Annotated in this window: 55 protein-coding genes and 10 pseudogenes (1 of these 65 only partly in view); 34 read left to right on the forward strand and 31 right to left on the reverse strand. The window is 65.2% G+C overall.

Features of this window, described 5'->3' with window-relative positions; translation table 11 throughout:
* Positions 1-578 carry the 5' portion of a nuclear transport factor 2 family protein gene (locus tag QUE68_RS13705; protein ID WP_284226668.1) on the reverse strand. Its footprint begins 217 nt before the window's first position, so the window shows 578 of its 795 coding nt (coding positions 1-578); it begins with the start codon at positions 576-578; its stop codon lies off the left edge, out of view.
* A gap of 118 nt (positions 579-696) precedes the next feature.
* Here QUE68_RS13705 and QUE68_RS13710 point away from each other — a divergent pair, with 118 nt between their 5' ends.
* From QUE68_RS13710 to QUE68_RS13720, 3 genes are all read left to right on the forward strand, one after another.
* Complete coding sequence (locus QUE68_RS13710; protein ID WP_284226669.1) at positions 697-1050, forward strand: hypothetical protein; 354 nt, start codon at positions 697-699, stop codon at positions 1048-1050.
* A gap of 95 nt (positions 1051-1145) precedes the next feature.
* On the forward strand, positions 1146-1577 hold the full coding sequence (locus QUE68_RS13715; protein ID WP_284226670.1) for a hypothetical protein: 432 nt from the start codon (positions 1146-1148) through the stop codon (positions 1575-1577).
* Between the two features lie 47 nt (positions 1578-1624).
* The gene (locus QUE68_RS13720; protein WP_284236055.1) at positions 1625-3289 is read left to right on the forward strand and encodes an acyl-CoA synthetase; all 1665 of its coding nucleotides are present in this window, start codon (positions 1625-1627) and stop codon (positions 3287-3289) included.
* Here QUE68_RS13720 and QUE68_RS13725 read toward each other — a convergent pair.
* The 3 genes from QUE68_RS13725 to QUE68_RS13735 all read right to left on the reverse strand — a co-directional run bounded on the left by QUE68_RS13725 (position 3241) and on the right by QUE68_RS13735 (position 5348).
* Positions 3241-3807 carry a hypothetical protein gene (locus QUE68_RS13725; protein ID WP_284226674.1) on the reverse strand — a complete coding sequence of 189 codons (567 nt, stop codon included), beginning with the start codon at positions 3805-3807 and terminating at the stop codon, positions 3241-3243. The two genes, QUE68_RS13720 and QUE68_RS13725, sit on opposite strands and share 49 nt — an antisense overlap.
* 90 nt (positions 3808-3897) lie before the next feature.
* Complete coding sequence (locus QUE68_RS13730) at positions 3898-4800, reverse strand: cyclopropane mycolic acid synthase family methyltransferase (RefSeq protein WP_454786259.1); 903 nt, start codon at positions 4798-4800, stop codon at positions 3898-3900.
* Between the two features lie 80 nt (positions 4801-4880).
* On the reverse strand, positions 4881-5348 hold the full coding sequence (locus QUE68_RS13735; RefSeq protein WP_284226678.1) for an SRPBCC family protein: 468 nt from the start codon (positions 5346-5348) through the stop codon (positions 4881-4883).
* A gap of 47 nt (positions 5349-5395) precedes the next feature.
* Between QUE68_RS13735 and QUE68_RS13740 the strand changes: the two are divergent.
* The 6 genes and pseudogenes from QUE68_RS13740 to QUE68_RS13765 all read left to right on the forward strand — a co-directional run bounded on the left by QUE68_RS13740 (position 5396) and on the right by QUE68_RS13765 (position 10641).
* Positions 5396-6058, forward strand: a pseudogene (locus tag QUE68_RS13740) (SDR family NAD(P)-dependent oxidoreductase).
* Between the two features lie 304 nt (positions 6059-6362).
* Positions 6363-6947, forward strand: coding sequence for an NlpC/P60 family protein (locus QUE68_RS13745; RefSeq protein ID WP_284226681.1), 585 nt, complete (start codon positions 6363-6365; stop codon positions 6945-6947).
* A 139-nt stretch (positions 6948-7086) separates the two neighbouring features.
* Positions 7087-7734: an ABC transporter permease gene (locus tag QUE68_RS13750; RefSeq protein WP_284226683.1), complete on the forward strand. Its 648-nt coding sequence runs from the start codon at positions 7087-7089 to the stop codon at positions 7732-7734.
* The gene (locus QUE68_RS13755) at positions 7727-8899 is read left to right on the forward strand and encodes an ABC transporter ATP-binding protein (protein ID WP_284226684.1); all 1173 of its coding nucleotides are present in this window, start codon (positions 7727-7729) and stop codon (positions 8897-8899) included. Before QUE68_RS13750 ends, QUE68_RS13755 begins: the two co-directional genes overlap by 8 nt.
* A gap of 29 nt (positions 8900-8928) precedes the next feature.
* Complete coding sequence (locus QUE68_RS13760) at positions 8929-9678, forward strand: ABC transporter permease (RefSeq protein ID WP_454786362.1); 750 nt, start codon at positions 8929-8931, stop codon at positions 9676-9678.
* A gap of 3 nt (positions 9679-9681) precedes the next feature.
* Positions 9682-10641 carry a glycine betaine ABC transporter substrate-binding protein gene (locus QUE68_RS13765; protein ID WP_284226685.1) on the forward strand — a complete coding sequence of 320 codons (960 nt, stop codon included), beginning with the start codon at positions 9682-9684 and terminating at the stop codon, positions 10639-10641.
* 51 nt (positions 10642-10692) lie between these two features.
* Here the strand turns inward: QUE68_RS13765 and QUE68_RS13770 are convergent, their stop codons facing one another.
* Positions 10693-10878 carry a hypothetical protein gene (locus tag QUE68_RS13770; protein WP_284226687.1) on the reverse strand — a complete coding sequence of 62 codons (186 nt, stop codon included), beginning with the start codon at positions 10876-10878 and terminating at the stop codon, positions 10693-10695.
* 107 nt (positions 10879-10985) lie between these two features.
* Between QUE68_RS13770 and QUE68_RS13775 the strand changes: the two genes are divergently transcribed.
* Both QUE68_RS13775 and QUE68_RS13780 read left to right on the forward strand, forming a co-directional pair.
* Positions 10986-11714 carry a peptidase gene (locus QUE68_RS13775; protein WP_284226689.1) on the forward strand — a complete coding sequence of 243 codons (729 nt, stop codon included), beginning with the start codon at positions 10986-10988 and terminating at the stop codon, positions 11712-11714.
* 28 nt (positions 11715-11742) lie between these two features.
* Positions 11743-12549, forward strand: a complete 807-nt coding sequence (locus QUE68_RS13780; RefSeq protein ID WP_284226691.1) for a transglutaminase-like domain-containing protein — start codon at positions 11743-11745, stop codon at positions 12547-12549.
* 15 nt (positions 12550-12564) lie between these two features.
* Here QUE68_RS13780 and QUE68_RS13785 read toward each other — a convergent pair whose 3' ends face one another.
* Positions 12565-13605 carry a zinc-dependent alcohol dehydrogenase family protein gene (locus QUE68_RS13785; RefSeq protein ID WP_284226693.1) on the reverse strand — a complete coding sequence of 347 codons (1041 nt, stop codon included), beginning with the start codon at positions 13603-13605 and terminating at the stop codon, positions 12565-12567.
* 181 nt (positions 13606-13786) lie between these two features.
* Between QUE68_RS13785 and QUE68_RS13790 the strand changes: the two genes are divergently transcribed.
* On the forward strand, positions 13787-14431 hold the full coding sequence (locus QUE68_RS13790) for a hypothetical protein (protein WP_284226694.1): 645 nt from the start codon (positions 13787-13789) through the stop codon (positions 14429-14431).
* Here QUE68_RS13790 and QUE68_RS13795 read toward each other — a convergent pair.
* The gene (locus tag QUE68_RS13795) at positions 14392-15147 is read right to left on the reverse strand and encodes a VIT1/CCC1 transporter family protein (RefSeq protein WP_284226696.1); all 756 of its coding nucleotides are present in this window, start codon (positions 15145-15147) and stop codon (positions 14392-14394) included. The two genes, QUE68_RS13790 and QUE68_RS13795, sit on opposite strands and share 40 nt — an antisense overlap.
* Positions 15148-15236: 89 nt before the next feature.
* On the opposite strand from QUE68_RS13795, the gene QUE68_RS13800 reads away from it, so the two are divergent.
* Together QUE68_RS13800 and QUE68_RS13805 are read left to right on the forward strand one after the other, a co-directional pair.
* On the forward strand, positions 15237-15569 hold the full coding sequence (locus QUE68_RS13800; RefSeq protein ID WP_284226697.1) for a hypothetical protein: 333 nt from the start codon (positions 15237-15239) through the stop codon (positions 15567-15569).
* Positions 15566-15967 carry a type II toxin-antitoxin system VapC family toxin gene (locus tag QUE68_RS13805; protein WP_284226698.1) on the forward strand — a complete coding sequence of 134 codons (402 nt, stop codon included), beginning with the start codon at positions 15566-15568 and terminating at the stop codon, positions 15965-15967. The genes QUE68_RS13800 and QUE68_RS13805 overlap by 4 nt, the downstream gene beginning before the upstream one ends.
* Here QUE68_RS13805 and QUE68_RS13810 read toward each other — a convergent pair whose 3' ends face one another.
* The gene (locus QUE68_RS13810; protein WP_284226699.1) at positions 15968-16276 is read right to left on the reverse strand and encodes a hypothetical protein; all 309 of its coding nucleotides are present in this window, start codon (positions 16274-16276) and stop codon (positions 15968-15970) included.
* 123 nt (positions 16277-16399) lie between these two features.
* Between QUE68_RS13810 and QUE68_RS13815 the strand changes: the two are divergent.
* The 10 genes and pseudogenes from QUE68_RS13815 to QUE68_RS13860 form a co-directional block, all read left to right on the forward strand.
* Positions 16400-17136 (forward strand): annotated as a pseudogene (locus QUE68_RS13815) (IS3 family transposase); the annotation flags it as partial.
* Positions 17137-17300: 164 nt separating this feature from the next.
* The gene (locus QUE68_RS13820) at positions 17301-18539 is read left to right on the forward strand and encodes a tyrosine-type recombinase/integrase (protein WP_284232746.1); all 1239 of its coding nucleotides are present in this window, start codon (positions 17301-17303) and stop codon (positions 18537-18539) included.
* On the forward strand, positions 18536-19468 hold the full coding sequence (locus tag QUE68_RS13825; RefSeq protein ID WP_284232744.1) for a tyrosine-type recombinase/integrase: 933 nt from the start codon (positions 18536-18538) through the stop codon (positions 19466-19468). The genes QUE68_RS13820 and QUE68_RS13825 overlap by 4 nt, the downstream gene beginning before the upstream one ends.
* Positions 19465-20454 (forward strand): tyrosine-type recombinase/integrase, encoded by a 990-nt coding sequence (locus QUE68_RS13830; RefSeq protein ID WP_284232743.1) that lies wholly within the window; start codon positions 19465-19467, stop codon positions 20452-20454. Before QUE68_RS13825 ends, QUE68_RS13830 begins: the two co-directional genes overlap by 4 nt.
* 82 nt (positions 20455-20536) lie before the next feature.
* Positions 20537-21025: pseudogene (locus QUE68_RS13835) on the forward strand (IS3 family transposase); the annotation flags it as partial.
* Between the two features lie 284 nt (positions 21026-21309).
* Positions 21310-22046, forward strand: a pseudogene (locus tag QUE68_RS13840) (IS3 family transposase); the annotation flags it as partial.
* Between the two features lie 164 nt (positions 22047-22210).
* On the forward strand, positions 22211-23449 hold the full coding sequence (locus tag QUE68_RS13845) for a tyrosine-type recombinase/integrase (protein WP_284232746.1): 1239 nt from the start codon (positions 22211-22213) through the stop codon (positions 23447-23449).
* Positions 23446-24378, forward strand: coding sequence for a tyrosine-type recombinase/integrase (locus QUE68_RS13850; protein WP_284232744.1), 933 nt, complete (start codon positions 23446-23448; stop codon positions 24376-24378). The genes QUE68_RS13845 and QUE68_RS13850 overlap by 4 nt, the downstream gene beginning before the upstream one ends.
* Positions 24375-25364 carry a tyrosine-type recombinase/integrase gene (locus QUE68_RS13855; RefSeq protein WP_284232743.1) on the forward strand — a complete coding sequence of 330 codons (990 nt, stop codon included), beginning with the start codon at positions 24375-24377 and terminating at the stop codon, positions 25362-25364. The genes QUE68_RS13850 and QUE68_RS13855 overlap by 4 nt, the downstream gene beginning before the upstream one ends.
* Before the next feature lie 82 nt (positions 25365-25446).
* Positions 25447-25935 (forward strand): annotated as a pseudogene (locus QUE68_RS13860) (IS3 family transposase); the annotation flags it as partial.
* Positions 25936-26431: 496 nt separating this feature from the next.
* On the opposite strand, the gene QUE68_RS13865 reads toward QUE68_RS13860, so the two are convergent.
* The 4 genes from QUE68_RS13865 to QUE68_RS13885 all read right to left on the reverse strand — a co-directional run bounded on the left by QUE68_RS13865 (position 26432) and on the right by QUE68_RS13885 (position 29870).
* The gene (locus tag QUE68_RS13865; RefSeq protein ID WP_284226701.1) at positions 26432-26779 is read right to left on the reverse strand and encodes a hypothetical protein; all 348 of its coding nucleotides are present in this window, start codon (positions 26777-26779) and stop codon (positions 26432-26434) included.
* A complete protein-coding gene (locus QUE68_RS13870) occupies positions 26779-29088 on the reverse strand; it encodes a WXG100-like domain-containing protein (RefSeq protein ID WP_454786363.1) in 2310 nt (769 codons plus the stop codon). Before QUE68_RS13870 ends, QUE68_RS13865 begins: the two co-directional genes overlap by 1 nt.
* 192 nt (positions 29089-29280) lie before the next feature.
* A complete protein-coding gene (locus QUE68_RS13880; RefSeq protein WP_284226704.1) occupies positions 29281-29568 on the reverse strand; it encodes a WXG100 family type VII secretion target in 288 nt (95 codons plus the stop codon).
* Positions 29568-29870 carry a WXG100 family type VII secretion target gene (locus tag QUE68_RS13885; protein WP_284226705.1) on the reverse strand — a complete coding sequence of 101 codons (303 nt, stop codon included), beginning with the start codon at positions 29868-29870 and terminating at the stop codon, positions 29568-29570. The genes QUE68_RS13880 and QUE68_RS13885 overlap by 1 nt, the downstream gene beginning before the upstream one ends.
* 192 nt (positions 29871-30062) lie before the next feature.
* On the opposite strand from QUE68_RS13885, the gene QUE68_RS13890 reads away from it, so the two are divergent.
* Positions 30063-30707 (forward strand): class I SAM-dependent methyltransferase, encoded by a 645-nt coding sequence (locus tag QUE68_RS13890; RefSeq protein WP_284226706.1) that lies wholly within the window; start codon positions 30063-30065, stop codon positions 30705-30707.
* A 15-nt stretch (positions 30708-30722) separates the two neighbouring features.
* Here QUE68_RS13890 and QUE68_RS13895 read toward each other — a convergent pair whose 3' ends face one another.
* The gene (locus QUE68_RS13895) at positions 30723-31532 is read right to left on the reverse strand and encodes a hypothetical protein (RefSeq protein ID WP_284226707.1); all 810 of its coding nucleotides are present in this window, start codon (positions 31530-31532) and stop codon (positions 30723-30725) included.
* A gap of 124 nt (positions 31533-31656) precedes the next feature.
* Here QUE68_RS13895 and QUE68_RS13900 point away from each other — a divergent pair, with 124 nt between their 5' ends.
* Positions 31657-32619: a hypothetical protein gene (locus QUE68_RS13900; RefSeq protein ID WP_284226708.1), complete on the forward strand. Its 963-nt coding sequence runs from the start codon at positions 31657-31659 to the stop codon at positions 32617-32619.
* Between the two features lie 189 nt (positions 32620-32808).
* Here QUE68_RS13900 and QUE68_RS13905 read toward each other — a convergent pair whose 3' ends face one another.
* The 6 genes and pseudogenes from QUE68_RS13905 to QUE68_RS13930 all read right to left on the reverse strand — a co-directional run bounded on the left by QUE68_RS13905 (position 32809) and on the right by QUE68_RS13930 (position 37167).
* The gene (locus QUE68_RS13905) at positions 32809-33204 is read right to left on the reverse strand and encodes a type II toxin-antitoxin system VapC family toxin (RefSeq protein WP_284226709.1); all 396 of its coding nucleotides are present in this window, start codon (positions 33202-33204) and stop codon (positions 32809-32811) included.
* Positions 33201-33446 carry a type II toxin-antitoxin system VapB family antitoxin gene (locus tag QUE68_RS13910; protein WP_284226710.1) on the reverse strand — a complete coding sequence of 82 codons (246 nt, stop codon included), beginning with the start codon at positions 33444-33446 and terminating at the stop codon, positions 33201-33203. The genes QUE68_RS13905 and QUE68_RS13910 overlap by 4 nt, the downstream gene beginning before the upstream one ends.
* Before the next feature lie 88 nt (positions 33447-33534).
* Complete coding sequence (locus QUE68_RS13915; RefSeq protein ID WP_284226711.1) at positions 33535-35190, reverse strand: nuclease-related domain-containing DEAD/DEAH box helicase; 1656 nt, start codon at positions 35188-35190, stop codon at positions 33535-33537.
* Between the two features lie 90 nt (positions 35191-35280).
* Positions 35281-36027 (reverse strand): annotated as a pseudogene (locus QUE68_RS13920) (alpha/beta fold hydrolase).
* Between the two features lie 232 nt (positions 36028-36259).
* Positions 36260-36736: a hypothetical protein gene (locus tag QUE68_RS13925; RefSeq protein ID WP_284236049.1), complete on the reverse strand. Its 477-nt coding sequence runs from the start codon at positions 36734-36736 to the stop codon at positions 36260-36262.
* A gap of 59 nt (positions 36737-36795) precedes the next feature.
* Positions 36796-37167 (reverse strand): DoxX family protein, encoded by a 372-nt coding sequence (locus QUE68_RS13930; protein ID WP_284236048.1) that lies wholly within the window; start codon positions 37165-37167, stop codon positions 36796-36798.
* 31 nt (positions 37168-37198) lie between these two features.
* On the opposite strand from QUE68_RS13930, the gene QUE68_RS13935 reads away from it, so the two are divergent.
* Positions 37199-37588, forward strand: coding sequence for a DoxX family protein (locus QUE68_RS13935; protein WP_284236047.1), 390 nt, complete (start codon positions 37199-37201; stop codon positions 37586-37588).
* Positions 37589-38696: 1108 nt separating this feature from the next.
* On the opposite strand, the gene QUE68_RS13940 is transcribed toward QUE68_RS13935, so the two are convergent.
* Complete coding sequence (locus tag QUE68_RS13940; RefSeq protein ID WP_284236046.1) at positions 38697-40616, reverse strand: glycoside hydrolase family 15 protein; 1920 nt, start codon at positions 40614-40616, stop codon at positions 38697-38699.
* 694 nt (positions 40617-41310) lie between these two features.
* Here QUE68_RS13940 and QUE68_RS13945 point away from each other — a divergent pair.
* From QUE68_RS13945 to QUE68_RS13965, 5 genes are all read left to right on the forward strand, one after another.
* The gene (locus tag QUE68_RS13945; protein ID WP_284236240.1) at positions 41311-41646 is read left to right on the forward strand and encodes a 6-phosphofructokinase; all 336 of its coding nucleotides are present in this window, start codon (positions 41311-41313) and stop codon (positions 41644-41646) included.
* Positions 41546-42199: a 6-phosphofructokinase gene (locus QUE68_RS13950; protein ID WP_284236045.1), complete on the forward strand. Its 654-nt coding sequence runs from the start codon at positions 41546-41548 to the stop codon at positions 42197-42199. The genes QUE68_RS13945 and QUE68_RS13950 overlap by 101 nt, the downstream gene beginning before the upstream one ends.
* A gap of 50 nt (positions 42200-42249) precedes the next feature.
* Complete coding sequence (locus QUE68_RS13955) at positions 42250-43464, forward strand: 6-phosphofructokinase (protein ID WP_286275697.1); 1215 nt, start codon at positions 42250-42252, stop codon at positions 43462-43464.
* A gap of 366 nt (positions 43465-43830) precedes the next feature.
* The gene (locus QUE68_RS13960; protein WP_284236239.1) at positions 43831-44511 is read left to right on the forward strand and encodes a sensor domain-containing protein; all 681 of its coding nucleotides are present in this window, start codon (positions 43831-43833) and stop codon (positions 44509-44511) included.
* A 317-nt stretch (positions 44512-44828) separates the two neighbouring features.
* Positions 44829-45794, forward strand: coding sequence for a metallophosphoesterase (locus QUE68_RS13965; RefSeq protein WP_284236043.1), 966 nt, complete (start codon positions 44829-44831; stop codon positions 45792-45794).
* 239 nt (positions 45795-46033) lie between these two features.
* On the opposite strand, the gene QUE68_RS13970 is transcribed toward QUE68_RS13965, so the two are convergent.
* The 6 genes and pseudogenes from QUE68_RS13970 to QUE68_RS29480 form a co-directional block, all read right to left on the reverse strand.
* Complete coding sequence (locus QUE68_RS13970; RefSeq protein ID WP_284236042.1) at positions 46034-47089, reverse strand: hypothetical protein; 1056 nt, start codon at positions 47087-47089, stop codon at positions 46034-46036.
* Positions 47090-47131: 42 nt separating this feature from the next.
* The gene (locus tag QUE68_RS13975; protein ID WP_286275698.1) at positions 47132-47911 is read right to left on the reverse strand and encodes a hypothetical protein; all 780 of its coding nucleotides are present in this window, start codon (positions 47909-47911) and stop codon (positions 47132-47134) included.
* Between the two features lie 94 nt (positions 47912-48005).
* A pseudogene (locus QUE68_RS13980) lies at positions 48006-49650 on the reverse strand (NERD domain-containing protein).
* 77 nt (positions 49651-49727) lie between these two features.
* The gene (locus QUE68_RS13985) at positions 49728-49985 is read right to left on the reverse strand and encodes a hypothetical protein (RefSeq protein ID WP_284236040.1); all 258 of its coding nucleotides are present in this window, start codon (positions 49983-49985) and stop codon (positions 49728-49730) included.
* A gap of 12 nt (positions 49986-49997) precedes the next feature.
* The gene (locus QUE68_RS13990) at positions 49998-50267 is read right to left on the reverse strand and encodes a hypothetical protein (protein WP_284236038.1); all 270 of its coding nucleotides are present in this window, start codon (positions 50265-50267) and stop codon (positions 49998-50000) included.
* Positions 50268-50449: 182 nt separating this feature from the next.
* Positions 50450-50974: pseudogene (locus tag QUE68_RS29480) on the reverse strand (Imm61 family immunity protein).
* 66 nt (positions 50975-51040) lie between these two features.
* On the opposite strand from QUE68_RS29480, the gene QUE68_RS13995 reads away from it, so the two are divergent.
* Both QUE68_RS13995 and QUE68_RS14000 read left to right on the forward strand, forming a co-directional pair.
* Positions 51041-51316 (forward strand): hypothetical protein, encoded by a 276-nt coding sequence (locus QUE68_RS13995; protein ID WP_284236037.1) that lies wholly within the window; start codon positions 51041-51043, stop codon positions 51314-51316.
* A 20-nt stretch (positions 51317-51336) separates the two neighbouring features.
* On the forward strand, positions 51337-51567 hold the full coding sequence (locus QUE68_RS14000; protein ID WP_284236036.1) for a hypothetical protein: 231 nt from the start codon (positions 51337-51339) through the stop codon (positions 51565-51567).
* 238 nt (positions 51568-51805) lie between these two features.
* On the opposite strand, the gene QUE68_RS14005 is transcribed toward QUE68_RS14000, so the two are convergent.
* The 5 genes and pseudogenes from QUE68_RS14005 to QUE68_RS14025 form a co-directional block, all read right to left on the reverse strand.
* Positions 51806-52237, reverse strand: a complete 432-nt coding sequence (locus tag QUE68_RS14005; protein ID WP_284236034.1) for a hypothetical protein — start codon at positions 52235-52237, stop codon at positions 51806-51808.
* Positions 52230-52736, reverse strand: a complete 507-nt coding sequence (locus tag QUE68_RS14010; protein WP_284236033.1) for a hypothetical protein — start codon at positions 52734-52736, stop codon at positions 52230-52232. The genes QUE68_RS14005 and QUE68_RS14010 overlap by 8 nt, the downstream gene beginning before the upstream one ends.
* 34 nt (positions 52737-52770) lie before the next feature.
* A pseudogene (locus tag QUE68_RS14015) lies at positions 52771-53573 on the reverse strand (ATP-binding protein).
* A gap of 1 nt (position 53574) precedes the next feature.
* Positions 53575-55193 (reverse strand): annotated as a pseudogene (gene istA / locus QUE68_RS14020) (IS21 family transposase).
* A 198-nt stretch (positions 55194-55391) separates the two neighbouring features.
* Positions 55392-55928: a hypothetical protein gene (locus QUE68_RS14025; RefSeq protein ID WP_284236032.1), complete on the reverse strand. Its 537-nt coding sequence runs from the start codon at positions 55926-55928 to the stop codon at positions 55392-55394.
* Positions 55929-55954 lie beyond the last annotated feature (26 nt).

The following is a 55954-nucleotide window of genomic DNA, read 5'->3' on the forward strand; positions in this document are numbered from 1 at the left end:
CCGGATAGCCGTCGCTTGACGGCTACCTGGTCGCCCGCGCAGGCGTCGTCGAGCAGGCCGGCCACGTGTTGCTTGGCGCGGCTGGTCGCGCCGGCGAAGCCGGCCAGGAACCCCGCCGTCCCGGTCGCGCCCTGGTTCCGCAGGAGCGCCCGCGAGAGCCGCAGCCCCGCGGGCAGGGCGCCGAAGCCGCTGCGCACGAACTGCCACATCATCGCGGGGAGTTCCCAATACGCTTGCAGACGATCGATTTTCAGCGATTCGTCGAGGTCGTAACGCAGGATGGCGGGGATCTGCATGGTCACCGACGGACCCATGCGCACCTCCAGGGTCAGGTCGCGAATCACCGTCGACCCGCTGACGATGTCGAGATGGCGGTGGAAGGTGATGTCCCGCGGGCCGATGAACGTGTCGTAGAAGCGTCCGATCTGGGCGCGCCCGCGATGCGGTCGGGAGCCGACGGGATCTTCGATGCGGGCGTCCGCGGCGAACAGGCCGACCCACCCCGCCCGGTCGTGGGCGCCCGCGGCCAACGGCGACCGTTCGACGGCGGCGATCATCTCGGCCTGGGTTGCGGACATACCCCTTCACTTACCACCGTCGGTGGCCGCCCGGGAGCGTCGTGGCGAACTTCGCGTGCGACCTGCACACTGGTGGGATGCGCGTCGGTGTCGAGTCGGCGCAGACGAGGAGCACGTCATGAGCCAGAATCCGTTCGGAATCGACCCCGAGGACTTCGACCGCGCGATGCGGGAAGCGAGCGACGGTCTGAAGGACGCCATCGGCCGGCTGGGCAAGCAGGCGGGCTGGGCGACGCTGCTCGACGAGTTCACCAGGGGCCCGCGGACGAAGTCCGAGCCGGAGACGACGGGCGAGACGGGTGACGGCGTCTGGTCGATCTACACCGTCGACGACGAGGGCGGCGCCCACATCGAAGAGGTGTACCCGACGGAGCTGGACGCCTTGCGCGCCAACAAGAACAACACCGACGCCGGCCGCAAGGTGCGGTTCCTGCCGTACGGCATCGCAGTGAGCGTCCTCGACAGCGAGTGACCCGCGGTAGCGCCTCGATCGAAAGCGCACGGCTCCCCGGCGGAACCCGTTAGGCTTTGCCCGCAACGTCGGCGTGCTCCAGGAGGCTCATCATCATGTTTCGCGAACTGACGGTCGCCGCGGCGGTCGCCGGGGCGGCCATCGCACTGGCGCCGTCGGCAGTGGCCGACCCGGGTCCGATGTTCCCCGACAACCCTGGCCTCTACGACACGTCGGCCACCGACGTGCCCGGCATGCGTTACGACGCCGGCCTCGGTGCGCCGTGTGACAACTATCAGCTGTTCACGTTCGGTCGCAGCCGCGGCGGATCGACGGTGGTGTGCCACTACATCCCGAACCAGTGGCCGCCGGTGTACACCGGTTTCTGGGTGTCGTCGTACCCGCTGAAGGGCGTCCAGGAGATCGGTGCGCCGTGCGATGGCCCCAAGGGTGCCGCTCAGGCGCCCGACGGCCGCCCGATGGTGTGCCTCGGGGCGCAGGGCTGGCAGCCGGGCACGTTGACCGGAGCCGGGTTCTTCCCCGGCTGATCGAACCGCGGCCATACGGATGTCGCACACCTGTATGGTCGACTGCCATGGGTAGTGGGACTAACTTCAATCTCTCCGACGTCTTCGGCACGGTCGCCCAGGCGATCCCGGAGGAGACGTTCCTGGTCTGGCGTGGTCGCCGGCTGTCCTACGGCGAGGTGGACCGCCGCGTCGAGGGTTTCGCCAATTACTTGACGTCGGTCGGCCTCGGCTGCCACGCCGAACGGGATGCGCTGGCGGGTCACGAATCCGGGCAGGACCACCTCGGCATCTACCTGCGCAACGGCAACGAGTACCTCGAGGCGATGATCGGCTCGTTTCGGGCCAGGGTTGCGCCGTTCAACGTCAGCTACCGCTACGTCGAGGACGAGTTGCTCTACCTCCTCACCGACTCGCGGGCCAGGGCGTTGGTGTACCCCGCTGAATTCGCCCCGCGGGTGGCCGCGATCCGCGACCAACTGCCGGACCTGCGGGTGCTCATCCAGGTCGCCGACCACTCCGGTCATGACCTGCTGCCCGGCACCGTGGACTACGAGACCATCCTCGCCACCCCCCGACCCGACGGGGGCTTGCCGACACCGTCGGGCGAGGACCTCTACGTCCTCTACACCGGTGGCACGACCGGCATGCCGAAGGGTGTGCTCTGGCGTCAGCACGACATCTTCCTGTCCTCGATGGGCGGCCGACCGTGGGGCAGTGAGCAGCCCTTGGCCTCCTACGACGAACTCGCCGACAAGGCGCGCGCCTCGGCGGGCGCGATGTCGATGATGATGATCCCGCCGTTCATGCACGGCGCCGCCCAGTGGGCGGCCTTCAACGCCGTCACGATGGGCGGCCGGATCGTCATCCCCGACGACGTCGAGCGGATGCGGCCGGCCGAGGTGCTGCGGCTGGCCGTCGAGGAGAGGGTGCTCAGCCTGCCGGTGGTCGGCGATGCCATCGCACGGCCGCTACTCGACGAGATCGAGGCCGGTGACTACGACCTGTCGGGCTTGTTCACCATCACCAACGGCGGTGCCCCGCTGTCTCCGACGGTCCGCGAGCGCATCCTGGCCGCCCTGCCGCATCTGATGCTGCTCGACGCGGTCGGTGCCTCGGAGTCGGGCGCCCAGATGAGCACCGCGACGACGGCGGGTACCGAGACCCAGGCGGCCACCTTCACCCCGCAGTCCGACACCGCCGTGGTGTCCGCGGAGCTCGACCGGGTGCTGCAGCCGGGCGAGGGCCGGGGCTGGCTGGCCCGCCGCGACCTGATTCCGCTGGGGTACCTGGGCGACGAGGCGAAGACGGCCAAGACCTTCCCGACGATCGGTGGGGTGCGCTGGTCGGTGCCGGGTGATCGAGCGAATGTGTTGCCCGACGGGCGAATTCAGTTGCTCGGCCGTGACTCGGTGACCATCAACTCCGGCGGGGAGAAGATCTTCGTCGAAGAGGTCGAGCGGGCGATCGCCGCGCATCCCAGCGTGTACGACGTCGTCGTCGTCGGTCGGCCGTCGGATCGGTGGGGCAGCGAGGTGGTCGCCGTGGTGCAGTTCGCGGAGGGTGCCGAGGCCACCGACGAGGAGCTCGTCGAGGTATGCCGTACCTCGATCGCGCGCTACAAGATCCCGAAGGCGTTCATCACGACGTCGAAGGTGGTGCGCTCCCCCGCGGGCAAGGCCGACTACCGCTGGGCCAAGGACGTCGCGACCGCCGGCGTCAGGTCCGAGTAGGCGCGGAGGCTGGTCCGGCCACGGAAGGTCTCCGTGGGGCCGACGGCTTCCGAGAGCCCGAGCGCCGCCAGGGCATGTCCCTTGAACACGCGACCGGCGGAGCTGAGTTCGTGCTCCACGACGTCCAGACCGCGCTCGATGCCGTCGGGCCGGCCGTGGCCCCAGATCAGGACCTCGCCGATGCCGCGCTTCATGGCGTGCAAGACGTCCGCCCGCAGCGCCGAGTCGGCGTTGACGGCCTCGGCGGAGGCGGCCAACGCCACCAACTGAGTGGGTGCTCCGGCGTCGTCGTCGGGTTCCCGCGGCGAGGTGCCCACGCCGAGGATGTGCAACGGGCGCGGGTCGCCGTCGCCGGTGACCACGACGTTGACGTCCCAGCCCGCCATGGACCGGTCGAAGAGCCAGCCGCCGGCGGAGCGCACCAGGTCGACGACGTCGGAGGCAGTGACGTCGAGCAGGTATCTGCCCGGCCCGGTCGAGTTGGTCTTGGTGCTGTCACCAAACGTCCGTGCGCTCATCGCATTCCACCTCTTGGGCTGATCGTGGGGTTGGTCGACCCTACCGCGGCATCAGCCTCGAGCGTGACACTTTTCGAGCGATCTGTAAAGCTACTTCGACAGCGTGAACTGACAGAGGTTCGTGTAGCCCCTGTGGAAGAGGTCCGCGCAGCCGGTCAGGTACTTCATGTACCGCTCGTAGACCTCGTCGGATTGCAGGGCGATCGCCTCGTCCCGCCTGGCCTCCAACGCTGCCGACCAGATGTCGAGGGTCTTGGCGTAGTGCGGGCCGAGCTTGTGGATCCGGTCGATGGTGAAGTCCATCTCGGCGCAGAACTTCTCGACCTCGGCGATGACGGGGATCTGGCCGCCGGGGAAGATCTCGTCGCTGATGAACTTGGTGAACCGCAGCAACGACATGGTCACCGGGAGGTTGAGCTCTTCGCGTTCCTCGGGGCCGGCGCGGGTGATGGTGTGCAACAGCATGATGCCGTCATCGGGCAACGCCTGGTGGGCCATCTCGAAGAAGCGTCCGTACCGGTCGTAGCCGAAGTGTTCGAACGCGCCGATCGACACGATGCGGTCGACGTGGCCGTCGAACTCCTCCCAGCCCATCAGCTCGACGCGGCGGCTGCGCTCAGTCGGCAGGTCGGCCAGGAGCTTCTCGACGTGGGCGGCCTGGTTGCGGCTCAAGGTCAGGCCGACGACGTTGACGTCGTACTTCTCGACGGCCCGCTTCATGGTGGCGCCCCACCCGCAGCCGATGTCGAGCAGCGTCATGCCCGGCTCGAGGTTCAGTTTGCCCAGTGACAAGTCGATCTTGGCCAGCTGCGCCTCGTGCAGGGACATGTCGTGGCGCTCGAAGTAGGCGCAGCTGTAGGTCTGGGTCTCGTCGAGGAACAGCCGGAAGAAGTCGTCGGACAGGTCGTAATGGGCTTGAATGTCGTCGAAGTGCGGCTTCAAGTCTTGCTTCTGCTGGTTCGCACTCACGGCGCCTCCTCGTCTCTGCGCCACGCGGGCGTCGCTGTTGCATGGGCCGCAGCAATGCTACGCAGGGTAGCTGCGCACGCCCACCGAAGATGCCCGCGTAGGCCTCAGCGAAAACATCGACCGATGCCCGCGAGCATCTCGGCATGCGCCTCGACCGCTTCTCTGGCGGTCATCGCGGCCAGTGGTCGCGGCGCTTCGACGACCAGCCGCTCGGTGACGCGGGTACCGCCCTCCACCTGCTCGAACGACACCACTCCGGCGAGGCGGACGTGGGGGAACTGCCGCGCCTCGGTGAGCACGTCACCGCTGCGCGGGACGTGCACCGTGGCGGTGTAGGTGATCCCCAGCGTGAACGGTCCGACGGGAATGCGGTCACGGACTCGATAGATCTGCGTGTACGCCTCGGCGGTCTCATCGCGGCGTAGGGCCTCCACCGAGACGACCAGCGGGTGCAGCTTGACGATGTTGTTCAGATCGCAGTAGAAGTCGCGGACTGCGGCGGGCTCGGCGGGCACCACGTCGGACACGACGTGCTCGCTGCGAGTGAGCCACCAACTGCCGCTTCGTGCCACGGGGAGAACCTACCTTCTCTAGACGTTCCGGACGGTAGGTTGACGCCATGGCGGTGCAGCGCGCGGGTGGCGGTGCGCTGTCCGACCGCGTGGTCATCGTGACGGGTGCGGCGCAGGGCGTCGGTAAGGGTATCGCCGGCGCACTCCTCGAGCGCGGCGCCTCGGTGCAACTGGTCGACAACAACGCCGATGTGCTCGCCGCGACGATGGACGAGATCGCCTCGGCTACTGGGCTTTCCGCGTCCCTGATCGCCGACCTGCGAGATCCCGACAGTCCTGGGATCATCGTCGATGCGGCACTGAGCAGGTTCGGCCGGGTAAATGCGTTGGTGAACAACGCCATTGCCACGAATGAGCCAAAGGCGTTGGTGGACATCACGTCCGAAGACTACGACCTGGTCTTCGACGTCGGACCGCGGGTGAGGGAGTGATCGTCAACCTCGGGTCGGGTTCGGGAACCGGTGGTCAATCGCGCTTCGCGGCCTATGGTGCGGCGAAGGAGGCCATTCGCGGACTCCCCCGGTGTGCAGTTCTGGCAGGACATTGCGCCCAAGGACTATGACCGGGCGCTTCGCGGGGTGCCGCTGGGACGGGTCGGACGCACTCGTGAGGACATTGGAGCGGTAGTGGCGTTCCTGATCAGTGCTGACGGTGCGTTCATCACGGGCCAGACCATCATGGTCGACGGCGGAATGGGTGTCTTTCGTTGATGGGACGCACGTTTCGTCATGCCTGGACTGAAAGCGGTTGTCCGAGCTCTTCATTGGCAGCACCCCCGTTTGCTTGACCGATTCAGAAGAAGCGGAAGTGGTCTCTGACATGCACTTTCGCCACATGGCCTTAGCATTTGGCGAATTGCATTACGCTGCAATCGGGATCGGAATCGACGGCCGTCGGTGAGTCGAACCGGCTCTGCTGCAAGCGAATTTGCGACGCAGGCCATCGCGCAAGTCAATCGTGAGTGCTGCCACACATTTTGGTGTTGATCAAATCCCATTGCTAGCGTCCAAAGTCATGATCGATGCTATTGCGACCACAGCCCTGTTGACTCTGGTCAATCAAGTTTCGGATACGCCGTACCGCACTGGGGGCGACTCGCCCTCCGGTACGGACTGCTCGGGATTGGTGTCATGGGTGGCCAACGCGGCTACCGGACGACCGATCTACGGCGATCGTTTCCATACCGGCAACGAGGAGCAGGCCCTGCTGGCCCGCGGCTTTCAATACGGCACCCAGCCCGGCGCCTTGAACATCGGCTGGAACTCCGGCCATACGGCGGTCACGCTGCCCGACGGCACGCCCGTGTCCTCCGGTGAGAGCGGCCGCGGGGTCCGGGTAGGTGGCGGCGGTGCCTTCCAGCCGCAGTTCACGCGGCACATGTACCTTCCGGTCGCGCAGCCACAGCCCGTCGAGGATCCGATGGCTCCGCCGCCCCCGTTCGACCCGTTCGCGCCGGCACCCCCGGCGCCGGGCCCCGCCGACATCCCTGCGGTCGACGTGGTGAACGCCGAGCTGCCGCCACCGCCGCCCGGACCCGAGGCGCCGCCTCCTGGACCGGAGCTTCCGCCCGCCCCCGACGCGGGTCCCATCACCATCTAGACAATCCGTTTCCCCGCTCCAGACCCCCGGACGGCCGCCGCTGGCGACCGTCCGGGTTTTGTCTTGGCAAACGCTGGGTACACGCGTCCTGGCATTTTGGGCAAAGCATATTGGGCACACGGAGGGCCAGACCAACGACATGGGGTTCATCGACTTCGTCAGCGACCGGTGGTCGGTGCTCTCGTTCCTGGCCTATCAGCACATGAGCCTCGTCGTTCAGACGCTGCTGTTGGCCACCGCCGCCGCCATCGCGGTCGGCGTCCTCGTCTACCACTCGCGGTGGGGCCTGGCGTTCGGCAACGCGCTGACGTCCATCGGGCTCACGATCCCCTCGTATGCCCTACTCGGCGTGCTCGTCGGCATCGTCGGCATCGGTGTGCTGCCCTCGGTCATCATGCTGGTGTTCTTCGGCTTCCTGCCGATCCTCCGCAACGTCCTGGTCGGGTTGAATGGCGTGGATCCCGCACTCGTCGAATCGGCGCGCGGCATGGGAATGAGCCGTTTGACCACCCTGGTGCGCCTCGAACTGCCGATCGCCTGGCCGGTCATCATGACGGGCGTTCGGGTCTCGGCGCAGATGCTGATGGGCATCGCCGCCATCGCCGCCTATGCGCTGGGCCCAGGGCTCGGCGGCTACATCTTCTCCGGCATCTCCCGCACCGGCGGGGCGAACGCCACCAACTCCATCGTCGCGGGCACCGTCGGGATCCTGATCCTGGCCGTCGTCCTCGACACCGTGCTCAACCTGATCACCCGACTCACCACCCCGAGGGGGATTCGTGTCTGACACCCGTGCGCAGTCCAACGGCGGCGCCCGTATCCGGCTGGAAGGCGTCACCAAGCAGTACGACCCGAAGACCCCACCCGCGGTCGACGACATCACGCTCGAGATCGCGGCCGGTGAGATCGTGATGCTGGTCGGTCCGTCGGGCTGCGGCAAGACGACGACGATGAAGATGATCAACCGGCTCATCGAGCCGACCAGTGGTCGCATCTTCATCGGTGACGACGACGTGACCCACCGCAACGCCGACGAGTTGCGCCGCCACATCGGCTACGTCATCCAGGGCGCCGGGCTGTTTCCACACCTCACGGTCGGCGACAACATCGCGATCGTGCCGCGCCTGGTCAAGTGGGACCGCAAGCGCATCTCGGCCCGCATCGACGAGCTGCTCGAGCTGGTCAACCTGGAACCGGGCAAGTACCGCGACCGCTACCCGCGCGAGCTCTCCGGCGGGCAGCAGCAGCGGGTCGGGGTGGCGAGGGCGCTGGCCGCCGACCCACCCGTGCTGTTGATGGACGAGCCGTTCGGTGCGGTGGACCCCATCACCCGGCAGCGGCTGCAGGACGAGTTGCTCCGGCTGCAGGAGGAGCTGCGCAAGACCATCGTGTTCGTCACCCACGACTTCGACGAGGCGGTCAAGCTCGGCGACAAGATCGCGATCCTGCAGCAGGGCTCCCGCATCGTCCAGTACGACACCCCCGAGGAGATCCTGGCCAACCCGGCCGACGACTTCGTCCGAGGTTTCGTCGGTCATGGAGCGGCCCTCAAGCAGCTGACCCTGACCCGGGTCCGCGACGTCGACCTCAACGAGGCGGCCGTCGCGCGGGTCGGCGGCGATCCAGCGGAGGCCGTGCGGGCGGCCCGGGGCATGGACCGGGAGTACGTGATCGTGCTCGACGACCTGGACCGTCCGCAGCGCTGGCTATCCGTCGACGAGCTGGCCGACCCGAAGGCGTTGACGACCGTGCCGCGCAACGAGAACCTCGAGGTGGTCAGCCTCGCCTCTACGCTGAACGACGCGCTCGACACGATGCTGACGTCGTCGCACGGCGTGGTCGTGGTGACCGGACGCCGCAATGCGTACCAGGGCGTCATCGGCGTCGAGACCATCATGGACGCGATGGGTGCTCTTCGCGGCGCCTCGGCCCGGGTGGAGCCGGCGTCGTGACGGCCGCCGTCCCGGACGTCGTGGTCGAACTGGAGGCCTCCTCGGCGGCGTCCGTCAGGCCGGGCCGGCTGCGCTGGGTGCTGCAGCCGCTGCTCTGCGTCGCGGCGGTCACCGCCGCGCTGATCTACGTCAACGTCGCCGACATCTCGGAGTCCGAGAAGCGGTCGCTATCGGTGTCGGCGCTATTGACCCTGCTGCGCGAGCACCTGGTGATCAGCCTCGCCGCGACGCTGCTGACCTGCGTGGTGGCCATCCCGGTCGGCGTGGCACTGACCCGTGGGCCGATGCGTCGCTTCGCCAAGCCGATCATCACGGTGGCCGGCTTCGGCCAGGCCGCCCCCGCGATCGGGCTGATCGCCCTCGGCGCGGTGCTCTTCGGGATCGGCAGCGTCGGTGCAATCGTGGCGCTGACGGTGTACGGCGCGCTGCCGATCATCGCCAACACGGTGGTGGGCCTCGACGGCGTCGACGCCCGGCTGGTCGAGGCGGCCCGCGGGATGGGCATGTCGGCGCGGTCGACGCTGCTGCGGATCGAGCTGCCGCTGGCGCTGCCGGTCATCATCGCCGGGGTACGCACGGCGTTGGTGCTGATCGTGGGAACGGCGGCGCTGGCGTCCTTCACCGGAGCCGGTGGCCTGGGCCAGTTGATTACGACCGGAATCAAGCTGCAGCAGACGACGACGCTGATCGTCGGCGCGATCCTGGTCGCCGCGCTCGCGTTGGCCATCGACTGGCTGGCGCGCGTGGTCGAGATGATCGCCTCGCCGAAGGGACTCTGAGCCATGTTGCGACGGTTGTCGACGTATGGGGTGGTGCTACTCCTGGGCGTGGTGCTCGCAGGCTGCGGTCTGCGGTCGGCGAGCGGAGCCGTCTTGGAGGCGAAGCCGGGGGCGATCCAACACTACGACTCGCTCGAAGGGGTCAAGATCACAGTTGCTGCGAAGGACTTCACCGAGCAGTTGATCCTCGGCAACATGCTGTCGATCATTCTGGGTGCGGCCGGGGCGGACGTCACCAATCTGACCAACACGCCGGGCAGTTTCGGAGTCCGGCAGGCGATGCTCAACGGCGATGCCGATGTCTCCCCCGAGTACACCGGTACCGGCTGGATCAACTACCTGGGCAACGAGCAGCCGATCAAGGACGAGACGCAGCAGTGGCTGGCCGTCAACGATGCCGACAAGGCGAACGGCATGACGTGGTTGCCGCCAGCGCCGATGAACAACACGTACGCGTTCGCGATCCGCGAGTCGGAGGCGCAGCGGCTCAACGTCACCAAGCTGTCCGACCTGGCGCGGCTGCCGCGCGAGGAGCTGACGTTCTGCGTGGAGAGCGAATTCGCCAGTCGCAACGATGGATTCGTGCCGATGCTGGAGGCCTACGGCCTGTCCCGCGACCGGCTCGGTACGGTCACCAATCTCGACACGGGTGTCATCTACACCGCGACGGCCGACGGCGACTGCAACTTCGGTGAGGTGTTCACCACCGACGGCCGCATCCCGTCGCTGGACTTGCGGGTGCTCGAGGACGACCGGCAGTTCTTCCCGCTGTACAACCTGACCGAGGTGATCAGCGGCGATCTGCTGAGCGCACATCCGGAGTTGGCCGACATCTTCGCGCAGCTCAATCCGAAGGTCACCAACGAGGTCATGCTGGCGCTCAACGCACGGGTCGACAACGACGGTGACGACCCCGCTCTGGTCGCCCGCGAGTGGTTGATCGACGAGGGCCTGCTCACGTAGTCGCGTTCAACGGTGGAGATTGCCAGTCACCAGTACTGCCCTGAGCGGCAGCTACTTTCGCATCCGCGCGCCGAAACCGGCGATGCCGACGCCGATCAACGCGGTGATGGGTCCGATGATGGACCACGTGGTGGTGTTGGACATCGGGCTGCCGCCGACGATGCCGAAACCCTGCAGGGCCCACAGCACGCCGAAGCAGGCGAGGAGGACACCGAGACCCAGGACGACTATGCGCATGGTTCGACACTAGACGGTGTGGACGGCACCCGGTGTAGCGTCAATTGCGTCACCTCGATTGAACATCCGCCGCATCGGCGACACCGTCGCACACGAAGGCTTGTTTCTTGACCTACTGCATTGGCGCCATGTTCGACGACGGAATCATCTTCGCTTCGGACTCACGCACGAATGCCGGCATGGACAACGTCCTCAAGTTCTGCAAGATGACGGTGTTCGAGCGCCGCGGCAACCGCGTGATCGTGCTGCTCAGTTCGGGCAACCTCGCCGGAACCCAAGCCGTGATCAGCGTTCTGAGGCAGCGCTGCGCCGATGGCGACGCGGCGACCAACGTGATGGGCGCGCGCACGATGTTCGACGTCGTGCGGTTGGTGGCCGATGCGATGCGCGAGATCGAGAAGCATGATGCCGGTCACCTCGCGCAGAAGGAAGTCCGCTTCAACGCGTCGTTCATCGTCGGCGGGCAGATCGACGGCGAGCCCATGCGGTTGTTCCGGATCTACGCCGAGACGAACTTTATCGAGGCCGGCGTCGAGACGGCCTTCTTTCAGACCGGTGAGACCAAGTACGGCAAGCCGATCCTCGATCGCGTGTTCACGCGCGACACTCCCCTCGCCGATGCCGCCAAGTGCGTGCTGGTGTCCTTCGATTCGACGATGCGCAGCAATTTGTCGGTGGGCATGCCAATCGATCTGCTCTGCTACGAAAAAGACAGTCTCGCAGTGACTTTGCGACGCAAGTTCGACGTCGGCGATCCCTACTTCACGGCGTTGAGTCAGGAGTGGGGCGAGGGGACGCGGCAGGTGTTTCGGCATCTGCCCGAATTGCACTGGTGAGTGCCGTCACGATGAATAGGGGTTGATGATGAAGATTAACGTCGGTTTCGAAATGGTCTTCGACTGCCCACGGCCAACTCCGATGATGCTCACCCTCAGCATCCACTACACCCGGGTGTCCGATCTGGTTGGCCGGGACAACCTGATGGTCGACCCTCCGGTGCCGATGTCGGGCTATCGGGACGGCTTCGGCAACTGGTGCACCCGCATCGTGGCGCCAGCGGGCGAGACGCGCATCTGGGCCGACGCCGTCGTCAAGGACACGGGATTGCCCGACGTCATCGTCCGTGAGGCGCAACAGATTCCGGTACCCGATCTGCCGGAGGAGGCGCTCGTCTTCCTGCTCGGCAGCAGGTATTGCGATACCGACCGGTTGTCCCAGATTGCGTGGGATCTCTTCGGGCAGGGGCCCACCGGCTGGGATCGCGTGCAAGCGATCTGTGACTACGTGCACAACCACATCACGTTCGACTATCAGCAGGCGGACAATACGCGCACCGCGCTGGAGGCGTTCAACCAGCGGGTCGGCGTCTGCCGCGACTTCACCCATCTGGCCGTGGCCTTCTGTCGCGCCATGAACATCCCCGCGCGCTACTGCACCGGGTATCTCGGCGACATCGGCATGCCGCCGCCCTACGGCCCGATGGACTTCGCCGCCTGGTTCGAGGTGTACCTGGGCGGGCAGTGGTACACGTTCGACGCGCGCAACAACACGCCACGGATCGGCAGGGTGTTGATGGCGCGGGGGCGTGACGCCGCGGACGTGGCGTTGAGTAATGCGTTCGGCCCCAACACCTTGACGAGCTTCACGGTGCGGACCGACGAGGTGACGTAAGGCCGACGCCGACGGCTACGCGGTAATGAAGACCTTCAGCGCACCCGTCTCGGCCGCGCGCTCGAACACGTCGTAGGCCTCCTCGAACTGGTCGAGTTTAAAGCGGTGGGTGATCATCGGTGAGGTGTCCAGCTGGTGGCTGGCGACCAATCCGATGAGGGTCGGCGTCGACGACGTGTCGACCAGACCGGTGGTGATGGTGAGGTCCTTGATCCAAATGCTCTCGAGGTGCAGCGTGGCCGGTGCGCCATGTACCCCGATGTTCGCGATGTGCCCGCCGGGACGGACCAGGTCGACCGCCTGCTCGAAGGACTCCGGCAGGCCGACGGCCTCCATCGTGACGTCGGCTCCCAGACCTCCGGTGAGTTCACCGATGACGTCGGCGGGATCGTCACGGCTGCTGTTGACCACGATGTCGGCCCCGAACTTGCGGGCTGCCTCGAGCCGCGAGTCGGCGATGTCGATCGCCACGATGTGGCTGGGGCTGAAGAGCTTCGAGGTGAGGATCGCGGCGAGCCCAATGGGGCCTGCACCGATGATCGCGACCACGTCGGCCGGACGCACCTTGCCGTTGAGGACGCCCACCTCGTACGCGGTGGGCAGGATGTCGGCCAGAACGATCATCTGCTCGTCGGTGACGCCATCGGGAATCTGGTGAGTCGAGTTGTCGGCGAACGGTACTCGGACGTACTCGGCCTGCGTGCCGTCGATGAGGTGACCCAGAACCCAGCCACCGCCGTTAAGGCACTGCCCGTAGACGCCCTCGCGGCAGTACCGGCAACTGCCGCAGGAGGTGATGCACGACACCAATACGCGGTCGCCGACCGCCAACCGGTTTACCGCAGAACCGATCTCGGTCACCGTGCCGACGGCTTCGTGGCCGAGGATCCGGCCCACGGTCACCTCCGGCACGTCACCCTTGAGGATGTGCAGATCGCTGCCGCAGATGGTGACGGCGTCGACCCGCACGACGGCGTCCGTCGGCTGTTGCACGGTCGCGTCGGGTACTTCCTCCCAGGCGCGCTGCCCTGGTCCGTGATAAACCAATGCCTTCATCGGGGTGTCCCCTTCGTGGTGGTTCTGGGAGAAGTCGGATGAGGTGCTATCCGAATGGCCCGCAGCTGATGGGTGCAACAGTCGTCGCTACCCCGCTCGGGCACCAGAGGCCGAAGACCCTTCTTGCCTCCGCGGACCTTGTGCTCTACCGCTGGACCAGGGGGCGCAGTCCAATGGGCCGATGACATGCACCCACCGACGTCTGGGCGAACTCGTCGGGCTGGCGGCAATCGTCTTCTCGGCCGTCTACCTCATCTCCGACGTCGTCGAAGTGGTGCAGGGGAACTTCTCGACGACGCGCCTGGTCCTCACCTACCTTGGCGAGTCGACGATCCCGCTCTTCGTTCTCGGCCTCTTCGCTGCACAACGACCTCGCATCGGCTGGCTGGGCTTGTTCGGTGCGACGGCCTACGCCTACGCCTACGTGTTCTTCACCAGCACAGTGGTTTACGCATTGGTCGAGGGCGTCGTGGACTATCGGGCCCTGACCGCGAGCTTCGGCCCATGGATGACGGCACACGGAGCGATCATGCTGATCGGCGGAGTGGCCTTCGGCATCGCCGTCGTCCAGGCCCGGGTGCTGCCACGGTGGACCGGATTCTGCCTGATCGGCGGAGTCGTTCTGGTTGCCGCGGCCTCCGGGCTACCCACCTACACGCGCGCCCTCGCCGAGGCGGGGCCCGCCATCGCATTCATCGGCATGGGCGTGGCGCTGCTGCGGGGACGGTCGGACGTGGCGAATCATGTTGGGCGGCAAGCGGTTGACCTGGCGACGACCGAGCCTCGTCAGACCCCGACCACGCCGAGCAGCTGCCCGATGCCGTAGGTGACGATCATCGCGATCGCCCCGCCGAGGGTCACGCGCAGGACGGCCCGGCGCGGGTCGGCGCCGCCGAGGCGCGCGCTGATGGAACCGGTGAGGGCCAACGCGATCAGCACCGCGACGAAGGTGACGGGAATCCGCACCGACGGGGGCAGTGCGATGATCGCGATCAGCGGGAGCAGCGCTCCGACGGTGAACGAGACGGCCGATGACAGCGACGCTTGCCACGGGTTGGTGAGGGCGTCGGGGTCGATGCCCAGTTCGACGTCGACGTGGGCCGCGAAGTCGTCGTGCGCGGTGAGTTCCTCGGCGACCTGCCACGCGGTGGCGGTGCTGAGCCCCTTGCCCTCGTAGATCGCCGCCAACTCGGCGAGTTCGTCGGCCGGCGAATCGACGAGTTCCTGGCGTTCCTTCTCGAGCAGGGCCTTCTCGGTGTCGCGCTGCGTGCTGACCGAGACGTACTCGCCCAGTGCCATCGAGACGGCACCGGCGACCAGGCCCGCGACGCCCGCGGTCATGATCGGTCCGCGCTCGGTGGTGGCGGCTGCCACGCCGACGACCAGACCCGCCACGGAGACGATTCCGTCGTTGGCACCCAGGACACCGGCGCGCAACCAGTTGAGCTTCGATGCCGTGCCGGTGCCGTGGGGCTCCGCGGGATGGGGTTCGGCTGACTGACCATCCGTGGTGTCGGCGTTCTCGTCCTGACGTTGACTCACGATCACGGAGAATAGGCGCTTTCGCGCAGGTCAGCCAGCAATCGAAGGCTAGCCAAAGCTGGAGGACACGGCGCTATCCGGTGCCGACAATGTCTACCGCCCGCGCCGCCAAGCTCGGTGTGACACCATTGGGCACAGTGGTACACTTCGGCATGCCGACGAGTCACCCACGCCACGCGATCACCGAGACCGAGGACATCGCCGATGCGCTCGGGGTGGCACGCCGTGCATGGCCCGACCTCGCGGACAAGCCCGGCGCGCTGCTCCGGCGACTCATCCTCGAAGGGCGAAATGCGATCGTGCACAGTGACGCTGATGCTGTACTGGCGAGTCGGCAAGCCGTGTCGGAGACCGGCGGCGCGTTGACCGGGGTCTTCGGCGTGGACTACCTCAAAACACTGCGGGAAGATTGGCCCGAATGATCGTGCTCGACGCCAGCGTGTTGATCGCACACTTCGAGTCGGCGGATGTGCATCATGTCGAGGCTACGGATCTGCTGATGACACATGCCATGCAGCCGTTTGCGTCGAGCGTCGTCACCATCGCCGAGGTATACGTTGGCGCGGCCCGCGCTGGCCAGGCCGACCGACTCGCTCGACTTCTGGCACGTCTCGACGTCGAACCTCTGGACCTACCGGCCGGCGCCGCTCGCCGCCTCGGCGAACTGCGGGCTACCACCCACCTCAAGATGCCAGACTGCTGCGTGCTCTATACGGCCGAGCACCACGACGCGGCGGTCGCGACCTTCGATCTGAAACTCGCCGCCAGTGCACTCGACCTCGGGCTGTCGGTGGCAGAGCATCAGGTCCCACACGGCTAGTCACGCCGAGACGTGTTGGCGTGCTGCGGGGATCGCGGTGATGAGCGCCTCGAACTGACCATCTTGCAGCGGCGGCTGCTCGAGGAGGACGGCGATCGAGTCGCCCGCCAGAAAGGCGGCGGTCAGGCCGTCGAGGTCGACGGGAACGCCGATCGGGTTCGCGGCGAAGCGATCACTGGCCATGTCTTCGATGCTGAGGTCGGCAACCTGGGTGTCGATGAAGGTCTCGACCTGCAGGCCGTCGCGGTCGAGGTAGTACGCGGACAGCGTGCCGCACAAATGCCCCGATTTCGTCAGCCATAGGCACACTTACGCCGTTGCCTAACTCTTGAATGATTCGCCCGCGATCGACATGCGGAAGGGCCTTCGCCCCGCGTGTTGGACACGCTTGATCCCGGATTTCAGCCGGGGGAAGCGAGATGATCCACCGCGATGGCAAGGAAAAATTACTCCGAAGAGTTTCGTAGCGATGCAGTCGAGCTGTATCGCGTGACCGAGGGCGCCACGGTCGCCCAGATCGCCAGCGATCTCGGTATCGCGCACGGCTCCCTGTCGGCCTGGCTCAGAACCGCGGGTGTCGCGATCCGCAGGCGGGGCCACACCGAGGCGCCGCCCGGCCCGGCCGAAACTCCCGAGCAGGAGGCCATCCGGCTGCGAGCGCGGGTCCGCGAACTGGAAGTCGAATCGGTGAAGCTGAACACCGAACGCGACATCCTGAGGGCGGCGGCGAAATATTTCGCCGGGGAGACGAACTGGTGAGCCGCTTCCAGTTCGTTGCCGACCACTCCGACACCTTTGAGGTGAAGTGGCTATGTCAGATCGTCGACGTCGCTCGGTCGTCGTTCTACGCCTGGGTCAACGCCGCCGTGACCCGCACGGCACGAATAGTGGCCGATGACAAACTTGCGCAGCGCATTCGAGCGGTGCACACCACCGACACCACCTACGGTGCGCCGCGGATCACCGCCGAGCTCAACGACGGTGCCCCCGAGGCGGAGCGGGTCAACCACAAGCGGGTGGCCCGGGTGATGCGCACCGCGGGGATCACCGGCTACCGCCGTCGGCGACGGGTGAGGACCACCGTGGCCGACCCGGCGAACCAGAAGGTGCCCGATCTGCTGAGCCGCGACTTCACCTCCGCGGCGGTGAACACGAAGTATGTCGGGGACTTTTAATGCCGACGTCGGCATTACATGTCTTATGCCGACCCGTGGAATATGCCGACAGTCGTTGCGATGGTGCAGCCCAACGGTGGTGCTGAGGTACAAAAGGTCGGCATAGTCGCATAGTCGTGGTCACGCTTCAGGCACTGAATTGTCTGGAGGTGAGGTCCGTGACGAAGAGATCGCCGACGGCCCGGTCGTATCCGGTTCGAGTCCCGCGGGTTCCGGTGGGCCCTTTGGCGCCGATGGTGCTGGGCGAGTGTTCGGGATGGTTGGCCGGGCTGGGCTATTCGCCGGGTTCGGCGGCCGCGGTCGTGAATGTGTTGGAACGACTGAGCTGGTGGATGCAGCTGGTGGGCGTCGAGGTCGACGACATCGATGAGGATCTGCTGGCCCGGTTCCTCGAAGTGGAGGGATCCCGAGATCTTCCGTGCGCCACAGTGAAGCGTTGGATCGGCACCATACGCAGGTTCTTGATGGCCGCCGGCTATCTGAATTCGGCTGGGGTCCAAATAGATTCACTCACGCCGGTGAAGTCCGCGGTGGTGGACTGGTGTTCGTGGATGCGGCAGCAGCGCGGACTGACTGAGAAGACCATCGCGGCCCGTTGTCACTACGCGGCCGGCCTTCTGGAGGTGTTGACGGCGGCTGACGGTTCGGTACAGTGGCGGCGCCTGGACGCGTCGATCATCAACGCCTACGTCGCTGAGCGTGGACGCCCCTACGGTGTTGCTGCACGTGCTCACATCGTCGGATCTGTCCGCTGCCTGCTGCGGTGGGCGTTGAGCACCGGCCGCCTCGATCGGGACCTGACCGCCGGGATCCTCAAGGCTGCCGGGACGCGGCGATCGTTGCCGCGGGGCGTGGACACCGATCAGGTCGCGGCCTTGCTGAGTGTGTGCAATCAGGCCACCGCGCTCGGCGCGCGGGACCGGGCACTCGTCACGATCCTGGTGCGCCTTGGCCTACGTGCTGGCGAGGCCGCCCAACTGAGGATCGACGACATCGACTGGGCAAGTGGACGTCTCAGGGTCACCGGCAAGGGTCGCGAGCACCTGTTGCCGCTCCCGGTCGATGTGGGTCAGGCATTGGAGACGTGGTTACGGCTGCGGCCGCCCGCTCTGGACCGGGCCGTGTTCGTGCGGCTGCGGGCACCCCGACAGATGATGACGACCTCGGGCATCTCGGGGGTCATCGCCCGGTTATCGGATCTGGCGGGGATCGACCGGATCTACGCGCACCGGCTGCGGCACACCGCCGCGATGGACGTGTTGGCCGCAGGTGGCTCCTTGACCGAAGCCAAGGAGCTCCTGGGGCACGCCTACACGGTCACCACGATGGGCTACGCGAAAGTCGACCTCGCATCGTTGCGCGAGTTGGTCGTCCCGTTCGGGCAGGTGCCGCGATGAGGACACTGCGCGAACGACTCGATGAGTACTTGCAGCTGCGCCGGTCTCTGGGGTTTCAGCTCAACGACCTCGAACGCCAAGTCGGCTTGTTCTGCACCTGGCTCGAAGCTCAAGGCCAGACAACGACGTTCACCATCGATGATGCCGTGACGTGGGCCCGGCTCAACCCCGACGCGCACCCCTCATGGTGGGCGACCCGCCTGTCGTTGGTGCGCCGCTTCGCCGCCTACCTCCACGCCGACGATGTCGATGTCCCCGTCATCCCCAACGGCTTGCTTGCGGCCCGCAAACCCCGAGCCGTTCCCTTCATCTACAGCCAACAAGACATCGATGCGTTGCTTGCCACCTGCGACACCGAGTTCGCCGACGAACGGATCGCCGCGACCCTGCGCACCGTCATCGGTCTGCTTGCCGCTACCGGCCTGCGGATCGGCGAAGCACTGAACCTGCGAGTACCCGACATCGACCAGCACAACGACCTGCTGACGATCAAGGCCGCGAAGTCTGACGAGCGGCGCGTCCCAGTGCACCCCTCGACGACGGCCGCCCTCAGGCAGTACATCGCTCTGCCTGCCCGAATGGCCACCCGCCCCGACCCCCACGGCCCGGTCTTCGTGACCTGCAAGGGAACCGGATACGTCTACGTGTCATTTCAGTCCCTGTTCAAACGAGTCCGGGAGGCTGCCGGGCTCATCCCACGGAGCAGGGCACGCCCCCGTCTGCACGACCTGAGACACACCTTCGCCACCGCGCACATGACCGTGGCCTATGCCCACGGCGGTGACCCCGACCGGGTGCTCTCGCTGCTGGCCACCTGGCTGGGGCACTCCGACGCCGCCCACACCTACTGGTACCTGACCGCGACCGGGGAACTCATGGCCCTGGCCGCAAGCAAACTCGAACCCATCTCCGAAAGTGAAATACAGTGAACGCCTTGGCTATTAGTTTGCAGACCTACTTCACGACCTTCGCCCACACCCAGCGCGACCTGTCGATCAACACCATCGCTTCCTACCGCGACACCTGGCGGATGCTCCTGAAGTACCTGACCGCGACACTCGGGATTCCCGCCGACGCACTCGACTTCGACGCCGTCACCGCCACGCACGTCACCGGGTTTCTCGACCACCTCGAACACGAACGTGGCAACAGCAGCAGAACCCGCAACGCCCGACTCACCGCGATCCGCTCCGTGCTCGGCCGGGCTCTGCCCGACCATCCCGAGCACGCCGCCACCATCACCCAGGTCCTTGCGATCCCACCCAAACGCACAATCAGGCCCGTCATCGAGTTCCTGACCCCCGCAGAGGTCGACGCACTACTGGCCGCACCAGACCCCACCACCTGGACCGGGCGACGCGACCACGCCCTGCTGGCCATGACCGCGCAAACCGGTCTGCGGATCAGCGAGATCTGCTCACTGACCCACGACGACATCCACCTCGGCACCGGCCCTCACATCGCCTGCACCGGCAAAGGACGTCGCCAACGGATCACCCCGCTGACCAGAGCCACCGCCAGCACCATGACGACCTATCTCGCCGAACGGATGACCCGGCCAGGCTCCGCGCTGTTCTGCGGCCCCCACGGACAACCCTTGTCCCGCGACGCACTCGAACATCGCCTCGCCACGCACATCGCGACCGCGACGACCACCTGTCTCAGCCTCACCGCCAAGCACGTCACGATGCACACCCTGCGCCACACCGCGGCGATGAACCTTCTCGCCGCTGGAGTCGACGTCTCCGTAATCGCCTTATGGCTCGGGCACAGCGACACCCACAGCACCGACGCCTACCTCCACGCCGACATGGCCATCAAACAAGCCGCCATCGACCGGACCAGGCCACCCAACGTCAAGCCCGGGATCTACCGCCCCGCGCCCAACATCCTGGCCTGGCTGACATCCCTGTGAATATGCCGACCCCTCAGCCCCGAAAGCCGCGCAGGAGAGCGCCATCGCAAGCACTGTCGGCATATTCCACGGGTCGGCATAAGACATCACATACTTGCCGCTGGCCGCCGGCGGCAACTTGTATCTGGCGACGGTGATCGACTGCTGTTCGCGTCGGGTCGCGGGGTGGGCGATCGCCGATCACATGCGCACCGAGCTGGTTGAGGACGCGTTGAAGGCCGCCGATAGTCTACGGAGTGGTGTGATCGGGTCCATCTTTCACTCGGATCACGGAAGTCAGTACACGTCAACGGATTTCGCCAAGCTCTGCCGCGATCTGGGTGTCGTCCAGTCGATGGGGTCGGTGGGAACGAGCGCGGACAATGCGCTTGCCGAATCGTTCAACGCCGCCCTCAAACGCGAAATCCTCCAAGACGACAGCTGCTGGGATGACGCCGCCACGTGCCGCCGCGAAGTCTTCCGATGGCTGGTCCGCTACAACACGAAACGACGGCACTCCTACTGCCGCTACGTCAGCCCCGCCGCCTACGAAAGGACCCGCACACCCGCTACGCTGCCCGAAGCCGCATAACCACAAATCCCGTGTCCACCATCCGGGGTCAAGGCCCGAATGGCTGGGCAGGCGCGCTGGGGCACGATCGAGCTCACAACACTTCAGCCGTTCCAGGGTCTTGGGCAGGCCCGAAGTACTTGTCGGCCATCTCCTTTTCTATGGTAGCTATCTGCTCGCAAGAACGGAGCGCCGTGTCGGGGCCGAACATCGTTTCAAGCCGAGCGACATTGGGGCCTTCGCCCCGCGTGTTGGACACGCTTGATCCCGGATTTCAGCCGGGGGAAGCGAGATGATCCACCGCGATGGCAAGGAAAAATTACTCCGAAGAGTTTCGTAGCGATGCAGTCGAGCTGTATCGCGTGACCGAGGGCGCCACGGTCGCCCAGATCGCCAGCGATCTCGGTATCGCGCACGGCTCCCTGTCGGCCTGGCTCAGAACCGCGGGTGTCGCGATCCGCAGGCGGGGCCACACCGAGGCGCCGCCCGGCCCGGCCGAAACTCCCGAGCAGGAGGCCATCCGGCTGCGAGCGCGGGTCCGCGAACTGGAAGTCGAATCGGTGAAGCTGAACACCGAACGCGACATCCTGAGGGCGGCGGCGAAATATTTCGCCGGGGAGACGAACTGGTGAGCCGCTTCCAGTTCGTTGCCGACCACTCCGACACCTTTGAGGTGAAGTGGCTATGTCAGATCGTCGACGTCGCTCGGTCGTCGTTCTACGCCTGGGTCAACGCCGCCGTGACCCGCACGGCACGAATAGTGGCCGATGACAAACTTGCGCAGCGCATTCGAGCGGTGCACACCACCGACACCACCTACGGTGCGCCGCGGATCACCGCCGAGCTCAACGACGGTGCCCCCGAGGCGGAGCGGGTCAACCACAAGCGGGTGGCCCGGGTGATGCGCACCGCGGGGATCACCGGCTACCGCCGTCGGCGACGGGTGAGGACCACCGTGGCCGACCCGGCGAACCAGAAGGTGCCCGATCTGCTGAGCCGCGACTTCACCTCCGCGGCGGTGAACACGAAGTATGTCGGGGACTTTTAATGCCGACGTCGGCATTACATGTCTTATGCCGACCCGTGGAATATGCCGACAGTCGTTGCGATGGTGCAGCCCAACGGTGGTGCTGAGGTACAAAAGGTCGGCATAGTCGCATAGTCGTGGTCACGCTTCAGGCACTGAATTGTCTGGAGGTGAGGTCCGTGACGAAGAGATCGCCGACGGCCCGGTCGTATCCGGTTCGAGTCCCGCGGGTTCCGGTGGGCCCTTTGGCGCCGATGGTGCTGGGCGAGTGTTCGGGATGGTTGGCCGGGCTGGGCTATTCGCCGGGTTCGGCGGCCGCGGTCGTGAATGTGTTGGAACGACTGAGCTGGTGGATGCAGCTGGTGGGCGTCGAGGTCGACGACATCGATGAGGATCTGCTGGCCCGGTTCCTCGAAGTGGAGGGATCCCGAGATCTTCCGTGCGCCACAGTGAAGCGTTGGATCGGCACCATACGCAGGTTCTTGATGGCCGCCGGCTATCTGAATTCGGCTGGGGTCCAAATAGATTCACTCACGCCGGTGAAGTCCGCGGTGGTGGACTGGTGTTCGTGGATGCGGCAGCAGCGCGGACTGACTGAGAAGACCATCGCGGCCCGTTGTCACTACGCGGCCGGCCTTCTGGAGGTGTTGACGGCGGCTGACGGTTCGGTACAGTGGCGGCGCCTGGACGCGTCGATCATCAACGCCTACGTCGCTGAGCGTGGACGCCCCTACGGTGTTGCTGCACGTGCTCACATCGTCGGATCTGTCCGCTGCCTGCTGCGGTGGGCGTTGAGCACCGGCCGCCTCGATCGGGACCTGACCGCCGGGATCCTCAAGGCTGCCGGGACGCGGCGATCGTTGCCGCGGGGCGTGGACACCGATCAGGTCGCGGCCTTGCTGAGTGTGTGCAATCAGGCCACCGCGCTCGGCGCGCGGGACCGGGCACTCGTCACGATCCTGGTGCGCCTTGGCCTACGTGCTGGCGAGGCCGCCCAACTGAGGATCGACGACATCGACTGGGCAAGTGGACGTCTCAGGGTCACCGGCAAGGGTCGCGAGCACCTGTTGCCGCTCCCGGTCGATGTGGGTCAGGCATTGGAGACGTGGTTACGGCTGCGGCCGCCCGCTCTGGACCGGGCCGTGTTCGTGCGGCTGCGGGCACCCCGACAGATGATGACGACCTCGGGCATCTCGGGGGTCATCGCCCGGTTATCGGATCTGGCGGGGATCGACCGGATCTACGCGCACCGGCTGCGGCACACCGCCGCGATGGACGTGTTGGCCGCAGGTGGCTCCTTGACCGAAGCCAAGGAGCTCCTGGGGCACGCCTACACGGTCACCACGATGGGCTACGCGAAAGTCGACCTCGCATCGTTGCGCGAGTTGGTCGTCCCGTTCGGGCAGGTGCCGCGATGAGGACACTGCGCGAACGACTCGATGAGTACTTGCAGCTGCGCCGGTCTCTGGGGTTTCAGCTCAACGACCTCGAACGCCAAGTCGGCTTGTTCTGCACCTGGCTCGAAGCTCAAGGCCAGACAACGACGTTCACCATCGATGATGCCGTGACGTGGGCCCGGCTCAACCCCGACGCGCACCCCTCATGGTGGGCGACCCGCCTGTCGTTGGTGCGCCGCTTCGCCGCCTACCTCCACGCCGACGATGTCGATGTCCCCGTCATCCCCAACGGCTTGCTTGCGGCCCGCAAACCCCGAGCCGTTCCCTTCATCTACAGCCAACAAGACATCGATGCGTTGCTTGCCACCTGCGACACCGAGTTCGCCGACGAACGGATCGCCGCGACCCTGCGCACCGTCATCGGTCTGCTTGCCGCTACCGGCCTGCGGATCGGCGAAGCACTGAACCTGCGAGTACCCGACATCGACCAGCACAACGACCTGCTGACGATCAAGGCCGCGAAGTCTGACGAGCGGCGCGTCCCAGTGCACCCCTCGACGACGGCCGCCCTCAGGCAGTACATCGCTCTGCCTGCCCGAATGGCCACCCGCCCCGACCCCCACGGCCCGGTCTTCGTGACCTGCAAGGGAACCGGATACGTCTACGTGTCATTTCAGTCCCTGTTCAAACGAGTCCGGGAGGCTGCCGGGCTCATCCCACGGAGCAGGGCACGCCCCCGTCTGCACGACCTGAGACACACCTTCGCCACCGCGCACATGACCGTGGCCTATGCCCACGGCGGTGACCCCGACCGGGTGCTCTCGCTGCTGGCCACCTGGCTGGGGCACTCCGACGCCGCCCACACCTACTGGTACCTGACCGCGACCGGGGAACTCATGGCCCTGGCCGCAAGCAAACTCGAACCCATCTCCGAAAGTGAAATACAGTGAACGCCTTGGCTATTAGTTTGCAGACCTACTTCACGACCTTCGCCCACACCCAGCGCGACCTGTCGATCAACACCATCGCTTCCTACCGCGACACCTGGCGGATGCTCCTGAAGTACCTGACCGCGACACTCGGGATTCCCGCCGACGCACTCGACTTCGACGCCGTCACCGCCACGCACGTCACCGGGTTTCTCGACCACCTCGAACACGAACGTGGCAACAGCAGCAGAACCCGCAACGCCCGACTCACCGCGATCCGCTCCGTGCTCGGCCGGGCTCTGCCCGACCATCCCGAGCACGCCGCCACCATCACCCAGGTCCTTGCGATCCCACCCAAACGCACAATCAGGCCCGTCATCGAGTTCCTGACCCCCGCAGAGGTCGACGCACTACTGGCCGCACCAGACCCCACCACCTGGACCGGGCGACGCGACCACGCCCTGCTGGCCATGACCGCGCAAACCGGTCTGCGGATCAGCGAGATCTGCTCACTGACCCACGACGACATCCACCTCGGCACCGGCCCTCACATCGCCTGCACCGGCAAAGGACGTCGCCAACGGATCACCCCGCTGACCAGAGCCACCGCCAGCACCATGACGACCTATCTCGCCGAACGGATGACCCGGCCAGGCTCCGCGCTGTTCTGCGGCCCCCACGGACAACCCTTGTCCCGCGACGCACTCGAACATCGCCTCGCCACGCACATCGCGACCGCGACGACCACCTGTCTCAGCCTCACCGCCAAGCACGTCACGATGCACACCCTGCGCCACACCGCGGCGATGAACCTTCTCGCCGCTGGAGTCGACGTCTCCGTAATCGCCTTATGGCTCGGGCACAGCGACACCCACAGCACCGACGCCTACCTCCACGCCGACATGGCCATCAAACAAGCCGCCATCGACCGGACCAGGCCACCCAACGTCAAGCCCGGGATCTACCGCCCCGCGCCCAACATCCTGGCCTGGCTGACATCCCTGTGAATATGCCGACCCCTCAGCCCCGAAAGCCGCGCAGGAGAGCGCCATCGCAAGCACTGTCGGCATATTCCACGGGTCGGCATAAGACATCACATACTTGCCGCTGGCCGCCGGCGGCAACTTGTATCTGGCGACGGTGATCGACTGCTGTTCGCGTCGGGTCGCGGGGTGGGCGATCGCCGATCACATGCGCACCGAGCTGGTTGAGGACGCGTTGAAGGCCGCCGATAGTCTACGGAGTGGTGTGATCGGGTCCATCTTTCACTCGGATCACGGAAGTCAGTACACGTCAACGGATTTCGCCAAGCTCTGCCGCGATCTGGGTGTCGTCCAGTCGATGGGGTCGGTGGGAACGAGCGCGGACAATGCGCTTGCCGAATCGTTCAACGCCGCCCTCAAACGCGAAATCCTCCAAGACGACAGCTGCTGGGATGACGCCGCCACGTGCCGCCGCGAAGTCTTCCGATGGCTGGTCCGCTACAACACGAAACGACGGCACTCCTACTGCCGCTACGTCAGCCCCGCCGCCTACGAAAGGACCCGCACACCCGCTACGCTGCCCGAAGCCGCATAACCACAAATCCCGTGTCCACCATCCGGGGTCAAGGCCCTTGTCACGGAACCAGGCGACCGTGTCCGCCGGGGGTACGTTGTTCGTTTCCTCGAAACCGTCCAGGAACTGCCGCACAATCGGCACTCGGAACCAGTTCTTCGGCGAGTCTAGAGTCGACGGAGCAATGCCGATTCCGATCTGGCCGCGGTTCAAGTTGATGCTGACTGAGAGCACGGGTCCGGCGAGTTTCAGCCAGGCGTCACTGGTCCCTGAGCTGCTCGATGCCGAATCTACAATTCGATATCTACGATCGAGGTAGAGAAACTCGAAGTAATTATAGAAAAATGCCAACAACGTCTTCAAAGTCCGCTCCTAACGGGGCCGTGCGCACACCGGGTCACCTAGCTTCCAATAATATTGAGCCTCAACATATCTCAGCTCGTACGCGGCGGACATGCTTGGGCCGTAACCACTGATAAGTTTCGTACATGCCGTCAAGGAGAAGGAACGGTCTTCATTAGCCACTTGCGCCATCTCCTGGCAGTTTCTGTCGTTGAATATTGGCAGCCTGCTGAAGTCTTGCGAGTCGGACCAAGTCAGAAATGGCCTCCTCAAGATCTTTTCGCGAGCTTGCGTCGCTGATTGACTGGACGCGCGTCGGTAGTTCATCTGCAATCAGATCGACCAGCTGTCGTCGGTCTATCGGCCTAAGGTCGAGAAAGGGCAAATTTTCAGTGTCGAGCTCTTGCAATTCATCTTTGTCTGGACCCTCGGGGAGCTTGCTGGCTAGAAATTCAAGCACAAAGAAGATACGTGATGAACTTGCCGCCCAGTCCCCCCCTTCGAAAAAGATTGAACCCGCCATCAATTGCCTCCCACTGTGAATACTCTGTCGGTAACGAGCGACCGAACGAATTCCTCAACCATTGCCTTTTGCGCCGCCGAGAAACGCGATACGTCGACCGGAACGTAGTCAGCCTTCTCGAGATGGTCCACGATCGAAGCCTGAAGGTGCTCCCACTGGTACTTCAGATGCTTTCCATCGAAGTTCCCGACAGCGTCGTAACTCTCTCCCGTCATGGGATCGAACCAATCAGACGAGCCCTGAGGCGACCGTTCGAGCGTGATTCCAAGTTCGTGCTCGATGCGCAGACCCGTTTCTGCCTCGGCGGGGCGAAAGCCGCCAATCGCTGGATCGGTGCCGAGTTCAAGCGCATGTGCACTATCGAGATCGTACTGACCGCTCTGCGGGACATCAGGATGCCTCAGCGGTGGATCGTCAGCGTCAGAGTCAGGGTCCGAGTGATGTGGTGCAGATTGATGTGGCTTCTCCGTATTCGGATCGAATACTTCGGGATCTTGCGTCGGCGTCGGTACATCGTCCACATGAGATGTCGGCGGAGCCACTTGGTGTTGCGCGCCCGAATGTGTTTCCGGTAAAGGTGAAGCCGTTGTCGGAGGCTCTATCGGACGAACCTCCGTCAGTCCAGGGAACGAGCCCGACGCCGGCACGTCTGGCGCGTGCGCACCGCCACCAGAAGCAACCATCGCTGGCTCGGACGCCGCCCGCGGAGGCAAGGCTTCCCCAGCATGTGACGGGGCAAGCACTGGCTCAGGGCTCTCAGCCGCTGCAGCCCGCGAGCTGTGCGACGGCGACTCCGGGGCATGCGCGGCACTTGCGTCTGGCAGCGTCTGTGGGGTCACCTCCGCGGTACGCGGTGCTGATGCGTCGGGCACGTGGGCTGCAGCTTCCGGCACGCGCGGCGGAGGCGCGTCGGACGTCGATCGCGGACCGATGGAATCCGGAACCGCTTGCGGCGTCGACGTTTCGGACAAACGGGGCGCTTCTGGCGCATGAGGCAGGTCCGGGTCGGCCAGAGACGAAGGCAGCGCCGAGGAGTGGGCTCCTTGCGCCGCACCGGAGCCGATGTCGTCGGAGAGCGTGGTGAGGTCGTCGAGCTTGGCGGCGATCTCCGATGCCCGCCCGGCGATGGGTGCAGTGCCCTCGGCGGCTCCGACCACGGCTCGCGCAGCCGCGCTGCCTTCGCTGGCATCCGCGGCAGCGGTCACACCCCGAAGTCCGGTCTTGGCGGCGCCGATACCCGTTGCGGCAGAACCGGCTTCGAAGAGAACGCCGCCCCGTCCCAACCCTGGCCGGTCGGCGCGCCAATCCTCGGAATGCACGATGCCGCCGAGCATGTCCTTGCCGTGCTCGAAGGCACCCGTCGGGTCCATCGCCACACCGTTCGGGGTGGCGTACTTCAGCGTGTCGAGTACCCCACCCCATGCCGCCGCGGCACCCTCGGAATCGGAGGCGAACCGGGTGGGATCCAGCTGCTGGATGCCGACGATCGTCTCCAGGCCCGCCTTCAGAGCGCCTTCGCTCACGTTCGACTGAAACTCGAAGGTACTGGCCAGCGCTCCCCCGACGTCGTCGCCCAGATAGTGGGTGAACTCGCGGCGTGCGGTCTGCTGCAGTGAGACCACGGCGTCGTCGAGCGCGGTGATCAGCGTCTGCATCAGCGAGATGCGGCCGTCGACCTGGCGGCCGAAGTTCTCCAGCACCTTCTGAACATCGTCGGCGATCTCCTTGATCTCGTCCAGCGCGTCGCCGCTGAACACCGCTGTGATCCCGTCGAAGAAACCCGACGGAGAGATGCGGTCGCACAGGTCTCGAATCGCATCCTGGGTAGATTGCACGTCGTCGGCGAACTCACGGGTCTGGGTCGCGAGGTTGCCTGCCTCGGTGGCCACTGATGACATCGACTGCGACAGTTCCGACATCGCCGACGTCATCTTGCCGCTCTCGGGGATTTGTTGTCCGCCAATGATCCCGGAGGGTGCGGTCAGCTCGGCGCTCTTCCCGCTGAGTTCCGACGCGAAGCTCTGCCACGCGTCAGCCGAGGCCCGCAGCCGCTCGGGATTGCCGTCTGGCCACGAGTCGGGGATGAACGTTTCCAACACGGACCACAAGAACGGCGGCATGACGCCGCCACCGAGTGATGAGGGACAGGGCGGAGTGTCGAACGCCGGTGGCTTCTCGGGGGCGGTCAGAGGTGTCGCACCGCCACCGATGGTCGACGCGGCGTCGGCCTGGGAATAGTTGGTCGCCGACATTCCGACCCCAAAGCCGACGTTGCGCGACCCGCTGACCAACGCTGCGCCAGCGTCCATGAGCGCCTGCGCCGACTTCTGATAGGCCAGACCGAACGCCAACCCGGCGGCATCGACCCCACTTGGGTGCCCCGCCACCGAGGCTCGACGTGAGCGTCCCCATCGCGGTGGCGAGTTCGTCACCAACGGTGGCAACGGCGCGTCCCGCTCCGGCTAGGGCGTCGGGTCGACGACGATGGGCGCCACCCCGAGTCAGCCCCACATGCGGGTATTGGTCGACGCCGCGTTCGAATAGTTGGAGTGCGCCTGCTCGGCGAGGTCACGCAGCTGGGCCAATGCCTCGCCGAGCTGCTGTGCGCTGTCGTCCCATTGTTGCTGCGCGGATTCCTGCGCCGATGCGGCGTCACCGTGCCACGTCATCCCCAACGCCGTGACCGAGGCGCGCACTGACGCCAGCGTCTGCTCGAGGGTGGAGTGAAACGCCGACATCTGGTCGACGCCGGCGAGCAACGCCTCGAGATCCACCGAGAAGGCGGCCATCACATACCCGCCGATTCGACCGCCGCCCGAGCGTCGGCATCGGTGGTGCCGTACCCCTGCACGGCCTGCTCCAACGCCGATGACATCGCCTCGAGGCCCTTGACCACGTTCTCGGCGCCTTCGTGCCAAGCCGCCCACACTTCGCCGAACGCCGACCCGGCCTGACCGGTCCACCCGGATCCGAGCAGACGCGTCAGTTCGCCGTCTAGCGAGGTCACGCCCGATTGCGTCTCGGTCACGGCCGACTGAAGCTCACGTGCGACGCCAGCTACCACCGCCTCGGACACCTGCAACTCACCCACGGCTCACCCCCTGCATGGCATTCATCGTTCCACGAGGCGATGCGGCCACAGCGCAGCAATTCGGACGCAAGGACTTCGACCGCGGTTCAACCCCGTGTCGGTGAACGTCTTTGGTCCGCAGCACGTGGTCTAGGAGAACCCGAAGTGGGGGCGGCGCCGGGGCATCCGGCACCGCCGAGGATGGAGGCACCAATGTCGTTGTACGGCCGCGTGTTCGCGCTCATCTACGATCCGTTCCTGGCGCTCGGTGAGCGCGCCGGCATGCAAGAGATGCGCCGCCATGTCCTGGCCGACGCACATGGCCGCGTCTTGGAGATCGGCGCCGGCACCGGGCTGAACCTGCCGCTGTACCCGGCCGCAGTAACCAGCCTGACCCTCGCCGACCCCGAACCGCCCATGATCGCCCGATTGCGGAAGCGGGCACCCCAGGACGCCGATCGGCCGGTCGACATCGTGTCCGCCCCCGCCGAGCACTTGCCCTTCGCCGACGACAGCTTCGACACGGTGGTGTCGACGTTGGTGCTGTGCACCGTCGACGACCCGGCCGCCAGTCTCCGCGAGGTCGCCCGAGTACTCGCGCCAGGCGGTCGACTGCTGTTCGTCGAGCACGTCCGTGCTGCAGAGGCACGCGTGGCCCGCTGGCAAGACCGACTCCACGAGCCGTGGCGTCGCTTCGCCTGCGGCTGCCACTGCAACCGCGACATCGTCAGTGCGTTGCGCGAGAACCACTTCGAACTCGCCGACGTACAGCAGCGTCATTGGCGAGGCATGCCCGCAATCGTCCAACCGTTGATCATCGGCGCAGCCATGGGCCCAGCCCTCAGACCACGTGCCTAGGGCCGCCGTCAGACGTCACCAGGAGTGACCACACGCGAAGCACCACCACTCCTCGGGTTCGGGGCAGCACCCGCCGGCGTTCAACCACGGCGGGATGTTCATGAAGTCCGAGGGCATCCCGTAGAACGTCCTGCGGGTGCGGCGCGCACCGCATCCAGGGCACGGCGGGTGCAGCACGCCCTTGTAGTCGACGAAGCTCGCGAACCCCATCTCGTCCATGCGATTACGGCAGCTGCGGCACAGCACCGCGGGCCAGTCGCCGACGTTGACGTCCAACGATCCGGGCTGCGGCCGAGTGTGCGGATCGACGGTATGCACCACCACCTGATCGCGAGCCCCTGACATCGTGAGATCGATGTCGCGCTCACAGCCATCGCATTGCCCGTCGAAGCGCAACAGCGTCCGCGCTGCGGCCATCGAATTGTGGCCGAAACGGCTCGCCGGGGCGCACCAGTAGCGGCACTCGTCCAGCGAGAGCTCCAGCTTGATGGCGTCGTCTCCCCCGAAGCTCCACCCGCGCGCCGCCCACACCTCGAGTCCGAGAACCTTCGCCAGCGTCGACAACTCCACCAGGTTCGGCTGTCGCAGCGGTCGCTCGAAGACTGCCGTCCGGGGGTGAGCGTCGGTCTCGAGGCGGGCGACGTCGGCCAGCACCGAGGGCGGATCGGTGTTCAGGACGAACGCGACGGTATCTCCTTCTTCGGCCTCATCCGTGCCGTAGCGCCACGGCTGATAGGGCGATCGTGGTTCGAGAAGCGCGATCACGGCATCCTTCCAGTCGGTCGTTTCGACGACGTGCAACCGGTGGTCAAGAACGTGTTCCATCAGTCCATTGTCCCAGGCAGGTCTGACATTTCGCCTCGACCGCGGGGCTGCCACTCGTCGTGAGAAGTGGCCCGTCGCGAGGTCATCATGTCGTCGTGTCGGTGCCCGCTCGTATCGTCCTGCCATGGCCAGAGGGCGTTCTGATTCCGGTGGTGGCTTCGCTGGGGTGTTCCTGCTGCTGCTCGCCATCGGGTTCGTCATCAAGTACATCTGGTGGATCGTCGGCGCGGCGGCCTTGGTGGGGCTGTGCTTCGCGGGCCGGGCCCTGGTCCGGTACATGGAAGTGCGTCGGGAGTTGGCCGCTGAGCGCCAACGTGACCTGAAACTGCGGGCTGACCGCCAGCATCGGTGGACGATCGCCGGGGACAGTCGCGGTGTCTACGGAGCGGAGGGCGCGTCCGCGATGCAGGTGGTCTCTCCACCGCCGGTGATGCCACCGACGAAGGACGACGACGACGATCCACCGGCGGTCGCGACGATGGCAGCGACCGGCGGTGAGTTGGCGGCGCTGGCGGAGCAGACGCCCTCGGGCTGGGAGTGGGCACTGTTCACCTCGGTGCTGGTGCAACGGCAGAACACGGTCCTGCCGCGCCTGCGCGACAGTGAGCTGGGGTTCACGTCACCGACGACGACGCGGGTGTACTCGGGTGCGGAGCTCGAACCGCTCCTCCTCGGGTTGATCGACGAGATGGTCTCGACGGCAAGGCAGGCCGAGCGCTTCATGGCGGCGCCCGCCTTCATGGACTCCTTCGGCGCCAACGGATCCAGCGGTGACGCCGAGGCCATCACTCACATCGCGCACCGATTGATGGATTACCACGAACGGTTTCTCACATTGTCGGAGAGCTGCCGAAGGATCTCCGCGCCATCGTATTTCGACAATGTCGTCGCCGATTGCGGGCGGTTGCTCAACCGCCCGCTCGAGGGCTACCGCGACTTCATCGCCGAGCTGGTCGACGTGATCGAGTCGCTCCCGAAGTTCTTGCCGCACGCCATCGGAAATGTCGATCTGGGGTCCATTGCGCTCGACATCGACATCGATGACGCGCCCAGGGTGCTGAAGCGATTGCGCACGCTCAGTCGCTAGGCGGGCATCGCGTCAAGCAGGTCCGACGTGCGGTGATCACTGGTCGCCCAGTTCGGTGCCCGGAAACGTCATCGGGCTCGCACGCCCCGGTGGAGAACGGCTTACCAACGCGTCGGAGCCTCGAACGAGGTGGCCTGCTAAGCCCGCGACGGCCGCCGTGCCGCGGCACTCTTCAATCGTCTCAACACTTCAGCTAATCGCGGATTCGATCCCGGTGTGGCCAAAGTCGTTGCCCTTCCACAGCAGCGGTTCGCGCATGTCGATGGCCAGGGCGTATGACAGGCAGTCGCCGAAGTTCAGTCCGGCGGGGTGGCCGCTGCCCTTTCCGAAGTCGCGGTACGCCTGACGCGCCAGGCGTGCCTGGCGTTCAGTCACCGGTTCCATCGAGATCTCCGCCGTCTCGATTAATTCATCCAATCCCCTGCTGACGACGGGATCTCTTTGCGAGTCGACCACACAACCACATTCGACGTAGCTGGCCACGGATAGTCGTCGTACGTCGGCAGTCGTGATCGCTCGGGCGTACACCGCTGCGTCGTCCTCGTCTCTCAGGATCGCGATGATCGCCGACGAATCCACGATCAAGCTGGTAGGCCTTCGTCGTCGTACAGCAGCTCGGCATGGTCGAGCATCTCAGTCGCTGAATTCATTCGCTGCGCTGTCTTATGGCCAATGCCGAGGAGACGGACGGCGAGGTCGTCCTGCTGCAGTCGTGCCAGGCGTTCGTTGACGGCCATCGCCACCGCCTGGGACTGCGACTCGCCCGTCAGCGCGGCGAGCTGCTTGACCGCTTCGTGGACCGACGGATCCTTTATGTTCAACGCCATGGGGTACCTTTCTACCGTTCCGATGGTACCGCGACACAGGGCGCGCTGGTCGGCCCCGTAGGTTGCGCAACTTGATCTCACCCCACTCCTACGGAGAGCTGATGCTCAACCGCCGCGCCAAATCGGACCCGCCGACGTCACGGATGAAGTCCGGGTCACCGCACACAACGAGTTGGTCTCGCGCGCGGGACAATCCGACGTAGAGGCGCTCCCGCGAACGCTCGAACTTGCCCGTGTCGTTGACGACGAGGACCACCGCGCGGCGCTCGAGGCCCTTGAACCCGAGCACGTGTCCGTAGAAGACCTGTTCGGCATCCCAGAACGTATCCCAGTAGGCCTTGTGACCGTCGCGCTGCCGTTCCGTTTGCTCGGGATGTCGACTGCCAGTGGTGAGCAGAGCGACGTCCTCCTCGCGCCAGCCCGCGCCGAGCAGGGCCTCGACCTGGTCGTCGGCGACGTCGAGGGCCTCCTCCCGCGTGCACGGGATAAAGGTGACGGCCGGGCCCTCCCCGCCGAGGAAGCGCATCGGGTGGTCGACCAGTGGTTGGAAGGCATTGGCGATCTGGCGGGTGTTGCGCAGGTTGTGGTCGAGGATCAGCGGGACCAATGGCACCGGCGGTGCGCCGTGGCGGTTGAACACTCGCTGTCCCTCGTCGCTGAAGACGTAGATACCACCCTCGACGGGGTCCTTCAGCGCGGCGAGCAGTGGATCCCACCAGGCGTCGGCGAAGTCCTGCGACTCGTCGACGACGATTGAGTCGAAGCGGTGACCGGGCTCGAGTCCTGTTGCGAGGTCGGCCATTTGCAGCGGGAGGTCATGCTCCCAGAACTTGACGGTGTCCTCGTTACGCACCGCCTCGTCGGGCCCGGCCGGTGCGCCCCACTGCTTGCCCAGGTCGTGGAACTCGCCGACGTAGGCGGGCTGTTGGCGGCGCGGCCAGGTGGCGGCGATGCGTTCGAGGTAGGACGCCAGGCCGTGGGAGTAGCAGACCAGTGCGACGCGTTGGCCACGCTGCGCGAGGCGTCGGGCCTGCTCCATGGCGAGGAAGGTCTTCCCGCTGCCGGCACCGCCTCGGACCTCGACGCGGTTGAGCAGTCGGATGGCGTCGAGGATGACGGCCTGGTGCTCGGTGAGCGCGTCTGCGGAGTCTTCGTTGGCCAATGCGCGTGCGACGACGTCGCGTTGAGGCAGTCCCCGGCCGCTCAAAGCCGTTGTGAGCTGGTCGATTCCGTCGCGAGTGAGCAGCGGTCGCTCGAGCTCCTGGCGAACGAGTATCTCCCGCAGCCGGGAAACCAGGTTCGGCAACTCGGTGCGGTCGATGATCTTCCACCGTGGGCAGTCGGGAAGGTCGAAGTCGGCGGGCAGCTCGGTGTGGGGCAGCACGACGACGTGGTCCCAGCGCAGCCGGTCCTGCGTCCAGCGCGGGTCCTTCTCGATGAAGTCGCGCAGCGCGTAGCAGGCTTCCCGAGCCTGCCGGACGGGATGGATGCGGTTGTCACGGCCGCCGCGCTTCTGCCACCAGCCATCGCCGTCGTGCCAGACCTCACCGCCCTTGACCTCGAGACAGACGATGCCGGCGCCCTCGATGCCCACCACGAAGTCGACCTCATGGTCTTTGAGGTGGTCCGTCACCCGTTGACCGGGGACCAGCAGATCGTTGGGCTCGAGTTGCTCGACGAGCGCCTGCCAGGTGCTGCGCTCGGAGCTGTTGAGGCGCGGCGTCTCCGTCACGGTGATGCTCATCGCTGCGCGTCCATCCTCCCCTTGGCGAATCTCCCCTGGGGAGGCTAGCGCGAAGGACCGACGGAACCGTCGATGACGACCGCAGGTCCTCTACGCGAGGGTGTCCCAGAACGCCGTCAACGCCGCTGCGCCGCGGTCGGGGCCCTCGACCATCCACTAGTGGCCCAGACCCTCGAGCACTTCGGTGCGGGCGCCGGCGCGGTCGGCTGCCCGTCGACGGTGGTCGTTCGCTCCGATGAAGGGGTCGTTCGTCGCGAGCAGAGACAGGCCGGGTCGGGCTGCGGCGGACTCCAGCGCGCGGCCCGCCTCCGCCATCGCCGGCTGCGCCGCTGAGCGGTACAGCGCCAGGATCGCGGTCTTCATGTCGTCGTTCTGATGTTCGGCGATGGCCGCTCCGATCTCCGGCGGGATGCCGAAGGAGGACATCAGTTCGGTGCGTGCGCTGATGTCGCCGCCCATCATCGCCTCGAGGGATTCCTCACCGTCTCCAGGGGTCTGCCACACCTGCGCCATGTCGTGCCAGACGTAGTCGGGGTCGTACAGGCCGACGACGTCGCTGACCCAGCTGCGCACGAGCTCCGGCCGGTGCATCACCACGTTGATGACGTGGCCTCCGCCCCAGTCATGACCGACCAGGTCGATCGGTCCGTCGATCTTCTCCAACTCGGCCTCGAGCCAATCGCGATACTCCAGATACGTCGCGCCAAACCCGTCGGGCAGGGGCGCTCCGAAGCCTGGTGGCGAGAGCAGCACCACGTCGTCGCGTCCGAGCGCGGCGACCAATGGTCCCCAGATCGCTGCGGTCTCGGGATTGCCATGGACGAATACCACTGTCATGGGCTCATCATGGCACCCGCGGGCGCAACGTAGCGGTCGAGGCGCACATTGGCCCGTATCCGCTCAGCACTGACGAAACCTGCCGGTAAGTCAACGCGGATTTCGACTACGTAGCCGCGATGCTGGACGCGCTCGCGTACATGAAAGCGGCTCGCTCCCAAGGGCTTCCGCGATACCTGCACCGCTAATCCGTGGCCAGCGTCGAGCGGGGCATCCTCCTGAGATGTCCGGCTTATCCGCCGTCCGCTTTTGCGTTGATGACCTGGTTGGCGATCGTCGACAGGCGGGGTTCGTTGGGTCCCGGTACGTCGATGTTGATGACCCGTCGGCCGGGGTCCCCCGCGATGCGTAGCAATCCCTGAAACCTCGGCTGGACCGCCGCCGCGTCCAGTTTGGTCATCCAAGCCACCCATGGATCGCGAAAGAGAAAACCGGTGGCGAGACGAGACTCGATGACGCTCTGTTGGGTTGCCAGCCAGCCCACCTGCTGGTCGAGGACGTAGGCGGCCAGCGCGCGAGGGTTCGAGCCGTTCGTCTGCAACCGCAACGTCACTTCCACGGGACCGAGCGGCAGAGCGTCTACCGTTTCCTCGAAGGAGGAAGTTCCGGCGACGGTGCGTGTCCGGCTTCCCGGCACGTCCACCACCCGGTAGTCGCCCTGGGCGCCCGGCTGCGACGACTTGGGTATGAGCCAATCCCAAACTGCCATAGCCGGACCTTACTGGAGCGGGGCGGCTGATGGCGGTGAGTCACGAAGTCGAGGCGGCTCTATTGCAGCAGGAGAATGGCGACGCACATCAACAAGATCAGGAGCGCAGGCAGAAACTTCGTCGCTGAGTCCTTGGCCTTCGCGTGCATGGCCAGTGCCCCGACCATCAATACGGCAACGATCAGTGCCGGCGGCCGGATGAGCGCCGGCACCCAGATGCCTACGATCAGCAGCACCGCCGACACGATCTTGAGGGCGCCAACGACGTAGAAGGACCACTCGGGAAGCCCGTAGGTTGCGAATTCTTCCTTGAGTGACTGCGCCGAACCGCCCCGGTATGCGGTCGATGCCCGAGCCCGTACCAGCCAGACGTTGAGTAGCCCCAGTGCAACGATGATCTGGAGAATGGTGGAAACTGCTGAAGATGACATTTGGTGCCTTCGCTGACGTATCGCTTTCCCCGTGTCGATCGTTGATCCGAATCACTACACCATGAACGTGCTGTACCAGGCGTGCAAAGTCATATCGATTGTGTTGTTTATGTATTACGGCTTGGCCGTGCTCGTCTCCAGCGCCATGGTGGAGGACTTCGAACGCTTCGGGCTGGCCCGGTTTCGGAAGCTCACCGGGGTTCTCGAGTTGATCGGTTCGCTGGGTCTCATCCTCGGCTATTTCGTGCCGCAGTTCACCGTCGCCGCCGCGGGTGGCCTGACCCTGATGATGGGCGTGGGAGTCGTTGTCCGCCTTCGCTGCGGAGATTCCTTGACGGATGCTCTGCCCGCTACCGTCATGCTGCTGATCAATCTGTACATCGTGGTCTATGCGCTCGGTGCGGGAATCCCGGTGTGGTAGCGACGTCCGTTGCCGAACGGGCCGGCGCCGCTTCGATCCATCGCGTCGGTAACACCAATTCGCCACCGCTCGCGCCGTCGTCGGGCCCGATGAACATGCCGACTCTGCCACCGGCGCCGCGTCAGTCACCCATCGCGTCGATTCCCGAATTGCCATCGCTGCCCTCGGTCGGAGGCGATGTGTTCGCTTCTGAGCTGCATTCCGGCCCGGGTGCGGGCGATCTGCGGGACTTCTCGCGCGCGTGGCACGACAACGCCAAACGAGATCACGCACTGGGCCGATGACACACGGACTATCGGTTTCAAGGTCAGCGAGCATTGGTCCAGTGGGGACGAAGCCCTTCCTCGTCTTCGGCTTAGTTGGGCCGCTTTTCGGCTGAGGCTTGGCAGTATCAGATGACCACAACGCCGCGGTCAGTTCTGCGTTGCGCCCTTGGGCGACCTGATCGTTCCGTGCCCGGAGTCGCCAACGAGTCCAACATTCCCGCCACCCGCTTCCTGCGGTGCGAGATGGCACCTTGGCAATAGGCCTGGAGCGGAACTCGCGCCGGTGATCCCTGACAATCGCCTGGTCACAGGTCGAGGCGAAGTTCACACACGCGCAGGACTTCGGCGTCACGGACTCACGGGGACGAACGTTTCGCTGGCAGTACGTCTGTTGTTTGCTTGTTCAGGAGCCGGCATGTCAATGGCCAAGTGGAAATATCTCCTGGTGGCCAGATTAAAGTGTGCCTCGGGGCTTCGGAGTGCTCACCGACCAGCGGCTCGGTGATCAGCGTCCACCGATCGGACCACTACCGGTCGAAGGCTCGCTGATCGGCTCCCATTAGGGCCTCATTGACTCCCCCGACGGTCAGCCCTGCATCGGTACCATCGCAAGGGAGAGCCGCACCACGGCGAATTGGTGCATCGCCGATCTCTATCTCGACGGCGGGTATGGCGCGACGACCTCGTCGGTATGCACGCCGACGATCGCACGGGTGCCATGTCGAGCCGCGTACTGGAGGTACCACTCGGGCCGCAGCGAGCCGCGAGCGCGGACTCCCCGAACCCGAAGGCCCTCGCCAACTTCCATCCGGCTAGTAGCAGCCGGAGATGGGGATCTCCCGTTATGTGTCCATTGATTTGGGTCGAAGCCGTCCGGCTGTTTCGGTGAGCTGCCGTTCACCCTCGATGACGGCAGCCACCGCGTTGATCAGCGACAGGTGAGTGAACGCCTGCGGGAAGTTACCCAGATGGCGCCCACTGCGGGGGTCGATCTCCTCGGCGTAGAGCTGCAGTTGGCTCGCGGAGCCCAGGAGCTTCCCGCATAGCGCTCGGGCTCTTGGCAACTCGCCGATCGCTACCAGTGCCGATACCAGCCAGAACGAGCAGATTGTGAAAGTGCCCTCCTCGCCGGCCAGTCCATCCTCGGTGTCCTCGACTCGGTAGCGCAGCACCATCTCGTCTTCGGTCAACTCGTCGATGATCGCGTGCACGGTGTTACGCACTCGCTCGTCGCTGCCGGGTAGAAAACCCAATAGCGGGATGAGCAGCACTGACGCATCGAGGGCCTTCGTGGAGTAGTGCTGGGTAAATACTCCGCGCTCGTCGACGGCGTTGCAGAGCACGTCGTCGCGGATCTCTTCGGCAGCGGTCCGCCACTGCGCGGCCAGAGCGTCTTCACCGCGTCGATCAGCCATCCGCGCGCCGGCGTCGGCGGCCATCCAGCAGGCAACCTTCGACGACGTAAAGTGCTGAGCACCCGAGCGAACCTCCCAAATGCCTTGGTCCGGCTCCCGCCAATGCTCCAGAGCGGACTCGACCTGAGTCTGCACGATCTGCCACAGGCGATCCTCGACGCGGTGGGCCCCGGTGTGCAGGTCAATCGCCCTGACAATCGCACCCCACACGTCGTGCTGGCGCTGACTGTAGGCGCCGTTGCCGACCCGGACGGGGCGAGCGTCCTCGTACCCGGACAGGTGATCCAGCGTCGTTTCGGTGAGAACCCGCTCCCCGCCGACGCCGTACATCAGCTGCAGATGACCGCCTTCAGAATCGGCGATATCGGCGACGAAGTTGAAGAAGTCATTGGCCTCCCAGTCCAGTCGCAGCGTGTTGAACGCCCACAGGGTGGCGACTGTGTCGCGGATCCAGGTATAGCGGTAGTCCCAGTTGCGTTCACCGCCAGGGGTTTCGGGCAACGACGTGGTCGCAGCGGCCACGATGGCGCCCGTCGGCGCAAACGAAAGGCCCTTGAGCGTCAGTGCACTGCGCTGTAGGTGCCCGCGCCACCGATGGTCGGGAAACCTGCCGCGATCCAGCCAGTGCTGCCAGTGATGACAGGTCCATCGCAAGGCTTCGGAGGCCTCGGCGAGGGTTCGGGGCGGCGCGTGGTCGCTCCAGGACAGTGCGACAAAGCGGCGGTCACCCTCTTTGAGCAGCGTCCGGGCGGTGGCGGACGGACCCTCGAACCCGACGTTGAGGTCGGTCGTCAACCGCAGTTCGAGATCGTTTCCCTCGGCCTGGGCAACGGCCTCGTGATATCCACCGTCGGCGTACGCCCACTCGACCGGGGTTCGGCCGTAGTCGAACACTGGTTTGCATTCCATGTTCACCTGGACCTTGCCGTTCACGCAGCGGATCACACGGAGAAGCACATGGGACGCTTCGTAGTCGGTCGGAGCGCGATGATGAGTCGGCGATCGCCTAGTCTGGTGATGCCAGGGTCCCATCACCAGGACGTCGGTAACGACGAGCCAACCTCCGGCCGTCCACCAACTCGTTTCTGTCACCAGAGTTCCGGGGATGTATCGGCGAGCAGCGGGAACCGAGACGCCCGACGGGGCAACACGAAACCCACCGGCATCACGATCCAATAGCGAACCGAAGACGCTCGGGGAATCCATCCTCGGCAGGCACAACCATTCCACTCCGCCGTCCGGTGCGACAAGGGCCGTCGTGTTGCAGTCCGACAGAAACGCGTAGTCCTCGATCGGCGGGAAATGGCTGTATTCGACTGGGACATCAGCCCCTAAGGATTCGACCACGCGATCCACTCCCTTGTAAACTCGCCGACGCGTAAATGGTGCGCTAGTTCGAGCAGCAAATCAGCGGAATCGGCCCTTCGCTGCGTTTTAGGCGGAATCGGGTGATTGATCCCGTGGGCACCCACCGCAAGCCATGCTTCGCACCGTGAATCCGATGCTCAAGTTGCGTTACGGACTCCACGGGGTGTGACACCGGGTTGTGCAAAACCGTTGGTAGTCAGGCGATTCGTCGATCAGCTGGCAGGCCAGGTGCAGGAGGTCACCAGTCGTGGTAACAGACTCCACGACACCATCTTTCGGGTGAGGGACAGCATCCGCCGGCTTGTGACCACGGTGGGATGTTCGTGTGATCTGTAGGCATGCCGTAGAACGCCGCGCGAGTGCCACGCGCGCCGCACTCCGGGCACGGCGGATGCATCGCGAACTTGAACGCGACGAAGACGACGTACTGATGTCGCGGACCTTCAAGCAATCACGTGTGCTCAGCAAGTCATAACCAGGACTAGGCTCGGTTGGCGGTGATGCTCGCCTGCACTCCTCGGCAGAAGATGACCCTGCACAACGATGAGGCCCGATAGATTGAACGCAAGCTCTTGCTTGATCCCGATCTGCAATTGGGGGCGATGACGTGTCTGAGGTCCACGCCGCGCCGGCCAGCATCGGCGTGCTGACCAGTGGAGGAGATGCCCCAGGGATGAACGCGGCGGTGCGCGCGGTCATCTGCACCGCTGTGCACCACGGCGTCGACGTCTACGCGATTCACGAGGGTTACCACGGCCTGGTCACAGGTGGTGACCTAATCAAGCGGATGGAACCCGAGGACGCCGACGGCATTCTGCATCGAGGCGGTACCGCGATAGGTACCGCCCGATCCGAGGAATTCAGAACGCGGGACGGCCGCAGGGCCGCCGCCCGGAACATGGTCGAGCGTGGCATCGACGCACTCGTTGGTGATCGGTGGCGACGGAAGTCTGATGGGTGCCGATCTGTTTCGCCGGGAATGGCCCGACCTGCTCGCCGAACTGGTTGACGCCGACGAGATCTCCCCGGATGCCGCCAAAGAACACCCCCTTCTGCGTCTTGTTGGTCTGGCCGGTTCCATCGACAACGACATGTCGGGCACCGACATGACGATCGGTGCCGACACTGCGCTACACCGGATCGTCGAGGCGATGGATGCGCTGCGCAGCACCGCATCCAGCCATCAGCGCACGTTCGTCGTCGAGGTGATGGGACGGCAATGCGGCTACCTCGCTCTGATGGCTTCCCTTGCCACCGCGGCGAACTGGCTTCTGATCCCGGAGCAACCGCCTGCCGAGGACTGGGCGATGCAGATGTGCAGGGACATCAAGGCGGGCCGAGACATCGGCCGTCGGCAGAGCGTGGTTCTCGTCGCCGAGGGCGCCCAGGACACTCACGGAAATCCGATCACTGCCGAATACATCAGATCAATGCTGGAGCAGGAACTCGGCGAGGACACCAGGATCACGATCCTCGGCCACGTCCAACGCGGTGGCGCGCCGAGCGCATTCGACCGCTACCTTGCCACGCTCCTGGCCATGCCGCCGTCGAACGCCTCCTGACCGACGAGGTCGATACGTCCCCTCAGCTGATCGGGCTGCGGGGAAACCGGGTGGTCAGCACACCGTTGATGGACTGTGTCGCGCGAACTCAGGCCATCGCCGAGCGCATCAAGGCAAAGGACTTCGACGGCGCAATGCTGTGGCGCGGCGGCAGCTTCGGGCAATCCTACAAGATCCTGCAGACCATCCAGCAGGCTGCGGCACGGCCGACACCGGCGGGTAGGAGACGCTTCCGCCTGGCGATCGTGCACGCCGGGGGTCCATCGCCGGGGATGAACAACGCGGTGCGCGCCTTCGTGCGACTTGGCCTGGATCGCGGTTACACGGTGCTGGCAGTTCAGAACGGATTCCGCGGGCTGCGCGACGGCGACGTCCAGGAGATGGACTGGATGGACGTCAGCGGCTGGGTGTCCGACGGCGGCGCCGAGATCGGTACGAACCGGTATGTGCCCAGCGGCGCCGCGATCGCACAGATCGCCGAACAGGTTGCCGCGCATCGGATCGACGGCTTGGTGATGGCAGGCGGGTGGGCCGGCTACCAGGCCGCCCACGAACTGCACCGGCATCGGCACCAGTACGGCGCCCTCGACATCCCGATCGTGTGCATGCCTATGACGATCAACAACGACGTCCCGGGAACCGAACTGAGCATCGGCAGCGACACCGCGCTCAACAGCATTGTGGCCGATGTCGACAAGATCAGACAGTCGGCGGTGGCCACCCGACGGGTCTTCGTAGTCGAGGTGATGGGTCGGGACTGCGGCTACCTGGCCCTACTCAGCGGGTTGGCCTCCGGCGCCGAACGGGTCTACCTGCCCGAGGTGGGCATCACGCTGGACTCGCTGACCGCCGACCTCCGCATCCTCTCGGAGGGATTCCACTCCGGGAAGCGGCTGGGTCTGATCATCCGCAGCGAACGTGCCGACCCCGTGTACACCACCGGATTCATCACGTCGCTGTTCGAGAAGGAGGGCGGGGACCTCTTCGATGCCCGGCAGGTGATCCTCGGCCACATTCAGGAGGGTGGTGACCCCTCGCCGTTCGATCGTATTCACGCGACTAGCCTGACCGCCCGCTGCATCGAGTTCCTCTCCGAGCAACTCGAATCGGGAAGCCGGGCCAGCGCGATGCTCGGATTCCAGTCCGGACGGCTGCAATTCACCGATCTGACCTCCTACCTGACGCTGATCGACCACGGCGCTCAGCGCCCGCTGGAGCAGCGCTGGATGGACCGCCGCGGTCTCGCGGAAATCATGCGGGGATAGTCCGGCTAGCCGTTTGTCGGTACGTCGTGCGGAGCTGGCGGGATGGGCGGGCGCGGCGAACTTCAAAGGGGTCGAGTTCGATGTCCCCGTCGACTACTGCGTAGACGTTGGCGAACTCGGCGTCAGGTGACAGCAGTGTGCCCCGACACCGCTGCTCGACGGCCGGGGCACAGCTGGGGAGTGCTTCGCTACGAATCGTTATCAAGAAGCGCCGTTCATCGTTATCACGAAACACCGTTCGATATTCCGCAGGTGTCGGCGGTACTGCTGCACCATTTTTTCAGTGCCGCAGTACCGGGAATGTCGCGCCGCGTTGAAGGGACTGATCCCGGCTCAACGGGAGAGGTCTCGAAGGGAGAGGTGTTGATGCGCTGGTGGACGGCCACACTCGCAGCAGCAATCTGTGTTCTAGCCGCTGGGTGCGTGAGTACCGGCAACGCCGAGACGACGACACCCACCCAGACACTGATTCCGCGTCCTCTCGTCGAGCGGGAACTGGACAGCTTGTTGCTCAGCCCCGAAGAAGTCAATGTCGCCATGGGGACTACTGGAATGGCCGTGACGGACAGCCAGTCCGCGTTCGCGGACAACAGCGCCACGATGTCGCCGCTGGAATGCCTCGCCATCGACGGAGCGGCAGAGGCTGCGGTCTACGCCAACAGCGGCTACCGAGCCAAGCGCGATGAGAGCCTCAACAACGGCGATGACTTCACGCATTATCTCAAGCAGGCCGTGGTGCTGTTTCCCACCGTGGAGATGGCCGGCGCGTTCTTCGATGCCTCTGCTCAGCAGTGGCCGACCTGCCGCGCGTACACCCACACGCAGAGCGGGTCGCAGTGGACCGTGGGGCGCATCTCGAACGCCAGTGCCACACTGAGCACGGTCGCGCCTCAACAGGACGCGCGTGCTCCCGGCTGGGGGTGCGGGCGCGCGCTAGCGCTGAGAAACAACGTCATCGTCGACATCAACACGTGCAGCGCCGACCCCGCCGACTCAGCGTCAAAGATCGCCGGACAGATCGCAGACGACGTGACTTCCCGTTGGTGAGCACCATCTCAAAGCCATCCTGGGTAGCGCCTCGGAGAGTGCCAAGTGGATTCTTGCCGACCGCAAGTGGTTCGGTGCCAAAGAGGAGCAAGCGAATCGAGCGACTGGATGTCAGCTTCCCGCCGTCATGGCTGCAACCGTGAACCAGCGATGTCGGAGCCCCGCGATACATTCAGTCGAGAGATGGGCACCGGGAGCGGGCAACCAATCTCTGGACCGCCAGCCGCCCGTGGCCAATCACCTCGAATGATCGCCCTTGGCGAAGAGTTTCTTCGAACACCCAGGGCGAGGCGAGGCCACTGAAGAAGGAGACGGCCATGCCAGCAATCCACTACGACGTCATCGGCGATGTCCACGGCTGCGCCACCGAGATGAAGGCGCTGCTCGACGCCATGGGCTACCGCATCGAATCCTCGGGCGCCTACGAGCACCCGACGCGCCGGGCAGTGTTCGTCGGCGACCTGGTCGACCGCGGCCCTGGTCAACTGGAGGTCTTGCGGATCGTCAAGGGGATGGTCGACGCAGGCAGCGCGCAGATCGTCATGGGCAATCACGAATTCAACGCGATCGCCTACGACACAAGGCATCCGGACACCGGCGAGTTCCTTCGCCCCCACAGCGAGAAGAACACCCACCAGCACCAAGTGTTCCTCGACCAGGTGGACGGCGCCACCCGCGACGGGTACCTCGACTGGTTCATGACGTTCCCACTGTGGCTCGACCTGGGCGGGATTCGGGTGATCCATGCTTGCTGGCATGAACCCTCGATGGGCGTCGTAGAGGAGGCGTTGGGTTCGGACCGCTTTAGCTCGCGCGACCAGTTCGTCCGCGCGACGACGGATTCCGACCCGCTTTGGGCGGCAATCGAAGTGCTGCTGAAGGGGCCGGAGATCGACCTCGCAGACCACGGACAGCCGCCGTACCACGACAAGGACGGCCACGTCCGCAGGAAGGCTCGGGTGGCGTGGTGGCGACACGAGGCCACGACACTGCGCGACCTGGCCGTCATGGACAGCACCTTCATGACGGCAGACGGTGAGCCCTATCCGGTCCTCCCCGAGATGAAGGTGGCGGAACGGGAACGGTCCTTCTCCTATCGCGGAGACGTGCCGGTGTTCTACGGCCACTACTGGCGCAAGGGTCGGCCGCGGCACGGGTTCGACTTCACCGCGCGCACGGCCTGCGTGGACTTCAGCGCATTTACGACGAGCGCGCTCGTCGCGTACCGATGGGACGGCGAGAGCGAGATTCGGGAGGATCACTACGTCGGCGTGGTGGGCTGAGCGGTCGGCATCGAGGACATCATCGCCTGGACGCCGGAAAGATGGTCTACGGAGGGTGATCCGTTGCAGCATCTCACTGCGCATGAGCGTCGGTGAGCGGCTGCTGAAGCGGGTCGCCAGCGGGATCAAGGCCGCGGCGAGATAGGCGTCAGAAGTAGTCGTCCACCCCCTTGGTGGCTTCGGCGACCAGCTGCCGCTTGTATGCCAGCCCCATCTCGTCGATCGTGGCGATGGCGTCGTCAGTCAACTCCTGAAGAATCCCACTGTCTGCGTGGACGAACGGAATGAACGCGCGCAGCAGAGCGGGCGCATCCAACGCGATCTCGAGCGGAAGGCCGTCTTCGTAGAACGGGTCGCGGAGGATGTCCGAGATCCGTCGGACGCTCCATCGCGACGGGTCGCCGCATCCCGCTTCGCACAGTTGCGCCAGCAACCTGCGATAGTGGGCGTCGCCGAAAGGGTGCGCCCGCCGGGGAGGCGAAGAACCCATCGAGTAGCTCCGACGCCGCGCGTTCATCCATCGACGGTCCGAAGTACGGGCGACCGCCCTCCGGGAGCAGGGTGATCACCCACCGCAGCAACGGCCGAGCCAGGCGCCACTCATCCGAACGCGGCAGGAAGGCTCCGGTCCGCAATCCATACTCGAGCACAGTCCGAGCGTCGGCCAGCTCCATCTCCTCGAATCTCAGCTCGCCGTCGACCTTTTGGTGCGCGCGGGCGAGCACCCTGTCCAGTGGGTCGGTCAACACGCCGATCTCCGTAATGCCCGAGAGCTCGTTGTGATCGACGAAGGCAACGAGCGTCAGCTCGGTCGCATCCTTTAAGCGAAGACATGTCAGGAGTTCATCGCCGTCACCGAGCAGCTCCGTCCTTCGCAGCACGCGGAGTACCTCGACGCGGGACAGCCCGGTCAACCACTTCGGCAGAAGGTCGTGACGTGTCGCCACCTCGCTGCGGCACCGCTCCCGCAGGCCGTCGTCCTCGACGAGCAGTTCGGCGAGCACCGCGAGCAGGGCGGTCGTCTCGCGGAGTCTCCGACCCGCGAGACCACTCACGAACTGTTCCAAGGAGATCGAGTCCTTGGAACCTCCCTTCACCCATGCAAACGGCTCGGGGGTCGCCCAGCCGACGAAGCAGCTGGCAATACCGAGCAGGGACGCCGGATGCTTGGCCAATGCCTTACGGACCATCGTGACGAGAACATCGTCGTCGCCTTTGCTGGGTCGCCGCTTCCGTGCGCGTCGGATGTCTCGCCGCATCTGCTTGGCGGCGCGGAGTTTACGTGTGTCATTCATGCAGCGGACGCTACGCACGGGCACCGACACGTCCATCCCCCGCTACCAGCTGTGGTAACAGACGCCGCAGCACCACTTCTCAGGAGTCGGGCAACATCCGCCGGCGTGCCACCATGGCTCGATGTTCATGAAGTCGGATGGCATGCCATAGAAGGTCCGGCTAGTGCGACGCATGCCGCACGCGGGACACGGCGGGTTCAGCGCGAACTTGAAGTCGACGAACCTCACATAGCCGTCATCGTCCATCCGCGTTCGGCAGTCGCGGCACAGCACCGCCGGCCAGTCCCGAACGTCCGGATCCGTCGGCTCGGGCTCCACCCTGCTGTGCGCGTCAACGGTGTGAACGTGAACGTCGTCGTGGGCGCTGGCGCCGGTGAGGTCGATGTTCCGCTCGCAGCCATCGCACCGGCCGTCGAACCGCAAGAGCGTGCGTGCGCTCGCCATCGTGTTGTGGCCGAAACGGCTTTCCGGGGCGCACCAGTAGCGGCACTCGTCCAGCGACAGCTCGAGCTTGATCGCGTCATCGCCTTCGAACGACCACGCCGTGGTGGCTTCGCGCTCGAGGTCCAGCACCTTGACGAGAGTCGTCAGCTCCACCACATTGGGCTGGCGGAGTGGCCTATTGAAGACCGCCGCCCGCGGATCATCGGCGCTCTCGACACGCGCCACGTCGGCTAGGACCGACGGCGGATCCGTGTCCAGAATGAACGCGACGGTGTCGCCTTCCCGGGCTTCGGTGGTCCCGTAGCGCCACGGTCGATAGGGCGATCGCGGCTCCAAGAGCGTGATCACCGCGTCCTTCCAATTGGTCGACTGTGCCACGTGCAGACGGTGATTCGCAGATTGCCCCATTGGTCCATTGTCCCAGGAGGGTATGACAATTCGACGCCTGAGGATGCCGCTGACGGGCCGTCGATCAGGTGATGTTGAGGCGCCGAGCGAGGTCGGGTCCGCCGACCTGTCGGATGAAGTCGGGGTCACCGCAGACGACCAGTTGTTTACGCGCGCATGAGAATCCGACGTAGAGCCGTTCGCGGAGCGTTCGAACGTGCCCTCCTCGTTGACCACCACGACGACGGCGCTGCGTTCGAGACGCTTGAAGCCCAGCACGTGGCCGTAGGAGACCTGGTCGGTGTCCCAAGAGGTGTCCCAGTACGCCTTGTGGCCGCACTGCTGTCGTTGGGTCTGCTCGGGATGGCGGCTGCCGGTGGTCAGCAGGGCGATGTCATGGTCGCGCCAGCCGGCGTCGAGGAGCGCGTCGATCTGGTCGTCGCCGACGTCCATCGCCTCGTCGCGGGTGCACGGGATGAACGTGACCGCGGGCCCTTTCCCGCCCAGGAACTTCATCGGGCTGTCGACCAGCGGCTGGAAGGCGTTGGCGATCTGGCGGGTGTTGCGCAGGTTGTGGTCCAGGATCAACGGCACGAGAGGCACGGGCGGTGAGCCGAAGCGGTCGAAGACGCGCTGCCCCCTCGTCGCTGAACACGTAGATGCCGCCCTCGACGGGGTCCTTCAGCGCAGCGAGCAGCGGGTCCCACCAGGCGTCGGCGAAGTCCTGCGCCTCGTCGACGACGACCGCGTCGAAGCGGTGGCCGAGGTCGAGTTCGGCTACGAGATCGGCCATCTGGAGCGGAAGGTCGCGCTCCCAGAACTGCACGGTCTCGTCATTGCGCAGAGCCTCGTCGGGCCCGGCGGGCCCCATTGCTTGCCGAGGTCGTGGAACTCCCCCACGTAGGCCGGTTGCTGCCGACGCGGCCAGGTCGCGACGATGCGCTCGAGGTAGGAGGCCAGCCCATGGGAGTAGCAGACCAGGGCGACCCGCTGGCCCTTCTGCGACAGCCGGCGGGCCAGCTCCATGGCGAGGAAGGTCTTGCCGCTGCCTGCGCCGCCGCGGACCTCGACGCGATTGAGCAGCCGGATGGCGTCAAGGATGACACCCTGATGTTCGGTGAGCGCGTCGGCGGCATCCTCATTGGCCTGAGCGCGGACGACGACGTCGCGCTGCGGTAAACCCCTGCCGCTCAACGCCGTCGCGAGTTGCTCGACGCCTCGAGGCGACAAGAGCAGGCGGTCGAGCTTCTGGCGGACGAGGACTTCGCGCAGCCTGGGGACGAGGTTCGGCAGATCGGTGCGGTCGATGACCTTCCAACGCGGGCACTCGGGCAGGCCGAAGTCCGCGGGCAGCTCGGTGTGGGGCAGGACGACGACGTGGTCCTGCGCAGCCTGCCCTGCGTCCAGCGGGGGTTCTTCTCGATGAAGTCGCGCAGCGCGTAGCAGGCTTCGCGGGCCTGGCGGACGGGTTCGATGGACTTCTCGCGACCACCGCGGATCTGCCACCAGCCCTCGCCGTCGTGCCAGACCTCGCCGCCCTTCACCTCGAGGCACACGATGCCGGCGCCCTCGATGGCGACGACGAAGTCGACCTCGTGGTCCTTGAGGTGATTGGTCACGCGCTGGCCGGGAACGACGAGGTCGTTGGGCTCGAGCTGGTCGACGAGGGCCTGCCACGTGCTGCGCTCGGAGCTGTGCAGGCGGGGTGTTTCGGTGACGGTGATGGTCAAGAGCGGCCAGCGATCATTGGTGTTCGTCCTCCCCCGACGTTTGCAGGGAAGAATAACCCGGGGCACCGACGGACAGTTCAGAGCCGCCCGATAGCTCCGGCAGCGAGTTGGGTGTAGGCGAGCCTGCCCAGCAATTGGAAGCACGCGGCGGATTCCGTTGGGAGGACCACCGAGTCGATCTTGTTCCCGCGTTCCATCCAGAACACCTCCCACGTCCCGTCAGGTACCTGACCGATGCACCAGCTGTTCTCGGCGTCGCCGCCCAGCGACACCGCACGCGCGTGGATGCCGATGAGATCGAGGGCTTTGGCGAGTTCACCGAGGTTCATCTTCATCTCGTATGCCTTCTAGATGGGCGATCCCCGCCGCTTGCCCGGCGGGTAGATCAGCTGATCATCATGCTCATGGCGCCGACATTCCCCCACGAAATCGAGCGCAGAGCCGAGGACGGCGGCGAAGCCACGGTACTGCTCGTCGGAGATGACGTACTGCTCTTCGTAGTCGACGACGCCGTTGCTCAGCGGGATGGCGAGGTAGTGTCCGCCAGTCCTCGAGTCGTGGCCGATGGAGAAGCGACGCTCGGCGGAGAAGTGCGTGTCGTGGAAGCGCTTGTTCACAGTTGATCTTCCAAGGGGTCAGGCCCGCTGCAGCAGGCGACGCCGGGCCGGAGACCACGACGCCAGAGCGATCATCGTCCCAAATCGTTGCGTATCGCGAGAAACTGCGGGTGTTCGAACCAGTCGCACCGCGTCTCTAGCGTGCCGAGGTGGTGGCTGTACGTGCAGGCGCCGACCTTCGCTCAGCTCAAGGTCAGGGGAGCGCCGTCGTGCGACAAGTAAGACGCTTTGATGTCATCTACGGTGCTGTCGAGTAGATGAGCGACCTTGACCAAGGTGGACATGCCGACAACCCGTCCGCGCGCTTGGGCTACGATGACCGACTGCTTCGTCAGAACGCGGTAGCCCTCCGCATCCAATTCGCTCACTCAGTAGATCGCGGGCAATGAGTGAGGCTCATTCGGAACCCGGATGTCCGGCACAAGCATTCGTGCCCGAATGACATCACCCAGGAGTGCGAACAGGTACCTCTCGAGGACCGAGATGGCGTGAGCCGACAACTCGTAGCGTTCGGCAGAACCACGATCCGACGATGCCAGCGCCCACCAGTCGACACCGCCCGTGGGTTGCCGGACGTAGAAGCGCTGCTCTCCCCCAGGGTTGGACCACAACTCAAGAGTCCCTGCCCCCTGTGAGACTGCGTAACCCGCTTGCGTGGCCCATGCGGTCAACTCGTCAGAAAACTTCATGGCCGTAATCCAATGCATGACTGGTTCCTTGACTCGCAGAACCCGGTTATCGATCTCGCGAGTACGACGTAATCTACGACCATCATGACGCGTGCCAATTGGATGGTCAGCACGTACGCCGGCGCGGCGTTCGGCGGCGTTCTCTGGCTGCTGCTGCCGATCAGCACCTCACTCTTGCGCTCCAATCCAGCACCCCACGCGGCTGTCGTCACTGTGGCCATATCGCTTGGTATCGGTCTGGTCGGCTTCGTGGTGTCCCGTACTGCGTTCCGCCGCACCGGTATGGCGGTCTCGATCGGGGCACTCGTCGGCTTGCCCGTGTTGGCGTGGCTTGCCTTCTGGCAGAGCGTGGTTTTGTGAATAAGCCGCGGGAAGTCCCGATGCAGACCCTCGTTGGACTGGTCCTCGGAGTGATTTCCGGCGTCATCCATCCCGGTCTGTTCAACTTGCTGTTTCTGACATGGATCATCCCCGCGGCGCTGGCCGGTCTGCTCTACCTCAGTCCCCGCACCCGCGAGGTTGCGAAGGGTTTCGGCGCCGCCAGCTTGGCGTGGCTTGCGTTCGCGGCCGCGTTTCTTGTCTTTGGGTTCGTTGGTCCGCTCTTCGACTGAGGCGTCGCCATTGACAAGTAAACGAAACGGTTGTGCGCATGACGCGCTCACGACGTACCGGAAGCCGGTATCGGAGAGGTCGTTGAGGCGCAGTTGCTCGACAGGAGCCTAGTGCTGCGCTCCGAGCAACCGAGGCGGTGAGTCTTGGTGACGGTGATGGTCATCGTCGAGCGCTTCCGGTCGAGACCTACCGCGAGTCGACACCGGTGCAAGTTCGTCTCTTGTCATCGGTCCGTAATCAGAGGTCGAACACTTGATCCGGGTCGTCCAGCATTGCCCTGATCTGACTGAGGTCTCCTAATTGCGCTAACGGCGACGACTGCGCGATGTCGACGATCCCGCGTACGACGGTGTTGATCGTCTCGCCATCCCGGTTCTCGAGGGCCACGTCTAGGCGAGCAAAAAATGCCTCGAAGTTCGTGCGCCGCTCATCAAAGATCTGGTCGAAGTATTGCCGGAGGATCCCCTCGGCGCTCTTGATCCGTTCGACTTCCACTTCACCGTAAGTTCTGAGTCGATCTCGCTTGGTGTGCTCCGTCTGATAAAAGGCCCCGAATTCGCGCGCCGCTTCGACGATCTGACCCAGCGCATTGAACCCTTGTAGTGAGGTCGGGATTCCCACTCTTGTTCCAACCACTCTTGTCTCGTGCACCCGGGGTGTTTCACTCATTCGTCGACTCCTCTGCGTCCGCTGTTTCGTCCGCTTTAACCGGCGTTCCCGCAGCGTCTGTCTGGCCTGATTCGTCCGTCAACGGCCGATACTTGACGACCAGCGACGCGCTCTGCTCAGTCATTTCACCTGATTCATCGAGGATTTGGGATCCCGCCACGTCGCGAACGGCGACGGTGAGGACCAGTGCGCGCTGGAAACGGTCGGCGTGCGCATGCGGGTCGAACAACTCGGACTCGAGTTCGTCCAGCGCCACGACCGCTCGATCAGTCAGATCACTTAGCAACCCACCCAATTCAAGAATTCGAGAGTCGACCGCCTCGAGTTGCGCTTCGGTCTCATCGAGTTCAGCTATGGCCACATCAATCTGGGTCTGGAAACCTTTGGCCTTGGTGAGCGCCTTCTGACCCTGACCCATTACCGTGAAACCGCCGACCAGCAATGCTGGGCCAACCGTGACGAAGTTCAGCGCTGTCGCTTGCCAGGGTGATGGGACCACCTGATTGCCAGGAGGATGGGACCACCGTGGCGCGTTATTGAGGATGCTCGGCGGGGTGGTCTGGGTCAAGCTGGCCGGGCCGGGCGCGTTGGCGGTAGGACGGTCCTTCGATGACCAGGGTGTGGGCCGCCGCGGTCAGTCGGTCGATGGCTGATTGAGCCAATAGCGTGTCGGCGGTCATGGTCAGCCATTCGGCGGGTTCCCGGTTGGAGGTCACGATGGTGGTCTTGGTGCGGTGACGTTCGACGACGATTTCGTAGAAGTCGCTGGTTTCGGTGGCATCGAGCGAGCGCAGCGCGAAGTCGTCGATGATGAGGACGTCAATCGCGGCCGTGCGGCGGATCTCGGTGTCGACGGTGTGGTCGAGTCGGGCTGCGCGTAGCCGGGTGAACAGTTTGTCGGCGCGACCGAATATGACGGTGTGCCGTCGGCGAATAGCCATGTGCCCCAACGCTGTTGCCAAATGCGTCTTGCCTACTCCGACGGGCCCGAGGACGATCGCGGACTGGCCGGCGTCGAGGAACCGCAGCGAGGTCAGATCCCCGAGAGCAGGGTGCGGTCATAGCGGAGGTCCTCTTGTGCGGTCCAGGTGTCGAAACGCATGCTCGGGTCGAGTCCGGCTTTGGTCGCCCGTAAGGCGGCTGAGCGGGATTCGCGTCGGGATACCTCATCAGCCAGCAGAGTTTCGAGGAACCCGATGTGGCTGAGTTTGTGTTGGCGGGCCAGGGCGGCACGTTCGGGCAGGGTGTCGGCCAACGCGCCGAGTTTGAGTGCTTTGAGCAGTCGGAGCAGATCAGCGCCGACCGGGTCGGCGGCTGCGCGGTTGGTCGTGGTCATGTCAGCGGGTCTCCTCGGGTTGCGCATCGGCCACGACGGTCAATGATGCTGGGGTGTTGGTGAATTCGGATGGATCACGCGAGAACCGGGTAGCTGACTGCCCGACCGCCCGGGGCAATGCCGGAGTGGTGGTTTCGGTGGCGCGTTCCAGCATGGAAGCGATCTTGTTGACCGAGACGACGTCGAGGTCCAACGCGAGTGAACATGCTCGATCGACGCGCTCAGCGCCGTAACGGCGCACCAGACCCTGGAGCCGGTAGACGGTCCGCATCCGGGTCCAGGGCAGCGGGTCATCGAGGATGCGTTCGGCGTAGATCCCGACATTCGGCCCGTGGCTGGCACACGCCGCGATCAACGCCGCCAAGTCCCGCAGCGCATAGCTGGCCTTGTGCTCAGGCAGATCATTGCGGTCGGTGCTGCGCCCACCTGCCGGTTGGCGGGGATGGACCTTCACCAGCGTGCCGCGGTGATAGAACTTCACCAGCTCGCTATCGGCGCGCACGTCCACCGTGGTGCCGATCCACTGCTCGGGCAACGAGTACAGGGCTTTGCCGACCTCGGCGTGGAAGTCGCGGTGCACCTTGACCGCCTTGAACACCGGCACGTCGTAGGCCCCCGGCACCGGCAGCAGGAGTCGCTGTTCTTCGGCGGTGAACACCTCCACCGGCCGTGCGCAGGTGGTGCCGTGGATGCGCATACCGGCCGTCCGCTCACACCACGCGGTCGCCGCCTGCTGCGCCTGCTCGAGACTGGTGAATGTTTCACCGTCCCAGAAGTTTCCACGCACATACTGCACCGTGCGTTCGACCCGCGGCTTGTCCTTGGGCGAGCGCACCCGGGCCGGGTCGGTGAGGAACCCGCCATGACCGGCGTAATCGAGCCAGCCCGGTGAACCGGGGTTGACCGCATCGGCAGCGGCGATCACCGGTTTCAAGTTATCCGGGATCAGCACCGCGAAGACGCCGCCGAAGAACTCCCACGCCGCCTGAGCGCCAGCGATCACCGCCGCCAAGGTCTGCGAATACGACAACCACACGAACATGTGCCGGCTGTAGACGGCGGTGAAGATCAACGCGTGCACCTTGCGGCGACGACCATCACCGGTGTCGGTGAGCATCCCCAGGTAGCCGAAATCGATCTGGCATTCCACCCCGGGTCGCCGTCGGCGACTCGCACCGTGGTGTCCTTACGTCCGAAACCGCAACGTTCACTGGCGAATCGGTTCAACGTCCGATACGGAACCACACACCCTCGGCGGTCCAACAGCGTCGCGATCTTGGTGATCGTCAACGGCCGCGCCTCGCCCTCGCCGGCCACCCACGCGGTGATCTGCTCCTCGAATTCGAGCAGCCGATCCCAGGCCGCGCCGTGACCATCGGGGCGCACCGGGCGGACCGCTTCGGCGACCGCACCGATCAACCCGTCATCGAGCGCGCTGACATCGTCGTCTCGGCGCAGCCCCGCTGCCTGGGCGGCCTCCACGTAGCGGCGCACCGTTTTGCGGTCCACACCGCAATGCGCGGCGATCCTGCGGTACCCCGGCGCCGGTAACCCCACCACCCCGAGCCACACCCGCAGCACTTCCCTGATCTCGTTCACACTGACCTCCCGAAAAGCCATGCCCGTGCCTCCGTGACTTGAACTGTCACGGCGATCGAACGGGCAAACGAAGAGACCACCGACGCGGCGCGCCGGTGGTCCCATAACTGGCAATCCAGGTGGTCCCATCCCACTGGCAAAATCAGGTCACAGTGGTCCCATGCTCATGGCAAACGACATGCGCAGTAAGTCCAAGCGCCATGCCGCCACCACCAGTGGCTAGCGAACCACCCCGAGAAACGCAAGCATCGCGCTCTCGGCAGCCACCCCCGATAGACCCGAAATTGCTGCACCAGTACTCGCGACACCGACCGTGCCCGCGATGGCAGTGACCCCGGCGCCTGTTCCGGCCGCCGCGCCGGCGGAACCTAGGATGCCCGTCACCCAAGCGCCCAGGTTCAGGTCGACGCCACCAGGTCCAACCGCCAGATTGGTGTTAACGTCGAGACCATCGACCAGCAGCTTTTCGTGTTCGCGCACCTGTCGCTCATGACGACGCAGGAAATCGGCCATCCTCAGCACGACGTCGGTTAGGGCCTGCTTCTGCTGTCGGCCCAGGTCGATCATTCGTTCATTGGTGGCAGCGACCCTCGCGACACCTGTTTCACGACGCGCTTCGTACCGTGCGCGTGCCTCGTTCAGATCGCTGAGTGCTTTCTTGATGTCCAGCGCGCCCTTGCCACCGAGGGCAAGGCCGCCACCGCCAATGATAGCGCCAATCGCGATAAGCGCAGCCGGAATGAGTGGCAAGACCATGTTTGACCCCCTCGTCGCCGCTAGTC

The sequence above is a fragment of the Mycolicibacterium sp. TUM20985 genome, assembly GCF_030295745.1.
Taxonomy (GTDB): Bacteria; Actinomycetota; Actinomycetes; order Mycobacteriales; family Mycobacteriaceae; genus Mycobacterium.

Excerpts from the sequence above, each read along its gene's own strand:
- QUE68_RS13910 (WP_284226710.1), bottom strand. The coding sequence starts at position 33,446 with ATGGCGTTGAACATAAAGGATCCGTCGGTCCACGAAGCGGTCAAGCAG.
- QUE68_RS13745 (WP_284226681.1), top strand. The coding sequence starts at position 6,363 with ATGATCGATGCTATTGCGACCACAGCCCTGTTGACTCTGGTCAATCAA.
- QUE68_RS13850 (WP_284232744.1), top strand. The coding sequence starts at position 23,446 with ATGAGGACACTGCGCGAACGACTCGATGAGTACTTGCAGCTGCGCCGG.
- QUE68_RS13710 (WP_284226669.1), top strand. The coding sequence starts at position 697 with ATGAGCCAGAATCCGTTCGGAATCGACCCCGAGGACTTCGACCGCGCG.
- QUE68_RS13765 (WP_284226685.1), top strand. The coding sequence starts at position 9,682 with ATGTTGCGACGGTTGTCGACGTATGGGGTGGTGCTACTCCTGGGCGTG.
- QUE68_RS13900 (WP_284226708.1), top strand. The coding sequence starts at position 31,657 with ATGGCCAGAGGGCGTTCTGATTCCGGTGGTGGCTTCGCTGGGGTGTTC.
- QUE68_RS13770 (WP_284226687.1), bottom strand. The coding sequence starts at position 10,878 with ATGCGCATAGTCGTCCTGGGTCTCGGTGTCCTCCTCGCCTGCTTCGGC.
- QUE68_RS13790 (WP_284226694.1), top strand. The coding sequence starts at position 13,787 with ATGACATGCACCCACCGACGTCTGGGCGAACTCGTCGGGCTGGCGGCA.
- QUE68_RS13960 (WP_284236239.1), top strand. The coding sequence starts at position 43,831 with ATGCGCTGGTGGACGGCCACACTCGCAGCAGCAATCTGTGTTCTAGCC.
- QUE68_RS13895 (WP_284226707.1), bottom strand. The coding sequence starts at position 31,532 with ATGGAACACGTTCTTGACCACCGGTTGCACGTCGTCGAAACGACCGAC.
- QUE68_RS13995 (WP_284236037.1), top strand. The coding sequence starts at position 51,041 with ATGACGCGTGCCAATTGGATGGTCAGCACGTACGCCGGCGCGGCGTTC.
- QUE68_RS13870 (WP_454786363.1), bottom strand. The coding sequence starts at position 29,088 with ATGGACGCTGGCGCAGCGTTGGTCAGCGGGTCGCGCAACGTCGGCTTT.
- QUE68_RS13925 (WP_284236049.1), bottom strand. The coding sequence starts at position 36,736 with ATGGCAGTTTGGGATTGGCTCATACCCAAGTCGTCGCAGCCGGGCGCC.
- QUE68_RS13785 (WP_284226693.1), bottom strand. The coding sequence starts at position 13,605 with ATGAAGGCATTGGTTTATCACGGACCAGGGCAGCGCGCCTGGGAGGAA.
- QUE68_RS13720 (WP_284236055.1), top strand. The coding sequence starts at position 1,625 with ATGGGTAGTGGGACTAACTTCAATCTCTCCGACGTCTTCGGCACGGTC.
- QUE68_RS13715 (WP_284226670.1), top strand. The coding sequence starts at position 1,146 with ATGTTTCGCGAACTGACGGTCGCCGCGGCGGTCGCCGGGGCGGCCATC.
- QUE68_RS13965 (WP_284236043.1), top strand. The coding sequence starts at position 44,829 with ATGCCAGCAATCCACTACGACGTCATCGGCGATGTCCACGGCTGCGCC.
- QUE68_RS13970 (WP_284236042.1), bottom strand. The coding sequence starts at position 47,089 with ATGAATGACACACGTAAACTCCGCGCCGCCAAGCAGATGCGGCGAGAC.
- QUE68_RS13725 (WP_284226674.1), bottom strand. The coding sequence starts at position 3,807 with ATGAGCGCACGGACGTTTGGTGACAGCACCAAGACCAACTCGACCGGG.
- QUE68_RS13880 (WP_284226704.1), bottom strand. The coding sequence starts at position 29,568 with ATGGCCGCCTTCTCGGTGGATCTCGAGGCGTTGCTCGCCGGCGTCGAC.
- QUE68_RS13800 (WP_284226697.1), top strand. The coding sequence starts at position 15,237 with ATGTCTACCGCCCGCGCCGCCAAGCTCGGTGTGACACCATTGGGCACA.
- QUE68_RS13890 (WP_284226706.1), top strand. The coding sequence starts at position 30,063 with ATGTCGTTGTACGGCCGCGTGTTCGCGCTCATCTACGATCCGTTCCTG.
- QUE68_RS14025 (WP_284236032.1), bottom strand. The coding sequence starts at position 55,928 with ATGGTCTTGCCACTCATTCCGGCTGCGCTTATCGCGATTGGCGCTATC.
- QUE68_RS13930 (WP_284236048.1), bottom strand. The coding sequence starts at position 37,167 with ATGTCATCTTCAGCAGTTTCCACCATTCTCCAGATCATCGTTGCACTG.
- QUE68_RS13805 (WP_284226698.1), top strand. The coding sequence starts at position 15,566 with ATGATCGTGCTCGACGCCAGCGTGTTGATCGCACACTTCGAGTCGGCG.
- QUE68_RS13985 (WP_284236040.1), bottom strand. The coding sequence starts at position 49,985 with ATGAAGATGAACCTCGGTGAACTCGCCAAAGCCCTCGATCTCATCGGC.
- QUE68_RS14005 (WP_284236034.1), bottom strand. The coding sequence starts at position 52,237 with ATGAGTGAAACACCCCGGGTGCACGAGACAAGAGTGGTTGGAACAAGA.
- QUE68_RS14000 (WP_284236036.1), top strand. The coding sequence starts at position 51,337 with ATGCAGACCCTCGTTGGACTGGTCCTCGGAGTGATTTCCGGCGTCATC.
- QUE68_RS13750 (WP_284226683.1), top strand. The coding sequence starts at position 7,087 with ATGGGGTTCATCGACTTCGTCAGCGACCGGTGGTCGGTGCTCTCGTTC.
- QUE68_RS13825 (WP_284232744.1), top strand. The coding sequence starts at position 18,536 with ATGAGGACACTGCGCGAACGACTCGATGAGTACTTGCAGCTGCGCCGG.
- QUE68_RS13945 (WP_284236240.1), top strand. The coding sequence starts at position 41,311 with ATGAACGCGGCGGTGCGCGCGGTCATCTGCACCGCTGTGCACCACGGC.
- QUE68_RS13915 (WP_284226711.1), bottom strand. The coding sequence starts at position 35,190 with ATGAGCATCACCGTGACGGAGACGCCGCGCCTCAACAGCTCCGAGCGC.
- QUE68_RS13865 (WP_284226701.1), bottom strand. The coding sequence starts at position 26,779 with ATGGCGGGTTCAATCTTTTTCGAAGGGGGGGACTGGGCGGCAAGTTCA.
- QUE68_RS13780 (WP_284226691.1), top strand. The coding sequence starts at position 11,743 with ATGAAGATTAACGTCGGTTTCGAAATGGTCTTCGACTGCCCACGGCCA.